This window comes from Janthinobacterium sp. AD80, from assembly GCF_002878455.1.
Lineage (GTDB): Bacteria > Pseudomonadota > Gammaproteobacteria > Burkholderiales > Burkholderiaceae_D > Janthinobacterium.
Map to the genome: position 1 here is coordinate 1 of NZ_NRDQ01000085.1, position 41,989 is coordinate 41,989.

The following is a 41,989-nucleotide window of genomic DNA, read 5'->3' on the forward strand; positions in this document are numbered from 1 at the left end:
GGCCAGCGCGGCCGCGCCCGCCAACAGGCCGGCCGCCAGGTACAGGGCGGGAGCGGCAAAGACAAACCAGCAGGTGCGCGCCGCATACTTGAACCAGCGGTGGCCGAACGCCGCGCGCAGGAACACGCCGCTCGCTTCGATGCGGCCGATGCGCCACAGGCGCAGCATCATTTGCAGCGACGTTTCATTGTGCCCCGAGTGCCGCACGGCGGGCAGCGCCAGGCGCACCAGGCGCCAGCCGGCCGCGCGCAGGCGCGCACCCAGTTCCGCTTCCTCGAAGGCGGCCAGCCAGCGGTTGGCCAGGTAGCCGACGGCCTCGATCGCAGCGCCACGGTACAGGCCGCCGCCGCCCAGCGCCGTCACATCCCGTTCTGGCGCCAGCGAAGCGTACTGCTGCACGCGCATCTTGTCGGCGACGGTGCGCACCGCCGTATCGATCAGGCGCCCGCCGACGCCCGCCACGCCGGGATGCGCTTCCAGGTACGCGAGGGCCTGGGCGATAAAGCCCGGCTCCAGGGTCATGTCACCATCGAGCACGTACAGGTAGCGCCCGCGCGCATACTGATACCCGAGCTGCAGCGCCGCGCCGCAATTGCGGTCGTCGGTCGAGACGAACTGCACGATGCGCACGCCAAACTGCCTGGCGATCGCCACCGTGCGGTCGCGCGACAGCGAATCGACCAGCAGCACTTCCGCGTCGAGGCCCTCGCATTCGGCCAGGGCCGAGCGCAGGCAGGCCTCGATATGCTGTTCCTCGTTGAGGGCCTTGATGATGATGGTCAGCAGCGGCGCTTGCTGCGCGCCGGCGGCATCGCGTGGAGTCAGGTCAGTGGCTGGCATGGATAATCTGAAAGGAAAAGTTGGCAAGGCATGCGGGTGGGTACCGGGCGGGGCGTGTCAGGACAAGTCGTCGCGCATGGCGCGCAGCATGGCGCGCGACGCCACCTTGCGCCCCCGCAGGGCCGCTACCAGCATGTCGCGCACGGTGCGCACATGGCACAGCACAAGCAGGCGGGGCAGCAGCTTGCGGTACATCTTGAAGCGCGAGCGGTACTGGGTATAGATGGCGAAGTCGCTGTCGTGCTGCTCCTTGGTCGAGCTACCCGCCTTGTGGTAGACGATGGCGTCTTCCGCCAGCGCCTGGCGGAAACGCCCGCGCGCGCGCAGGGCCCAGTCGATTTCCTCGAAATACAGGAAATAGGATTCTTCCATCTCGCCGACGCCCTGCAGGAAGCGGCGCGACACCAGCATGGAAGCGCCGCTGACCCAGTCGAGCCGCGCCTGCGCGCGCTGCACCGCCGCCGCATCGATGTCGCTGCGGCGCATGCCGATGCCGTGCAGGTCAATGGCCACGCGCCATGGCGAGAAATGCCCGCCGCCCAGGGCCTGCACGCGCCCGGGGTCGGCATAGAAGCAATTCACGGACCCCGTGATGCCCGTCTCGGCATCCATGCCGGCGCGCCGCACCATCGCCGCCAGGCAGCCTGGTTCGACCACCGTGTCGTTATTCAGCAGCCACACATAGGCGCAGGCGGGGTCGTCGAGCGCGATACGGATGCCGACATTGTTGCCTCCGGCAAAGCCCAGGTTGCCTCCCGTCTCGACCAGCAGCAGGCGCGCGGCGCTGTCGCCATGGCGGAAGCTGGCCGGCGCGCGCACGTGCTCGCACGCCACCGGCTTCGGCACCGGCGGCGTCGTCAGCCGGGCCAGCGGACCGGCGGGCGCCGTCCAGGCCAGCGTACCGGCGGCCCAGTCGCGCAGCTTGCCGATCGAGCCGTCGCTGGAAGCGTTGTCGCAGACGATCACCCCGAAGTCGGGATAATCGAGACGCAGCACGCTTTCCAGGCATTCGACGGCGTCACGCCAGCCATTCCAGTTGACGAGGACGATCCAGACCTTGGGAGACTTTTCCGGTATCGGCATTTATTTCGCTTTCAGCGTGCGGCCCGGGCGCTTCACCTTTTTATCCACCTCCGGCGCGGCTTGTTCAGGCGATTCGGCCAGCACGACAATCGCCGCCAGCAGCAGGTAGCCGAGGGTCAGGCCGGAAAAAATCGACAGCACGGTTTTACAGCCGAGCAAAATCAGGATGGCGATGGCCATGAAGCCGGCCGCCATACCGGCGCCGTCGGCCCGCTGCTTGTACATCTTCAGGCCCAGCAGCACCCCGCTGCCGAAAATCGACAGGAAGGCCAGCAAGCCAGGTATGCCGGAATCGAGTGCGATACCCAGCCAATAGTTATCGATGTTGTAGCGCACGCCATCGAAAAAGCCCAGCTTGACCACGCCGATGCCATTGCCGAACCCCATGAAGGGATTGGCGGCGATCAGCGGCATGCCCCGCTCGAGCATCATCACGCGCGACATGGTGCTGCTCATTTCACCCTGGCTGCGGCCCACCACCAGGGCCGTGACCTCATGCAGGGCGAAATAGCCGACGATCAGGAACACGGGCAGCAGCAGGATGGCCATCAGCAGCGACAGATTGGCTTTTTCCTGCCCCAGGTTGCGCCCGCGCGGCAGCAGCAGCAAGGCGCCGGCCAGCAGCACGGCCGCCACCAGCACCACGACGCCGACGCGGCTGCGCGAGGACAGGATCACGATGAAGGCCAGCGGAATGAAGGCCGCGCTGGCCCAGCGCAGCAGACGCGTCGGGTTGCTGAGAAACACAGCCACGGCCAGCGGCGCCATCATGGCCATGAATTCGGCCAGCACCATGGGATGCTCGAACGTGCCCTGGGCCCGGTAATGGCCGTCGCGGAATTTTTCACGCACGGTGTCGAGCATGGTTGCCGAATCTTCCGCGCTGAGCACGATGAAGCGGTCGAACAGGGTGTGCTTCACGGCCGCCTCATATGAAGCGAGCAGGGCCTGGACGATGGCAACGAGGATCAGCAGGCCCAGCAGGCGGTACACATCCTTTTCATCGCGCAGTATCGCCAGGAAGACGAAGAAAGCGATGTAGCAGGTAATGACTTCCACGGCCAGCGACAGCACCTGCGAAATCGGCTGTTCGCCCATTGCCGAGCTGAGCACGCGCCAGGCAAACAGGAACAGCACGCTGAAGACCATGAAGGGATGCGCCTTGCAGCGCCGCACCAGGCGTTCCATGGGGTCGCGGCAGGACAGGATGCAAAAGCCGCCCACCATCAGCAGCGACAGCCAGGCCAGCTTGGTCGGATTGATCGACGGCAAGCCACCGAAGCGGTAGACGATGTAGGCGGGCCACAGGTTGATGAACAGCACCAGCAGCAACAGCAAGCCGTTCAGCAAAGCATCGGGCGCGGTCTTGCGCTTGGGCATGACCCACATGCCGATCAGCGCCATCACGCCCATCGGCACGGCCAGCAGGCGCACCAGCGCGCCCGGCGACAGCACGGCCGCCATCAGGCCAGCGATCAGGCACAAAAACGCCGCCCCGATGAGCAGCATGCCCATCAGTAAGAAACTCCCCTGGAAGGAACTGCGTTTTTGTCTTGCCATCATTGTGCTCCCTTGCTTGTTTGCAGCGCCGCGTAGTTGCGTGCGCCACGATTACACCACCACCAGAAAATGCCCTGCGCCAGCGGTATCCATACCGCATACACGGCCAGGCGCACATTGATCGCACCGTCCACCCCGTAGCGGGGAATGGCCCAGTAGCTGGCCGCCACGACGACGATGCTCGTTGCGATCGTCAAGCCGGTATTCAGTTTCAGCATGCCCCGCCCTATCCATTGCGGCGTCATCAGCAGCGCCAGGCTGATGCCCAGCACCGTCGGCAGCAAGGCGCGGAACATCGCCGCGCTGGGTGCGAACGCCTGGCCGGCCACCAGCGAAATCATCAGCGGCGCCAGCAGGTAGGCCACCACACACACGCCCGCCACCGCCAGCAGCACTTTTTTCGCCAGCCGGCGCTGCTGCGGCCAGAAGGCGTCCGGCGTGGCGCGCGCCAGGCCGCCATAAATCACCATCAGCGCACTCTGCGGCACGATCAGCAGCAAGGCCACCATCTGCTGCGCCAGCTGGTAAAACCCCACTTCGCGCTTGCCCAGGTCATGATTGATCAGCAAGATGCTCACCTGGTCCAGCAGGAAGGCGCTCACCGTCGTCAGGTGGATGATGGCGCCCGCGCTCATCAGGGGGCGCACTTCGCTCTTCACCCAGCTGGCCGAGCGGCCCGCCAGCTGCCACAGCGGCCAGGCCACCAAGGCGGCAACGAAAAACTGGCCCAGCAACTGCGAGGCGAGCGCGCCCGGCACGCCCCAGCCCAGGTACATCACCAGCAAAAAGAACAGCAGAAAACCGATGCTGCGGCCCCAGTACTGGGCGCGATTCAGCAAACCCGTCTGGGCGCTGGCCGCCAGCATGTTCGAGGCATACTGCTCCCAGATCAGCAAGGGCACGCACGCCATGGCTATACTCAATGGCAACAGCGACAATCCCTTGAACAGCGCGCCTCCCGTCACCGCGTACAGCAGCGCCGCCAGCGCCAGCGCCAGCAGCGACAGGCCCAGCGCCATGCCGCCCAGCGTGCCCATCTGCGCGCCCAGCGCCGGCTTGCTGTCGGCCGACTGCAGGCGGTGCTGCAGGGCTTGCCCCAGGCTCAGGTGGAACAAGGTGGCAAACAGTGCCGCCCACGCCATGGCGGCGGCAAACTCGCCGCGGCCATCCGGCCCCAGCAGGCGCGCCGAGACGAACAGGGTGCCCAGCGACAGCACCATGCCGTAGCCGCGTGCCACACTCATGCCGACTATCCGCTTCAAGTCGCTCAAGGCCGCACCTGCACGGCGGCGACGTCGGCGGGCGGCACGGCCGAGGTGCGCATGACCACGAAATGGCGCTCGACAGCATGCCAGCAGCACCACGCCAGGGGCAGCACGATGGCGCTGGCCAGCAGGCACACGCCGACCGGCGTCGTCGCCCAGCCGTACATCAGCAGCGTTTGCTGCACGGGAAAGGCAAACAGATAAATCCCATACGACAAGTCACCGATCTTTTCCAGGTTGACGGGCGCCACCCACGCGGGGKGGCGCCCCAGCCACAAGGTGGCATAACTGATCGCCACACAGGCCAGCAGGTGGAACAGCGGCCCTGGCACCAGCGCGCCGGCGCCCCACACGGCCAGCAGCAGGGCGGCGATGCCGCCATGCATGGGCACGCGGCGGCGCAGCAGGCGATAGGCGGCGCCCAGCAAAAAATAGGGAACCAGCAATATCGGCCCGGCCATGCTGCCATCAAGCACCTTCCACCAGCACAGCGCGCACACGGCCACGATCGCCAGCAGGGGCAAGGCGACCGAGTCCAGGCGACCGATGCGGCGCAATAGCCACACGCCGCCGCCCACGGCCAAGTACAGCGAAAACTCGATGGGCAGGGTCCACAGCGAACCATTCACGGCCGCCCCGTACGGATTGGCGGTGAACACACCCGGCAAGACATATTGCAAATGCCACATGGTGATATTGCGCGCGATGTAGCTCCACGTCTCGCCATCGCGGTAGTAGTCGGCCAGCTCCAGGGTCGTGACCAGCGGTCCCAGCAACAACGCCGTCAGCACCACCACCAGGATCAGGGCGGGGAAGATGCGCCGCACGCGCGCACTGAGAAACGAACGTAGTTCAGGGCGCGCATACGCGCTCGCCGTGATCAGGTAGCCGCTGATGGAAAAGAACACGCCAACGGCCACCGTGCCCAGAGTCATGCGCCCATCCGTCAGCAGCATCAGCGGCTCGCGCGCGCCCTGCGCGCTCAAGTGATAACTATGCGAAAACAGTACCAGCCAGGCAGCCAGCAGGCGCAGCAGATTAAAATTATTGGCCGGCGGCGTCATGCTCGTGATCCTGGCGGGCGGCTGGACGGTACCAACCGGCCATGACTGCATTAAAAGAAAACATGTTGCTCCCGCTGCTGCGCGTCACTGCGCTGGCAAGGTGCGCAGGATATCGCAGATACGGTCCACTTGCTCCAGCGGCAAATCCGGGTAGATCGGCAGGCACAGCACCCGGTCCGCCACATGGTGGGCCACCGGCAGCAAATGCCGGCCAGCCGACGGCAAGCCGCGGTACATGGGGAATTCGCTGATGAGTGGATAGAAATAGCGGCGCGTCATGATGTTTTGCGTCTGCAGATAGGCATACAGGGCATCGCGCTGCAGCGGGAAATCCGCTTCCACGAAGACGGGGAAGTAGGAGTTGTTCAGCTGCGCGGGATCGTTCACGGCCGGTACCGTAATGCCGGGCACCGTAGCCAGGTTGTCGCGGTAGCGGGCGGCGATCTGCGCGCGGCGCGCCAGCGCCTGGTCGACGTGCTTGAGCTGCAGCAAGCCGAATGCCGCCTGCACTTCATTCATCTTGCCATTGATGCCGGGCGCGACGACGGTCGTTTCATCGACGATGCCAAAATTTTTCAGGTGGTCGATGCGCTGCTTGGTCTTGGCATCGGGACAGATGATGGCGCCGCCCTCGAAGGTATTGAAGACCTTGGTGGCATGGAAACTCAGCACCGACAAGTCGCCGTAATTGAGCACGCTGGTACCCTTGTGGCGCACGCCGAACGCATGCGCGGCGTCATAAATGACCTTCAGGCCGTAGGTGTCGGCGATGCGCTCGATCTCTTCCACGTTGCATGGCGTGCCGTACACATGCACGGGGAAAATGGCCGTCGTCTGCGGCGTGATGGCCGCCTCGATCTTCGCCGCGTCCAGGTTGAAAGTGCGCGGATCGATGTCGACAAACACGGGCTTGATGCCATTCCACAACAGGGAATGGGCGGTGGCCACGAACGAGTACGGCGTGGTAATGACCTCGCCGGAAATGCGCAACGCCTGCAGCGCCGTCACCAGCGCGATGGTCGCATTGGTAAACAGGGCCAGGTGCTTGACGCCCAGGTATTCGGCCAGTTCCCGCTCGAGTTCCTGGTGGAAAGGGCCGGCATTGGTCAGCCATTTGCTGTCCCAGATCTTTTGCAGATAGGGCATGAATTCATCGAGCGGCGGCAGGGACGGTTCGGTAACGAAGATTTTTTTCATAATGGCAACAATTATATAGGGCGGACGGTGGCTAGGCCTTCTGGTTGCGCTCGCGGTAATGTTTCAGCAAGCGGTCGGGCGCACGCACGGCGCGCACGCCGAGGTAGCGGATCTTGCGAAAACGGTTCCAGTCGCCCGGCTCCGCATAGCGCCAGGCCGTGATATCCCAGGGTATCGAGGCCAGCCAGCGGTGGTAGAACACGGACGAGGTCGACACATTGTTCACCGCAAAATGCGGCGCCTGGTTCACGTGCCACTCATCGGGCACCCTTTCGTAATCGAAGGGATGCCAGATGATGTCGGCGCGCGTGCTGCGCGCCAGGGCCAGCAGTTTGCTGATGCGCTCCGGCGCGTGCTCGTCATCGTCGTCGAGGTGCGTGACGAACTGGCCGCGCGCCAGCGACAAGGCATGGTTCAGGGCCAGGGTGCCGGCCACCATCCAGCGCTGGCGCGGCTCCGTCGGATACACGCCCCGCTCGGTCAGGTTGACGAACTCGATGCGCGGATCGTTCAGCGCCGCCACGCGCTCGGCCGTGTCATCGGTGCAGCAATCGCCCACCACCACGATCTGCAGGTGCGGATAATCCTGCGCCAGCAGCGACGGCAGGCAGCGCTGCGTCAGCAGCACGCCGCGGTTGTAGGTGGCCACGCAGATGGTCACCAGCGGCTGCGGCATGTCGTAAGCGGCCTGATAGGCGGCACTCTTGCGGGCGCCGCGAAAACCGGCCCGGGCGCCCAGGCCCAGGTCGCGCATGGAGCGCACCGGCTCCCTGAGCCGCGACCATATTTTCCTGCCTTTATCTGCTAACCGCCGTAAACTCGTGAAATTCGACAACCATTCCTCCCTGACTACACGCTGGCAAAGCAGCTCCACCGGCGCCGGCAACGGCGCCACATGTACCACGCTTAATTGGCAAAGCCCATCAAGCGGCGCCGGCTATTCTCCGGCAGCACCTTCAGCATCGCATTGACAAAGTCTTCCTGCATGGCAAACGAGCGCTGCGTATCGGTGTCCAGCGACGACACGCGGAACAGCAGGCCGTCCGGAATATCGCCGGCCAGGCGATAGCGCATTTCCGCGATTTTCTTTTCATTTCCGCTACGCACCACCACATCGCCGACCGTGCTCCAGTACGTCACCGGCTCGTAGCGTTCGCGCGACAGATTCGTCTGCAGGCGCTTGACCTTGATATCGCCCTGCGGCGTGGCCAGCACGCCATCCTGCTTGCCCGTCAGCTCGAAGCCCTGCGCCGGATAGCACACTTCCGGATAATGCAGCTGCATGCCGTCGCTCTGATTGGCGCCGTAGGCGATCGACAGCATCACCCGATAGCCTTCGTTGTTCACATAAGTGCGCGACAGGGTTTGCGTGTAGATCGCCTTCAGCGCCTCTTCGGTGCTCGGGTTGATCACATTCGCGTGGCCTTGCGTCTCTTCGCGCCAGTTGCCGAACTGTGTCGGCACCAGGGCCTTCAGCTCGACCGGCGGACGCTTGTCGGCGAGGAAATGCGTCGGCGTGATCAACTTCGCCGTTCCTGCCGAGGCCGCCATCAGCACGCCCAGGACGATACTGCTCAAGATTGCTCGTTTCATGCGCCTGCTCCCTGCGGCCGCGCCGCTGGCGGACGGCGCGAACGCGACAGCCACTGCAGCAGCGAATCCACGCCAATGATGAGTACCAGCGCGCTGATGAACAGGACCATGCCGGCAAAACCGTGCAAGAAGCCCTGCCCTGCGGCGTCGCCGAAATAATAGGTAATCAAGGTCAGCACGCAGACGCGGATGACGTTGGCCGTAAACGAGATCGGCACGATCAGCAGGGCCAGGCCGATGTTGCGGAAGGCCGAGGTATGGCGCACCACGTTGAGGTAGAACAGGCCCAGCGATTCAAGCGTCAGCAGGGTCTGCAGGCCTGCGCAGGCATCGGCCACCAATAGCTGGTACTGGCCAATCTGCAGGATCACCCCGGTACGCGCGATGGGATAGCCGGCCCAGTACAGCAGGTGCTCGGTAACATACGAGACGGCCTGCTTCATCGGCATGGTCAGCGTGCTGACCACGGAGCTTGGCAGCGGCACCATGAACAGCATGAAAAAGAAGGGGAACCACAGCACGCGCAAGGCGCCGGGGCCGCGCTTGAACAGCAGCAAAGCGGCCAGCATGAAGATGAACGAGAGGATTTCGAACGAGACGATTTGCTGCGAGGTGCCCAGGATATACAGCAGCAGCGAGACGATGAACACGGGCCAGCCGGCGGCCGCGCTGCCGGCGGCCGGCGGCACGTCCTTCCAGCGGCGGGCCATCAGCCACAGCGACAAGACCAGGATGATGGGGCCGTGGGCTTGCTCTTCCGTGGCCCACACGCCGTGAAACAGGCCATAGAAAGTCGATCCGAACATGCACACGAAGCCTATCGCAATCGGCAGCCACTCGGGCGCCAGCTTCTTAATCCGCGGTAACACAGCAGCGGTGTCCAGACCAGCCATCAGAATTCAACCATCACGGAGCCGACGACGTCCGCGCCGATTTGCGACAGCTGCTCGCTGGCCGCGTTCAAGTCCGCCACCAGGGTTTCATTGCGGCGCGTCACCAGCAGCACGCCACCGGCGCGCGCGGCAATGGCCAGCGCATCGGAACCTGCAGACAGCGAAGCGGCGTCGTAGAGGACCACGTCGAAGTGGCTTTCCAGGCGCGCGTTCAAGTCCGTGAAGGCGGTGCGGCTGAGCAATTCCTGCGGATTCGGCGGCAAGGTACCTGCTTCGAGGATGTGCAGATCGACGAATTCGTCGATCTTGGCGATGGCGTCGAGGTCGGCGCGTCCCGCCAGCACGTCGGACAGGCCCTGCTTGTTCTTCAGGTCGAAGATCTGGTGCTGGCTCGGCGTGCGCAGGTTGGCATCCACGAGCAGGGTATGCTCGCCCAGCTGCGAAAACACCACGGCCAGGTTGGCCGCGAACAAGCTGGCGCCATCGCCGCTGTCGACGCCCATGATCACCAGCGACTTGCGGCCGAGGGCGAACCAGCGCAGCATCAGCTGGCTGCGAATGGCGCGCAGCACTTCGACCTGCGGGCTGAACGGTTGATACGCGGCCAGCAGGCGGGCCGAATACTTGCCCTGGCCCTGCTGCAGGTACGGATAGTCGAACTGGCGCGCCAGCACTTGCTGGATATCCGCTTCCGTGATCAGGCCCAGGCGCTGGGCTGCTTCGCCGAAGCGGATGCCCAGTTCCTTTTGCATGCGCAGCACGCGTTCGGCGTTTTCAGGAGTGATCTTGCCAGATTCCAACAGCAAGCCACCGATGCTGGAATCGCCGCCGCGGGCCTGTGGACGTATGGTATTGCTCAGCGCTGGGTGGTTCATGGGAGTATCCATCGATTAGTTGGCCCGCAAACGGCGGAAAGTAAAGGCATTCAGGAAGCTGCGGCGTTTTTTCGCCGGCGGATTCCAGTTGATCACGCCCAGCACCGGCGCTTGCAGCACATCCTGCAAATCGCCTTCGGAACGCACGCGGCGGTTGAGCATCTCGGCCAGCACGCTGAACGCCAGGCCCAGCATGCCGCCCAGGAACACGGCCAGCACGGTGTTCACCAGGATCTTCGGTCCTGCCGGCTTGATCGGCGGCACGGCTGGATTCAACACGGAAATATCCGACTGGTCCGACTGCCCTTCGATCTTGGTTTGCGAGAAACGCTGCGAGGCCACGTCAAAGGCGCGCTGCGCGCTTTCCACGTCTTTCGCCAGCACGCCCATTTCATCGCGCGTGCGGTTCAGTTCCAGCACCTTGGTCTTTTGCTCGGCCAGGGCGGCGCGGATCGCGCCTTCGCGCTGCTGCATGATCTGTGCATTGTTGCCCACGCTGTTAGAGGCGATACGCAGCTGTGCCTGCAGATCGGCGCGCAGCTTGTCGACTTCGGCCTTGGCGCTCTGGTATTGCGGATGGTTCACGCTCAGGCGCTGCGACACTTCGGCAAACTTCGATTCCGCACTGCCCAGGTTGACCTTCAGGCTCTGGATCAGGGGATTGGCCGCCACGTCAGGCGACTCGGTAGCATTGCTGCCCTGCGCCATGCGCTGGCGCGACGTCGCTTCCATCGCCTGGCCCTGCGCGCCCACCAGCTGCGCCGACAGGTCGTTCAGGCGGTTCGATTCCACGTCGAGGCGGTTATCGATGCTGACGATGCCGTGCTCCTGCTGATATTTGGAGAGACGGCTTTGCGCCACTTCCACGTTGTCGCGCAGCAGCTTGATCTGGTCGCTGAAGTAGGCGGACGCCTTCTTCATGGGATCGACCTTCAGCTGGATATTGATTTTCTGGTACTCGTCGGCGAAAGCATTCGCCACGGCCGCCACGAATTGCGGATCGGCACCCTTGAAGCTGATGTCGACCACGCTGCTTTCGCGCGACGGCACGATGTCCAGCTTGGCCAGCAGCAGGTCGGCCAGCCAGTCGCGCACGGTGCCCTTGCCTTCCGTCGCTTCGTTGAACTGCGCCACGACGGCAGGACTGTCGGCCAGGCGCAGCGAATCGACCACATGCAGGGCCACGTTCTTGCTGCTGATGATATCGATCTGCGTGGCCATGTAGCCAGGCAACAGCTGCCCCGGCATGGTCAGGCCCGTCACCGGATCGACGCCCTTGTAGTTGAGCAGCAGCGAGCTGGTGGCCTTGTAGGTCTTGGGCAGCAACAGGCTGACGACCACGGTCACCGAGACGGTGACCAGCAAGGTCAGCAGCAAAATCCAGCGGCGCGCCCGTAGGATCAATAAAAATTGTGAAAAGCTCATGAATTGATTCCCATGCCGTAAAAAAAAGAAATACTGGCTAGCCGGTGAATGCCGCTGGCCATGGTGTTAGAACAGGCTTTCCTGCACATACACGACGTCGTCCACTTGCAGCAGATCGTCATGCTTGGCCGAAATGACTTCCAGCTTGCCCGCCTCGTCGCGGCGTTTGATGCGCACGCCGCGTTCGGTGCCGCGCTGCGTCAGACCGCCGCCCACGGACAGCGCTTGCAGCACCGTCATGGAGCGCTCGAGGCGGAAGGCGCCCGGACGCTGCACTTCGCCGTAGATATAAAAGCGCGGCGCGCGTTCGACATAGATGACGTCGTTGCCGGCCATGTCATAGTCGCGGTTCAGGTCGGCGCTGCGCACCATGTCGACGATATCGACGCTTTCCTTGGTGGTCTTGCCGTTGCGCTTGCGGATCAGGCTCACGCTGTCGCCGCCATCGGCGCTCAGGCCACCCGCCATGGCCAGCACGTCAAGCATACTGCGGCGCCCTTCCAGCGGATAGCGTCCGGGACGGTTGACCTGGCCCAGTACCGAGACCTGCTGGCTTTGCAGCGCGGACACGATGATGTTGACCTGGGCTTTGCGGATGAAACCGCCACCTTCCAGCAGGCCGCCGATCTTCTTTTCCGCCGCGGCTACGGACAGGCCGCCCACCGCCACCGCGCCGATCAGGGGGAAGGTAATTTCACCGGCCTCGCTGACGCGCGTTTCCAGTCCCAGGTCGGGACTGCCGTAGACGGACAATTTCAGCACGTCGCCGGGCCCCAGCAAGACATCAGCGGCGGACGCGAAGCCAGCACTGCAAGCCAGGACAGCGGCCATGATCCAGAGAGCGAGTCGTTTCATGTTAGTACCCAATTCTATTGATATGCTTCAGTTGAAAATGGTCGTGCCCACGCTTTACTTCAGTCCGGCAACGCCGCGGTCATTGGCTTCGTTTGAGGTCGTCGGCGCCGAGGCAGGCACGGCTGGCGCTACCACCACTGGCGCGACCGGCGTCACAGCAGCGGCCGGCGCTGGCGCGGAAGCGGCTGCCGAAGCGGCGGCGCTGGCATCCTTGCCCGTGGCGCCCTTGTTCAGGTACTCGATTTTGGCTGCCGCACGCAGCGCGCCAGTTCCGCATCGGCCGCTTCCTTGCTCTTCTTGTTGTACAAGAACTGTTCAATCTGCGGCGCCGCCACTTCCAGGGTGACAGGGCTGTCCTTGACGTCTGCCAGCGAGATCAGCAAGGTGCGGTCGCCTTCGCGGATAATGAACAACTGGCCTTTCGGCATGCTCAGCAGCTTGCCCGTCAGTTCGGGCGCCAGGTCGGCGCTGGTGCGCGACAGCTGGGCACGGCCATACTTGACCTTGTGCGCGTCCAGCCATGCCGCCACGTCCTCGAGCGATTTGGCACTGTCCATTGCCGCCTTCAGGTCGTCATTCATGTCGGCCGTGGCAATGATCAGTTCGCGCATGTCGAATTGCTTGCGCTGCGAGAAAAATTGCGGGTTGCTGGTGAAGTATTTTTCCACTTCGGCCTTGGTCGGGCGGGCAATCGTGCCGACGCGCTTTTGCATGTAGGCCTGGGCGATGATCAGCGATTTGGCCCGTTCGATGGCTTGCACCACCTTCGGCTCGCGGTCGAGCTTTTCTTTCGCCGCTTCGCTTTGCAGCAGCTGGCGGTCGATCAGCGATTCGAGCAACTGCTTGCTGGCAGCCTCTTGCTGGCTGGCCTGGACGTTAGCCCGCTGCAACTCTTCATTGAGCTGCAGCACCGTGATTTCTTCGCCATTCACGCTGGCCAGGGTCTGGCCGGCTTTCTTTTCCTTGCTCCCGCCGCATGCCGACATGCCAGCTGCAATGACGAGAAAGGCACCGGCCCACAGCACGCGCCTGGGCACGCCAAGTTGAGGGACCGTCAGTCTTGCCATATCGAAATGCTTCAAAATTACTCCTTGGGGATTGGGAAATTGCCAGACGGAGGCCATGCCATTCCGCCACCAGCACAGTGAAAGGCCACCAATCCGGCGGCGTTTCACTGCGTAAAATGACAACATCATTGCAATATTATAAATAAACTACCGCTGGATGCATAGTACTAACAGAAATATTTGCTTAAAATATCATTAAATATCCATAAATACAACTATTCCCAGAGGAAAATTGTTTCAAAAAAAACATATTACATGGAAAAAACGACTGTTGCCGCACGCTGGCCAACGCTGTTTTTCCCCGCTGTTTTCTCTGGAACTGCCAACTGCCGCGGCATGGCGCCGGCGGCCGGCTCTTGCCGTGTGACTATCGAAGCAATAGGCCGCAGGGCGGCAAGCAAGCATTTGAAACACCGCTCAAAACCTGCCGCGCGTGGCGCTTTGCGCCCGGCGATGCTCGCCGTGCACAAACACAGCAGCGCTTCCCCGGCACAACGCACATCCGCCCGCGCCGGCTTTGCCAGGCGTCGTTATTGTCATGTTGTCTGGATGACGGGCACACTGCCTGCGCGCTGCCTTGCGGCGATTCGCGGGGCGCGCCCGGCATGCCTCATTTTATCGCTTATCTCTGGCCGACAAGTAAAACATTCACCCGAGTGTTGCGAGTGTGGCGCCTAGTGTGCATTGTCGCGTTTCAGCACGACCTTGACTGTACGCAAGATGATCCACAAATCCAGCCAGAGCGACCAGTTGCGCAGGTAATCGAGGTCGAAATGGATGCGCGCCTCCATCTTGTCGAGGGTTTCCGTTTCGCCGCGCAAGCCATTCACCTGCGCCCATCCCGTGATGCCCGGCTTGACCTTGTGGCGCAGCATGTAACCCTTGATCAGCTTGCGGTACTGCTCATTGTGCGCCACGGCATGCGGGCGTGGTCCGACAATGCTCATGCGCCCTTGCAGCACGTTGATAAACTGCGGCAATTCATCGAGCGAACTGCGGCGCAGGAAGCCGCCGATGCGCGTGACGCGCTGGTCGTTCTTGGTGGCCTGCGTCACCACGGCGCCATCCTCGCTGACAGTCATCGAGCGGAATTTATAGACGATGATTTCCTCGCCATACAAGCCGTAGCGGCGCTGGCGGAAAATCACCGGCCCCTTGGAGGTGGCCTTGACGGCGATGGCGATGACCAGCATCACGGGCAGCAGCATGATCTGGATCAGCAAGCCCAGCACGATATCGCTGCCCCGCTTGACCATGCTGTTAAAGCCCGTAAATGGCGACTCGCGGATGGCGATCACGGGCATGCCGCCCACGCTGTCGAAGCGCGCCTGCATCAGGTCAAAGATGTAAATATCTGGCAAGAAATACACGGAAGCCGTCGTATCCTGCAATTCGTCGAGCATCTTGCGGATGCGCGGCTGCGCGGAAATGGGCTGGCTGATGAATATCATCTTGATATTGTGGGTGCGCACATAGGCGGCAATATCGGCCATGCGTCCCAGCATGGGTTCGCGCATTTTTTCCGGCCAGCGGTCATCGGTGCGGTCATCGAAGAAGCCGCACACCTGCATGAACAGGTTGGGATTGCGCTCCACCGTGGCGGCGAACTTCAGGCTGGCGTCATTGGCGCCGATGATCACCACCGAACGCACCTCGCTGCCGCGCCCAGGATCGGCGATCAGGCGGCGTGCCGCCAGGTGGCTGGCCAGCAGCACGAACGGCGTCAGCAGGAACCAGCCCAGCACCAGGTCGCGGTCAAAATGAAAAGCCAGGCCCGTCGCCGAGCCCAGGAAGACTAGGATCAGCACCGTCACCGTCCAGCCAACGAGCACGTCGCGCGCATACGCGAGCATGCGCCCGCTGCGCCAGGTACGGTAGGGGTCGACATACTGGAACACGGACGACGAGATGAAGAACGCCAGTATCATCAGCACCAGCGAATAGCCGGTAAAGGGCGTGCCGCCCAGCACCGACAGCAGGTACAGCGTGCCCATGATGATGAGCGGATCGAGGACACGCTGGAAAAAGGAAATCAGGGGAATATCATTAACCGTCATGGGACTCTTCAGAACTGCGCACTGGCATTGAATGAAACACCTTTGGCCCGGTAGCTGCCTGTATTGATAATGGGCGCACCCGTACGCGAATCGCGGAAGGCGCTCAGGCCCAGCTGGATGTTCGGCCGGATATTATAGGTGAGGCCCAGCGAGGCGGTGCGCGTCGTGTCGCTGACGTCGCCCGGCAAGTTGAGCCCGCTCACTTCCGAGAAGTCGCGCTTTTCGCGGCGCAGCAGCGCATCGACGCGGATTTTCGCGGTGGCATCCCAGGTGGCGCCCAGACTGGCGCCATTGTTCAGGCTGCTGGTAATCAGCGAACTTTCCACGGCGGCAAATTCATGCCAGACGCTGCCCGTGAAACGCACCTTGCCCAGCGGCGCCCAGTACACCGTCAAACGGCCATTCGCGCCGCTGGAATCGCGGCCCGCGAACAGCTGGTTCTTGCGCTTGACCCAGCCGCCCAGCAGCTGCACCTGGGTGATGCCGCTGAAGCGCCAGTAGATATTCGCCTTCACCTCGTCCTGCTCATAGCCCGTGTCCAGCCCCAGGCCGGCGATATTGTTGCGGTAGGGATAGCTGCCTTTCAGGTGGCGCAGCTGCAGGCCGATGCGGCTGTCCGTCGATGGCAGATAGTCGAGTCCCAGCTCGGTGGCATTTTCCGTGCGGTCGGCGTAGCGCAGGGCCACGGAATCATAGGTATAGCGCTCGCGCGTGAAACCGCCGCGCACGCGCCAGCTGGGATGGAAGCGCCAGCCGCCATTCGCATACTCGCGGTGCAGCACGCGCAGATTGCGGTCGGTGCTGCGCACGTCGCTGAACGGCGTCAGGGTTTGCGAATAACTGGCGCCCACGTGGCCTTCCAGGTGGTTGGCGATATGCCATTCCAGGTCGGCCAGGTAATCCTTGCCGCTGTAATCGAGTTCGTCGAAATGGTCGAAATACACGCGCGACCATTTCGCCTGCCCCGTCAGGATCTGCCGCCCGATGGGACGGTTGAACAGGAAACCGGCCTGCACCTGCCGCGACGTGTCCGAGCGCTGGCCCTGGAAGCCGGGTGCGTTATCATCGAGACGGAACAGGTTGTCGTCATACGAATACGAGGTGGCGATGAACGGTGAAATCGTGTCGTTGAAGGCGGCGAAGGCGGACTGGCTGGCCGCCGCCCCACCGAGCAACAGCAGCGCGGCGGGCAGGTGCCGCAGGCGCAGGCTGGCGCGGCGCGCGCGGGCAAGGGCTACGGCGGGGGTATTCTTACGCGAAAAATTCAACATGGGCATTGTCTTTGAGAGAGCAAACAGTTGATTGGCAATATTACCAGTAAGTCCAGTGTCCACCGGAAACAATCCAGATGCCCAGCACGCCATTCGTCACGCCATGCGCGAGGATGGGCGACCACAGGTTCTGGCTACGCATGTACAGCAGGCTATATGCGGCCCCTGCAACGATGCCGGCGAGCCACAGATTGTGCTCAAAGCCAAACAGCACCACGCTGATGACCAGCGCCTTGGCACTGGCCAGGCGCGGCTGGAAGGCGAGGAAATTGGGCGCATCGATCCAGCGCAGCAGGAAGGAGCGCCAGAACAGCTCTTCCATCACGGGCACCACCAGCGCCGCGCCGGCGATGCGCAGCAGCACCAGGCTCCATTCGATCTGGCCATCATTGCGCGGGTCGAAGCCGTCGGCGCTGCCGATCGTCATCCAGCCGGCGCTGAGGTTGATCCACAGCAAAAAAACAACAATCCCCGTGATCAGCGCCACGGCCAGGGTGCGCGCACCCATCGGCGTCCAGCGCAATTCCGTATAACTGCGGCGCCAATACAACAGCATGGCCAGCACGACGCCGATCTTGACGGCGTACAGCCAGCGCAGTTCCTGCGCGGCAAAGCCGGCGCGGCCCAGCATGTCGGCAATAAAAATGAAGGAGAGGTAGGCCAGGAATGGCGCTACCCGGGGCAAGGCGGCGCGGTCAAACATCGTGCGGCGCGCCCGGGACAGGCCGACGCGCCGGACGCACAGGCCCGGATCGCGTGTTTTTCATAACAAACATGCATCCCCCGATGTAAAAAATATAATTATATAATTATATCAAGCCGGACCGTTGCCGTGGCAAGTAATCCTAACTTAATTACAACAGGAGAGGGGGAAAACTATCAAGCGTTCGCGCGCGCCTCGATCTGTTCCCACTTTTCCAGCGCTTCCAGCAGCTCGCCTTCGATCTCGGCCACGCGGGCGTTCAGGCGCTTGCCTTCGGCCGGCGTCTTCTTGTAGAAGTCCGGATGCGACAGTTCGGCCGCCAGCACCGACTGCTCATCTTCCAGCTTGGCGATCAGTTTCGGCAACTCTTCCAGTTCGCGCTGTTCCTTGTAGCTGAGCTTTTTCTGCTTGGCAACCGGGGCGGCCGCTTCGACCTTGACGGCCGGCTTGCTGGCCGGCGCCGTGGCGATCGGCAAGGTGCGCACGCGCTCCCAGTCCGTGTAGCCGCCGACGAATTCGCGCCACTTGCCCTCGCCTTCGGCGACGATCACTTGCGTGACGACGTTGTCGAGGAAGGTACGGTCATGGCTGACGAGGAATACGGTGCCGGTGTATTCTTCCAGCAACTCTTCCAGCAGTTCCAGGGTATCGATATCCAAGTCATTGGTCGGCTCATCGAGCACCAGCACGTTGGCCGGCTTGGCGAACAGGCGCGCCAGCAGCAAACGGTTGCGCTCGCCACCGGACAGCGACTTGACGGGCGAACGTGCGCGTTCCGGCGCGAACAGGAAGTCGTTCAGGTAGGTCATCACGTGACGGCGCTGGCCGTTGATCTCGACCCAGTCGCTGCCCGGCGCGATGGTTTCCATCAGGTTCGCTTCTTCGTTCAGCTGCGTGCGCATCTGGTCGAAGTACGCCACCTGCAATTTCGTGCCCAGGCGGATGGTGCCCGTGTCCGACTGCTCTTCGCCGAGGATCATTTTCAGCAAGGTGGTCTTGCCGGCGCCGTTGGCGCCGATCAGGCCGACCTTGTCGCCGCGCAGGATGGTGGCGCTGAAGTCCTTGACGATGACCTTGTCGCCGTAGATCTTCGAGACGTTTTCCAGGTCCGCCACGATCTTGCCCGAGCGTTCGCCGGCCGACACATCGAGCTTGACCTGCCCCTGCTGCTCGCGGCGCGCATTGCGCGTCAGGCGCAGCGCTTCCAGGCGGCGCACGCGGCCTTCGTCGCGCACGCGGCGGGCCTTGACGCCCTTGCGTATCCACACTTCTTCCTGCGCCAGGAACTTGTCGAACTTGGCGTTTTCCACTTCCTCGATTTCCAGCTGCTCAGCCTTGCGCACCTGGTAGGCCGTGAAGTTGCCCGGATACGACAGCAGGCGGCCACGGTCCAGCTCGATGATGCGCGTGGCAACATTGTCGAGGAAGGAGCGGTCATGGGTAATGAACAGTACGCTACCCTTGAAGTCGCGCAACAAGCCTTCCAGCCACAGGATGGAGCTGAAGTCCAGATGGTTGGTCGGCTCATCGAGCAGCAGCACGTCCGGCGCCGAGACCAGCGCGCGCGCCAGCGCCACGCGCTTTTGCATACCGCCGGACAGGGTTTTCATGGCCATGTCGCCCGTCAGGTTCAAGCGGTCGAGTACGGTTTCAACCTTGTTCGGCAAGCTCCACGCATCGGCCGCGTCCAGTTTGACCTGGATGTCATGCATGCGTTCCATCAGTTCGTCGTCATTGCCCTGGCCAAACTGGCCCGTCAGCGCATCGTATTCCTTCAGCCATGCCTGCGATTCGCCCATGCCGGAGGCGACGGCATCGAACACGGACATTTCCGGGTCGAATTGCGGCTCCTGCTCCACGTAGGCGATCTTGATGCCTTGCTGCATGACCAGCAAGCCATCGTCGAGCTTGAACTTGCCCGAAATGACTTTCAGCAAGGAGGATTTACCCGTGCCATTGCGGCCGATCAAGCCGACCCGCTCCGAGGTTTCCAGTGAAAATTCCGCGTGATCGAGCAGCGCGACGTGACCGAACGCAAGTTGCGCCGATGAAAGAGAAATGACAGCCATAATGAGTAAAGGTGTTCGGGCGCCGTTCCCTGCACACCGCGTGGTGCGCCAAACAGCTGCCGATTGGATGAATGAAGCACGCATTGTACCGACAACTCGGCACCACCAGTACATTGCGGCCAGCATGAACTCAGGCCACCGGCGCGCGTTGCGTGGGAATGTGGTGTCGCCAGCAGGAATCGAACCTGCATTTAAGTCTTAGGAGGACCTTGTACTATCCATTGTACGATGGCGACACGCGCAGCGGCATTATACAGACAAGCGCACGCCATTGACAGCGTGGCAAGCGGCGAATCCCGTTCAGCCCGCATCGTTTGCCCTAGGGCAAGCCGTCAGGGTCGGCCCTGCCGCGACCGGACCCGGCTTTTTCGCCGCGCAGGGCAAGCTGCCCGCGCTGGAACGTTCAGGCCAGGCTGGCCGGACGCCTGCCGCGCCGCGCCACGACCAGCACGCCCAGCCCGGCCAGCAGCAGGCCATAGGTGGCAGGTTCCGGCACGGCGCTGATAGTGAAGATCTGGATGGCGCCATAGGTGATGTCGGGTGTCACGTAGACGCTGCCGTCAAGCAAGCTCAGGCGCTGCTGCGGCTGCATCGGGTCGGCGCTATAGCTGTACAGCCATGAATAACCGTTGTGCGTCAGGTCTTCCGGCACGTACAGGTCGTGGCCCAGGCCGAACGTGGGGCCCGTATTGGCCGCGTTATAGGTCTGGTAGGAACCCGTCGACTCGCTGTTTTCCTGGCTCAGCATCTGCCGGTGCAGGGCACCGCTGGTCAGATTGAAGAGGAAACCCGTGCGCTCGGCATCGCCTGGCGTCTGGTGGAAGTTTTCCGAGGAATTCCAGCTTTGCGGGTTGTAGCCACCGATCAGCCAGGTTTGTCCCTGGGCGTTCGTCGCTTCCATCACGGAAAAGGTGCGTCCCTTGCCGTCGGATGCCTTGTGGAAATCGGCCGACGTATCGCCCGCCGCCTTGCTGTAGATGTTCGTCAGCGCCAGGCGCCCTTCGCCCAGCCAGGATTCCAGCTGTCCCTGGTAGGCAGGAGACAGCAGCGATGGCCCGGAGGCGGCCTGTGCACTCAAGCAGAAACCCGCGCCAGCCACCGCCAGCAGGAAGACACTTGCCGTTCTGAATTTGTTTTGCATCTGCTACCTCGACTGTCAGTATTTGGAACCGGTGTATTTTCCGGTTGCTAAATATAACATAACAGATAATGTTTTTACATTCCTTATTTTGTCGCAAAAAGTGCAATATTGATAAAAAAGAATTCAATCCAGCAATACAGCAGTCACTTCGATCTCCACTCTTGCTCTGTCCTCGATCAGCCCGGCCACCTGCACCGCCGTCATGGACGGGTAGTGCTTGCCGATGATTTCCTTGTAAGCGAGGCCGATTTGTGGATACGCCGCCACATACTCTTTCTTGTCCAGCACGTACCAGGTCATGCGCACGATGTGCTCGGGCAAGGCGCCCGCCTCGGCCAGCACAGCAACGATGTTCAGCAGCGCCTGGCGCACCTGCCCCGCGAAGTCGTCCGTATGAAACTCGCCCTGCGCATCCCAGCCGATCATGCCGCTGACATAGACCGTGCGCCCGCTGGCGGCCACACCGTTCGCATAGCCGCGCGGCCGCGCCCATCCCGCTGGTTGCAGCACTTGCATCGTGTTCTCCTCGTTGTTCATGCGGTTCATGCGTGGCCCGCCTCGCGCAGCACTTCGCGCGCGATGATCAGCTGCTGCACCTCGCTGGCGCCTTCATAGATGCGCAAGGCGCGGATTTCCCGGTACAGGCGTTCGACCGGGTGGTCGCTGACGACGCCCATGCCGCCGAACAACTGCACGGCCGCGTCGATCACCTGCTGCGCCGTTTCCGTCGCCGTCAGCTTGGCCATGGCCGCTTCCTTCGTCACCTTGCGGCCCTGGTCGCGCTGCCAGGCGGCGCGGTAGGTGAGCAGCGCGCAAGCATCGATGCCGGTGGCCATCTGCGCCAGTTTGGCCTGCGTCAATTGAAAATCGGCCAGGGTCTGGCCAAACATCTGGCGCGCCGTGGCGTGGCGCAGCGCCTCGTCAAACGCGCGGCGCGCGAAGCCCAGGGCGGCGGCGGCCACCGAGGTGCGGAACACGTCCAGGGTCGCCATCGCCACCTTGAAGCCCTGCCCCGCCTCGCCCAGGCGCTGCGTGACAGGCACGCGGCAGTGATTGAAACGCAGGCGCGCCAGCGGATGCGGCGCGATGACGGCGATGCGCTCGGCGATCTCCAGGCCGGGATTGTCGGCGTCGACGATGAAGGCGCTAATGCCGCGCGCGCCCGGCGCCTCGCCCGTGCGCGCGAAGACCACGTAAAAGTCGGCGATGCCGCCGTTCGAGATCCACGTCTTTTCACCGTCGAGCACATACGCGTCGCCGTCCAGGCGCGCCGCGCACTGCATGGCCGCCACGTCGGAGCCGGCCTGCGGCTCGGACAGGGCGAAGGCGGCGATGCGCCTGCCGCTGGCCACGTCCGGCAGGTAGCGCGCCTTGTTCTCCGCGCTGCCGAACAGGCCGATGGCGCCCGAGCCCAGGCCCTGCATGGCGAAGGCGAAATCGGCCAGGCCGTCGTGGCGCGCCAGGGTTTCGCGGATCAGGCAAATGGCGCGCGTGTCGATCCGGCCATCGGCGCTGGCGGCATGCGCCAGCCAGCCGCCCTGCCCCAGCAGCGCCACCAGCGCGCGGCAAGCTGCATCGACATCGCTGCCGTGCGCGCCGTCCAGGTGCCGCGTCGCCCAGGCATCGAGTGCGGACTCAAGCTGCGCGTGCCGCGCGTCGAAAAACGGCCAGTCCAGATAGCTGGTATCACGCATGCTAGTTGCCCTCGAACTGTGGTGTGTCTTTCGCCACGAAGGCGTGGTAGGCGCGATGAAAATCATTGGTGGCCATGCAGATGGCCTGCGCCTGGGCTTCCGCCTCGATGGCTTCGTCGACGCCCATGTTCCACTCCTGCTGCAGCATTTTCTTGGTCATGCCGTGCGCGAACGTGGGGCCGCAGGCCAGGCCGGCGGCGAAGGTTGCCGCCGCTTCGGCCAGTTCTTCCGGCTCGACCAGGCGATTCAGAAAGCCCCAGCGCTCGGCTTCCGGTCCGCCCAGCGAACGGCCCGTGTACAGCAGTTCGGCGGCGCGGCCCTGGCCGATCACACGCGGCAGCAGGGCGCAGGCGCCCATGTCGCAGCCGGCCAGGCCCACGCGGGTAAACAAGAAGGCCGTCTTGCTGCGCGGCGTGCCGATGCGGATGTCGGAGGCCAGCGCCAGCATGGCGCCGGCCCCCGCGCAAATGCCGTCGATGGCGGCGATGATCGGCTGCGGGCAGGCGCGCATGGCTTTCACCACGTCGCCCGTCATGCGCGTAAAGGCCAGCAGGCCCGGCATGTCGAGCTGCGTCAGCGGTCCGATGATGTCGTGCACGTCGCCGCCCGAGCAGAAATTGCCGCCGCTGCCGGTGATGACGAGCGCCTTGACATCGTCCGCATGCGCCAGCGCGCGGAACAGGTCGCGCAATTCCGCATACGAATCAAAGGTCAGCGGATTCTTGCGCTCGGGTCGGTGCAAGGTCAATGTGGCGACGCCTGCGTCGACGGAAAACTGGAAATGCCGCGCCGCGTAATGACCCAAGCTGGCGCGGTTGCCAGGCAGGTCTTGCGGCTGGCCGGGGAGATGGCGCATGGTGCTTCCTTTATTTATCGATGGTGTCACGATCGTGTTCATTCAAGTGCTGTTTCATCTGCGACAGCAGCTCGATCAATTGCGTCTTGTCGTCCGGCGTCACGCCTTGCAGCAGTTCCGCGATCCAGCCCTCGTGCACCTTGGCCATCTCGTCGAACGCGCGCCGCCCGGCCGCGGTCAGCTTGACGCTGTACGAGCGGCGGTCCTTCGGGTCGACCACGCGCACCACCAGCTTTTCCTGCTCCAGCTGGTCGGTGATGCCCGTGATATTGCCGCCCGTGACCATCATGCGGCGGGACAGTTCGCCCATGCGCAAGCCGTCGGGAAAGCGCTCGAGCTGCGCCATCAGATCGAAGCGCGGCAAGGTGATGCCAAAGCTGGCGCGCAGGCGCGTGCGCACCTCGTTTTCAATTTTAACGGTGCACGAAAGCATGCGCAGCCACAGCTTGAGCGACTGGTGATGGTCTTGCGTGAGCCGGCTGGCCAGGTCCAGCACCGGTTCTTCCTGCGCATCCGCGCTGTCTTTATCCATGATTTTCCGTCGTTACCTGATTCAGTTAGCTACATGACTTCGCCGCCGGCGACGGCGATCGATTGTCCATTCATGGCGGCCGACGCGGGCAGGCAGAGCCACGCCACCGCATCGGCCACTTCCTGCGGCTGCACCAGCCGCTGCTGCGGATTGGCGGCGGCCAGTTCCGCGCGCGCCGCGTCTTCGCCGCGCCCCGTCTTGCGCACGATATTCTGCACGGCCTGCGCCACCATTTCCGTTTCCGTATAGCCGGGGCAGACGGCATTGACGGTGACGCCGCGCGGCGCCACTTCCAGCGCCAATGCGCGCGTCAGGCCGATCACGCCATGCTTGGCGGCGACATACGCGCTGACATAGCGGTAACCTTTCAAGCCGGCCGTCGAGGCCACGTTGACGATGCGCCCCCAGCCTGCTTCCAGCATGCCCGGCATGGCCGCCTGGCAGCAGTGAAACACCCCCGTCAGGTTCACGCCCAGCATCTGCTGCCAGATGGCCGCATCCGTCTTGCCAAACGGCGCCGCATGCGCCTGTCCCGCGTTATTGACGAGAATATCGATGCGGCCGAAATGCACGGCGGCCTGCGCGAAACCGGCCTGCACGGACGCTTCCACGGCCACGTCGAGCACGCAGATGGCGACCCTGCCCGCGTGGCCCGCCTCTTCCAGGGCGATGCGCGTGCGCGCCAAGCGCGCAGCATCGCGCCCGGCCAGGGTGACCCGGGCGCCAGCGCCCAGCAAGGTGCGCGCGCAGGCCAGGCCGATGCCGCTGCCGGCGCCCGTCACCAGCGCATGCCTGTCGATTAATTCTTGCGTCTTCATCTCATCCTTCCAGCAGCCGCGCGGCCACCTGTTGCGGGGTCAGCCCCGTGCTGGCGGCGGCCAGCTGGCGTTCGCGCTGCAGATTGCGCTCGAGCTGCTGCTGGCCCGGCCGGTATTGTTTGGGCCAGGCCGCGCCAGCGCCGGCATAGCCGATACGCGCCGCTTCCGTCAGGGTCCAGGCCGGGTTGGCCAGGTGCGGCCGGCCCACGGCGCACAGGTCGGCGCGCCCGGCGGCGATGATGCTGTTGGCGTGGTCGGCCTCGAAAATGGAACCGACAGCCATGCTGGCGATGCCCGCCTCGTTGCGCACGCGGTCGGCGAACGGCGCCTGGAACATGCGTCCGTACACGGGCTGTTCCAGCTTGCTGACCTGGCCCGAGGAGCAGTCGATCAGGTCCGCGCCGGCCTGCTTGAACAGGCGCGCGATGACGACGGCGTCGTCGGGCGTGATGCCGCCTTCGACCCAGTCATGCGCCGAAATGCGCACGCTCATGGGTTTATCCTGCGGCCAGGCCGCGCGCATGGCGCGCAACACGCGCAGCGGATAACGGCAGCGGTTTTCCAGGCTGCCGCCGAATTCGTCGGTGCGGCGGTTGGTCAGCGGCGAGATAAAACTCGACAGCAGATAGCCATGTGCGCAATGCAGTTCCAGCCAGTCGAAACCGGCGACGGCGGCGGCCAGGGTGGCGCGCACGAAGTCCTGCTCGATGCGCGCCAGGTCGCTGTCGGTCGCCGCGCGCGCGGTCTGCGACACGCCCGGCAAATACTGCTGCTCCGAGGCCGAGACCAGCGGCCAGTTGCCGTCCTTCAAAGGCAGGTCGATGCCGTCCCACATCGGGCGCGTCGAGCCTTTCGCCCCCGCGTGGCCCAGCTGCAGGGCGATCTTCGCGTCGCTGTTGGCGTGCACGAAATCGACGATGCGCCGCCACGCCTGCGTGTGCGCCTCGCTGTACATGCCGGGGCAGGCGGGCGTGATGCGCGCCTCGGCCGACACGCACGTCATTTCGGCAAACACCAGGCCCGCGCCGCCCATGGCGCGGGCGCCCAGGTGCATCAAATGGTAGTCGCCGGCCACGCCATCGACGGCGCTGTACTGCGCCATCGGCGAGACGGCGATGCGGTTCTTCAGCAGCACGCCGCGTAATTTGAACGGCGTGAACATGGGCGGCAAGGGACCGTCCGGCGCCGCCACGCCAGCCTGTTCGGCGGCGCGCCGCGCCAGCCAGTTCTCATAGTCGGCCACATAGGCGTGGTCGCGCAGGCGCAGGTTTTCATGCGAGATGCGCTGGCTGCGCGTGAGCATGGAATAGGCAAACTGCGGCGCTTCCATGGCGCTGTAGCGCTCGACGTTTTCAAACCATTCCATGGAATTGCGCGCCGCGCTCTGGATTTTCAGCACCTCGACGGCGCGCGCCTGCTGGTAGGCGGCCAGCGCCGCACCAACCGCCGCATGCTGGCCGAAGCAGCGCGCCAGTTCGATCGCGTCTTCCAGCGCCAGCTTGGTGCCCGAGCCGATCGAGTAGTGCGCCGTGTGCGCCGCGTCGCCCATCAGCACGACAGGCACGCCGTCGTGCACATGCACCCACTGGCGGCAGACGATGCGCGGGAAGGTGATCCACTGGGCCGAGCCGCGCAAGTGCGGCGAATTGCTCAGCAAACCCTGGCCATCGAGTTCCTCGGCGAACAGCGCCTCGCAAAAGGCGATGCCCTCTTCCTGGCTCATGGCGTCCAGCCCCGCCGCGCGCCACACGTGTTCGGGCGTTTCGACGATGAAGGTCGAAGTGTCGCCGTCATACTGGTAGATATGCGCCTGGAACCAGCCGAATGGCGTCTGGCGGAAGGCAAACGTAAACGCCTCGAATTTCTTGCGCGTGCCCAGCCAGACGAAGCGGCAATGGCGCTGCTCGACCTCGGGCTGGTAGCTGGCCGCATAGCGCGTGCGGATACGGCTGTTCAAGCCATCGCTGGCGATCACCAGGTCGGCGCCGTACTGGCGCGCGATGGCCTGGTCGTCCTGCACTTCCGTCTCGAAGACAAGTTCCACGCCAAGTTCCTCGCAGCGCGCCTGCAGGATGTTGAGCAGGCGCTTGCGGCCGATGCCGCAAAAACCATGGCCGCCAGAGCGTACGGTCTGGCCCTTGAAGCGGATCTCGATATCGTCCCAGTGGTTGAACGCCTGCAGGATGGCGCGCGCCGTTGGCTCGTCGGCATTCGCCAGGTTGCCCAGGGTCTGGTCGGAAAACACCACGCCCCAGCCAAATGTGTCGTAGGGGCGGTTGCGTTCGATGACGGTGATGCGGTGATCCGGGTGCTGCTTTTTCATGAGCAGGCTGAAATACAGGCCGGCGGGACCGCCGCCGATGCAGACTATATTCATGGGGTGTCCGTGCGGAGTTTGAAACGCTGCAGCTTGCCCGTCTCCGTGCGCGGCAGGGCCGGCAGGAAGCGGATGGCGCGCGGATATTTGTAGGGTGCGATCTGCTGACGCACGAAGTCCTGCAGTTCGGCCGCCAGCGCGTCGCTGGCCGTCTGGCCATCCTTGAGCACCACGTGCGCCTCGACGATCTGGCCGCGCTCCGCATCGGCGCGCCCGACCACGCCGCATTCGGCCACGGCCGGATGGCGCAGCAGCGCCTCTTCCACTTCCGGGCCGGCGATGTTGTAGCCGGCCGAGACGATCATGTCGTCGCTGCGCGAGCGGTAATAGAAATAGCCGTCGGCATCCATCTCGAAGGTGTCGCCCGTCAGATTCCAGCCATTGACGACGTAGTCGCCCTGGCGCGGGTCGGCCAGGTAGCGGCAGCCGGTGGGGCCTTTCACGGCCAGGCGGCCCGTCACGCCGGGCCGCTGCGGTTCGCCCGCGTCATCGACGATGCAGGCCTGGTAGCCGGGTATGGCCTTGCCGATGGCGCCGCGGCGGATGCCCTCGCCCGTGGCGGCAATGAAAATGTGCAGCATTTCGGTGGCGCCGATGCCGTCTGTCATGGCCAGGCCGGTGGCCGCCTGCCAGGCGTCGCGCGTGGCCAGCGGCAGCGCTTCGCCGGCCGACACGGACAGGCGCAGGCTGCGCAAATCGTGCTGCGCGGCCAGCGGCGCCATCTGGCGGTAAAAGGTCGGCGCCGTGAAGCAGATGCTGGCGGCGTAGGTATCGATGGCGCGCAGCAGGCTTTCCGGCGTGAGCTTTTCCAGCAGCACGGCGGACGCGCCGAAGCGCAAGGGGAACAGCAGCAAGCCGCCCAGGCCGAAGGTAAACGCCAGCGGCGGCGTGCCGATGAAGATATCGTCGGGGCGCACCTGCAGCATGGAACGGGGAAAACAGTCGCAGATGGCCAGCAGGTCGCGGTGCATGTGCATGGTGCCTTTGGGAACGCCCGTCGTGCCCGACGTAAAACTGATCAGGCAGACGTCGTCGGCCGCCGTGTCGTGCGCCGTGAATGGCGCGGCATGGGCCGCCATGCGCCGCTCCAGTTCCGCGCCGTCGCCGCCAAAACACAGCATGGGCGGCAGGCCAGGCACGGCATCGAGTTCGCCGCGCAAGCCCTGCGCGCACAGCACGGCGTTCACTTCGGCCTTGGCCAGGATGGTGGACAGTTCGCGCGCGCGCAGCAGCGGCATGGTGGGCACGGCGATGCAGCCGGCCTTCAGCACGGCCAGCAGGCAGGCGGCCATCATCGGCGTGTTCGCGCCGCGCAGCAGCACGCGATTGCCGGGGATCAGGCCCAGGTCGGCCCGCAGCACATGGGCGATGCGGTCCACCTGCTGCTGCAGCCGGGCGTAGCTCCAGCGCTGGCCGTCCGCGTGGATGGCGATGCGCGCGCCGCCACCGCCGGCGACGGCCGCATCGAGCAGCGCGGCGACGCAGTTCAGGCGCGGCGGATAGCGCAGCTGCGGCAAGTCAAAACACAGCTCTGGCCACAGCGCGCGTGGCGGCAGGTGGGCGCGCGCAAAGTCGTCCTGGGGCGTGGCGGTGGTAGGCGAAGGGTCGCTGCTCATGCTCATCCTGGCTGGTGGCGGGCGCATGGCAATGCCCCCGGAAGCAGATACTTTAAACCTAAAGTATTTTTCCGGCAAGCAGAAAACGCGGGGATGCGCTAGCCGGCGGCGCCATCCTGCTGGCGCAGCAAGTGCGCCTGCTGCGCGGCGCTGCGCGCCAGCAGCGCCAGGACCAGCGGCAGCTGCGCGCCATCGAGCACCGCCGCCTGCAGCAGGGCCGCCATCGCTTCGGCCGCCCCATGCAAGCCCAGGGTGCGGCAGCCCAGGTGCAGGCGTTCGAGCTGCTGGCGCGCCTGTACCGGTTCGCCGCTTGCCAGCAAGGCCTCCACCTGCGCGCCGGCGGCGCCGATCTGGCCCTGGAAGCCGGTCAGGTAGGCCAGCAGGCGTTCATGGTCGATGGCCAGGCGCTGCACCGTCGCCAGCGGCGCCTCGGCTGGCAGGACATCAGTGTCGAAACAGGCGTCGATATGCTGGCGCACCTGCTCCGGCTGGAAAGGCTTGACGATGTAGCCGGCGGCGCCCGCCTGCACGGCGTCGCGCACGGTGTCCTGGTCGTTGGCCGACGACACCAGCACCAGCGGCATGGCATCGAGCGCGCTGTCGGAGCGGATTTTTTGCAGCAGTTCCATGCCCGACAGGCGCGGCATGCGCAAGTCGCAGAAGCACAGCGCCGGACGCAGCCCGCCTTCGAGCTGTTCCCAGGCAGCCGCGCCATCCTCGGCTTCCACGATATCGTGTACGCCGCAGCTGTCGATCAGGTGCATCAATACCATGCGCGAAACGACATCATCGTCAACCACCAGTACTTTCATTCCAGTCTCCATTGCCGGCACTATCGGGTGTCTGCACGTATTCTACCCAGTTTCGCCGCGTTGCCCCCTGGCGAAATTGCATATTTTACATTTCCGTGCCCGAAACGGCGATTTGCGCCAGCAAGGCGCGCAGGCGCGGCAAGTGCAGGGCCACCTGTGTCCAGCGCCCACCATCCGCCGCCTCCTCCATTTCCGTGCACAGCAGGTGCAGTTCCGTCTCGTCCAGATAGGCGGCGCTGCCCTTCAAGCCATGCAGCAAACGCCCGGCGCCGTCCTGGTCCTGCGCCGCCAGCGCGGCATCGAGTTCCTGCAGCCTGCCTTCCAGGTCGGCCACGAAGGCGGCGCGGATACGCCGCTGCAGATCGCCGCCACGCCCGGCGTGGGCTGCTGCCGGCGCCGGCTCGGCCGGCGCGATGCCAAACAGGGCATCGAGTTCGGCCTGGCCGCGCGAGACCTTGCGCGGCACGCTGGACGGCATGCGCGGCAGCATGAAGCCGCGCTGCAGCTGGCGCTCGATGGCGCGCGCCAGCAAGCCATGCAGCGCCGCCTCGTCCACCGGCTTGCTGAGGAAATCATCCATGCCCACGCCCAGGTAGCGGCTGCGGTCTTCTTCGCTGGCATTCGCCGTCAGGGCCACGATCATCAGTTCCTGGTCGCGCACCGGCTGATCCGGCCAGCCGCCCACGCGGATCAATCGCGTCGCCGTGGCGCCGTCCATCTCCGGCATGCGTCCATCCATCAGGATCAGGTCATAACGCGTGTGCACGCAGGCCGCCACGGCCAGCATGCCATTGGCCACCACGTCGACCCGATGGCCCAGGTCCTCCAGCATGACGCGGATGATGATCTGGTTGGTCGGGAAGTCTTCCGCGCACAGCACGCGCAGCTGGTGGCTGTGCGGCGCCAGCGCCACCTGCGGCACCAGCGGCGGCGCCACGCCGTCGGCCAGCGGCAGGGTAAAGGTGAAGATGCTGCCCTGCCCCGGCGTGCTGGCCACCTCGATCTCGCCATGCATCAGCTCGACCAGCTGGCGGCAGATGGCCAGGCCCAGGCCCGTGCCGCCGTAGCGCCGCGTGGTGCTGGCGTCGGCCTGCTCGAATTTCTGGAACAGGCGCGCCATCGCATCGGCGTCGATGCCGATGCCGCTGTCGCTGACGGTAAAGCGGATCAGGTTGACCTGGCGCCCGCCACCGCCGGCGGCCAGGCCGGCCCGTTCCACGCTGACGCTGACGCTGCCGCGCTGGGTGAACTTGAAGGCATTGCCGACCAGGTTGACCAGCACCTGGCGCAGGCGCGTCGGGTCGCCCACGACGAAAGGCGGCAAGTCGGGCGCGAAGTCGATGGCAAAGTCGATGCTGCGCGCGGCCGCCTGCTCCTCGAACAGGCTGACCACGTTTTCCATCGTCACGCCGAGCGCGAAGTCGATGTTTTCAATACTCAGCTTGCCCGCCTCGATCTTGGAAAAATCCAGCAAGTCGTTGATGATCACCAGCAGCGACTGGGCATTGGCCTGGCCGCGCAGGATCTGCTCGCGCGTGGCATCGTGCAGCTGTTCGTCGCGCAGGGCAAAGCCCAGCATGCCGATCACGCCGGCCAGCGGCGTGCGCATTTCGTGGCTCATGTTGGCAAGGAATTCCGATTTCTGCCGCGTCGCATCCTCGGCCTTGCGCTTGGCCTGGCGCAGGCTTTCCTCGTTTTTCTTCAGGCTGCTGTTGGCGCGCGCCAGTTCATCGGACTGCGCCAGCACCTCGATTTCCTTGATCTGCAGCTGGGCGTTCTTCTGCGACACCTCGGCCGTGCGTTCGCTGACCTGTTTTTCCAGCTTGGCCTGCTGCTGCCGCACGATGCGCATGCGCTGGCGGTAGATGCCATAGCCGGCGCCCAGCAGCAGCGCCGCCATCAGGGTGCGGAACCACCAGGTTTTCCAGAACGGCGGCAGGATGGTGATGGCCAGCGTGGTGCCGCTTTCATTCCACACGCCGTCCTTGTTGGCCGCCTTCACGCGGAACACATAGTTGCCGGGATCGAGATTGGTATAGGTGGCAAAGCGCCGCCCCGCATCCGTCATGACCCAGTCCTGGTCGAAGCCTTCGAGCCGGTAGGCGAAGACGTTGCGCTGCGGCGCGGCGAAGTGCAGCGCCGCGAATTCCAGCGAAAACACGCTTTCGCGGCTGGTCAGGGTCAGGTTGCGCGTGTGGTCGATGGCCGTCTTGAGCACTTGCGCGAACTCGCCGCGGCCGATGGCCACCGGCTTGTTGAAGATCTGCAGTTCCGTCACGGCCACCAGCGGCGGCACGCGGTTGTCGTGGATATCCTGCGGCACGAACGCCGTCATGCCGTTGAAGCCGCCGAAATACATGGTGCCGTCGGCCGCGCGCAGGGCCGCGCCATCGAAGTAGGAGCCTTCCACCGTGCCGTCGGCGCTGTCGTAGTTGCGGAACAAGCCGCTGCGCATGTCCAGGCGCGTGATGCCGCTGTTGGTGCTCAGCCACAGCTGTTCGTTGTCGTCGCCCAGGATGCTGGCAACGGCGTCGTCGGCCATGCCGTCCTTGCGCAGGTAGCGGCGGAAGCGGATCTCGCCCTTCGCATCGACATCCATGCGGTTCAAGCCATTCGCCGTGCCCACCCACAGGACGCCGCGCTGGTCTTCATGCAGGAAATGCACCTCGTCGTGGCTGAGGCTATGGGGGTTTTGCGGATCGTGGCGGTAATGGCGGAATTGGCCGCTGGCGCGGTCGAGCAAATCCAGCCCATGGAAGGAACCGATCCACAGCTGGCCCTTGCGGTCTTCCAGCACGGGCCGCACCATGTTGTCGGACAGGCTGTTCGGGTCGGCCGGGTCGTGGCGGAACGTGGTGAAGCGCTTGCTCACCGGGTCGTAGCGGTGCACGCCGCCGCGCGTCGAGACCCACAGCATGCCGCTGCGGTCGCTCACGATGTTGCGGATGGTGTCGCTGTTCGGATCGCCGGCGGCGAAATGCATGGTAAAGAAGCGCCCCAGCGCCGGATCGAAGCGGTGCAGTCCCGTGGAGCCGCCCACCCACAGCACGCCGTCCGGCGCCTTGTACAGGGTGGTGACCTGCTCGTCGCGCGACATGCCGGGCGCGCTGCGCAAATCGAACAGCCGCGAGCTGCCGTCGCGCGTGTCATACAGTTTCAGGCCGCCCTTGGTGGCCAGCCACAGCTTGCCGTTGCCCGCATCGGCCACGGCGCGCACTTTCTTGTCGGCCAGCGCGCCCACGTCGCCGGGCGCGCGCACCATGCGCGAAAAGCCGCCGCTGCCCAGGTCGACCCGGCTCACGCCGTTGTACCAGGAGCCGACCCAGAAGGTGCCGGCGCGGTCGCGGTACAGCGACGACAGCTGGTTGTCGGCGACGCTGTACTTGTCGCCCGTCTGGTGGCGGTACTGGCGGAAGGTGTCCGTCTCGGGCACCCAGCGGAACAGGCCGTCCGCATTGCTGCCCAGCCAGACCGTGGCGTCGACATCCTGGTACAGGCTGGCCACGCGGATGGCGGCAAAGCCCTGCTGCTCGCTGAGGCGCAGGCGCGACTGCGGCGGCTTGCCGGCCTCGCCCAGGCGCCAGCGCTCGGCGCCGGCCATGGTGCCGATCCACAGGTTTTGCTGGCGGTCGACCAGCAGCGACTGGATGACGTTGTACTTCGAGCCGGGCACCGCGTCGACGGCATAGTGCTCGAAACGCTCGCTGCCAGGCGCCAGCATGTCCAGCCCCGTCACGGTGCCGATCCACAGGCGTTTTTGCGCGTCCAGCGCCAGCGCCTTGATCTCGTTGTCGCCCAGGCTGTGCGGATTGCCCTCTTCATGGTGCCAGGTGCGGAAGAGGCCCGTGGCGGGATCGAAATGCTGCAAGCCGTCCGAGGTGGCGATCCAGAAACCGCGCGCGCCATCGTCAAGGATGGCATGAATATGCCGGTTGCCATTGCCGCGCTTGCTCTTTTCGGCTGGCGCATAGTGAATGAAAGTCTGGGTGGCGGCGTCGAAACGGTCGAGGCCATTGTCGGTGCCGATCCACAGCCGGCCCTGGCTATCGACGTGCAGTTCGCCGACCCAGTTGTCGGCCAGGCTGGTCTTGTCGCCTTCGATATTCTTGTAGACGACCATGCGGTAGCCGTCGTAGCGGCTCAGGCCGGACTGGCTGCCGAACCACATATAGCCTTGCCGGTCCTGGGCGATGGCCAGCACGGATTCCTGCGCCAGTCCGTGCTCGACGCTGAGCTGGTCGAAACGCAGGGTGGGCGCAGGCGCCGCCCATGCCCAGCCACTGAATAGCAGACTGAATAACAACACCACATCGCAAGCACGTCGGAATACCAGCACAATCGTCCTGTCAAAAAAACGCGAAATTTCCGGGCAAAGCGTCCGGGGGCCGTCTCAAGAACCAAAAAACGCCAGTACATCGTCCTTGCGGGCCTGCGTATCGCGCTGTCCAAGACGGATCAGCTCGTTAGTATACGTCGATTCAAACAATAAATACGATGCCAGCGCCGCGCCGCGCGCTTCGGCCGCGCCGATACCCGACAACATGGTGCGGATGGGACGGGGCAAACTGCCGATATGCCGGCTGGCGATGGCGTCGAGCCGCTCGGACGGCGCGATGACCAGCAGCTCCACCGGACGCAGGGCCGTCTTGCCCAGCAATTCGGGCGGCAGCATCGACAGGGTCAGGTTAATGCGGTTCAGGCGTTCGATATCGACGGCCAGTCCGTCGAGGAAGATCGACGACAGCGCATGGCCGGCGATCTGCGCCAGGCTCGGGTAGCGTGCCGATTCGGCCGCGCCCGGCGCCGGTTCCGTCATGCGGCCGGCGCCCACCACCAGCACCTTGTTCGCGCCCAGGTGGATGGCCGGTGAAATCGGCGCCAGCTGGCGCATCGAGCCGTCGCCGCAGTATTCGCGCTGGCCGCCCACGTACAGGGGCACGGCTGGGAAAATGAAGGGAATGGCCGCCGATGCCAGCAAGTGCTCGACGCCGATCTGGTCCGGCAAGGCCAGGCGTTGCGTGCGCACCCACGGCGCGATGTCCTCGGCCGTCTGGTAAAACGTCATGTGGCGGCTGCCCGAATACGAGGATGCCGTGACAGCCAGCGCATGCAGCAGGCCGTCGGCCAGCGCCGCGTCCAGGCGCGGCAGGTCGAGCATGCGGTGCAGCAGGCTGACCAGCGGGGTATTGTCGAGCAGGGAGTTGGGCGGCGACGCGTGCCACTGGCGCAGCAGCCAGCCGAACGACAGCAGGGACAGCCAGCGCGCGCCCGAGCGCAGCACGCCCAGCGAATCGGCGCGGTAGACTTGCTCGACTTCGATGTGCTGCCATACGTCGAGCAGTTTTTGCACGCCTTCGCCGAAGTTGTCGGCACGGCAGGCCAGCGCCGTGGCGTTGATGGCGCCGGCCGAAGTACCGCAGATGATGTCGAAGGGATTGCGCGCCGGCGCCCAGCCCGCTTCCCACAGAATCGCCGAAATCGCCTGCAGCACACCCACCTGGTAGGCGGCCCGGGCGCCCCCTCCCGTGAGTATCAAGCCTGTTTTATTTTGCATTCCCATGCCGGCAGATTAGCAGGGTCAAGTAACCCTTGGGAAATTTTTACTAATTTATAGCGAACCGAAGCGCATGTGATACAAGGCGCCCGCCGCGACGCACTGCAAGCACTGCTAGCGGTGAGCAACGCCGTAGCGCGCCGCTTATGGAAGCTAGAAATAATAAAAATTTATTAAGGATTACTTACATGCTTTGTGGAAAAGTTTGAAAGGTAGACGCCAGTTCCTGCAGGTCTATTGTTGGCAGCACGGCGCCGGACAAAACCGTAGCGAGCGGAAGGGAGAGGTGGCCAGGAAGCGCAACCGTACTCCAGTACGGTGAGCATCGCAGGCCGCCTATACCGACGCGCAGCAGGTTTGGTCCGGTGTCCCCCTAATCACCCCTGACCATGCCCTCACGCCGTGGATCCGCGCCCCCGAACCAGAAATCCTGGCCATGCGCGTTCAGGCGCATGATGCCCTGCAAGCCCGAGTTCTGCTCGATGACGCGCACTTCATGGCCCATGGCTTGCAGCGCCTCGACCTGGGCGGCCGGCGCGCGGCCCTTTTCCAGTTCCGTCGGACCATTGCGGCTGCCGAAGTTCGGCAGGCTGATGGCCTGCTGCACGTTCAAGCCCCAGTCCATGGTGCCGACCAGCACCTTGGCGACATAATTGATGATGGACGAGCCGCCTGGCGATCCCGTCGCCAGCACCAGCTTGTGCGTGCCCTTTTCAAATACCAGGGTGGGCGACATGGCGCTGCGCGGACGCTTGCCCGCCTCGACCCGGTTGGCGATCGGGCCATCGGCATCGCGCGAATCGAACGAGAAATCCGTCAGCTGGTTATTCAGCAGGAAGCCGTCGACCATCTGGCGCGAACCGAACGCGTCTTCCACGCTGGTGGTCATCGACAGGCCGCCACCAAAGGCGTCCACCGCTACCAGGTGCGACGTCGACGGGCGCTGCAGCGCGTTGTCCATGCCCCACGCCACCTGCATGCCGGGCGGCGTGCCGGGCAAGGCGCGGCCCATGGATTTGTCGCCGATCAGGGAAGCGCGCTGCGCCAGATAGGTTTTATCGAGCAGGGAGGCGACGCCATTGCCGGGCAGCGGCACGAAGTCCGTGTCGGCCACGTAGCGGTTGCGGTCCGCATAGGCCAGGCGCCCCGCTTCCGAGAACAGGTGAATCGCCTGCGCATCGAGCACGCCGTCGACGGGCGCGTACGGGCCGATATCCTTCACTTCCAGGATGCCCAGCATCTGCGCGATGGCGATGCCGCCCGACGATGGCGGCGGCATGCCACACACGGTCCAGGCCTTGTAGTCGCTGCACACGGGTACGCGCACCTTGGCCTTGTAGCCGGCGATATCCTGCGCCGTCAGCTTGCCCGGATTGCTCGGATGCGCAGCCACCTTGGCGGCGATGTCGCGCGCGATGCGGCCGTTGTAAAAGGCATCGGCGCCGCCACGGGCGATTTCGCGCAGGGTGCGCGCCAGCTGCGGGTTTTTCAGCACGTGGCCGACGGGCCAGGCCTTGCCGTCTTTGTCATAGAAATACGCGGCGGCGACAGGGTCGCGCTTCAGGGCCTGGTCCCAGTTCAGCAGGCCATTGAGGCGCTGGCTGACGGGAAAGCCGCCGTGCGCCAGCTTGATGGCGGGGCCGAACAAAGTCGCCCACGGCAGCTTGCCGTGTTCCTTGTGCGCCAGTTCAAGCATGCGCAGCACGCCCGGCGCGCCCACGGAGCGCCCGCCCACCACGCCCGTGGCGCGCGAGACGGGGCTGCCGTCGGCATTCTGGAACAGGTGTTCGTCGGCGGCGGCCGGCGCCGTTTCGCGTCCGTCGAACGCCTGTACGCCCTTGGCGGTGGAGTACAGCAAGAAGGCGCCGCCGCCGATGCCCGACGATTGCGGCTCGACCAGGGTCAGCACCAGCTGCGTGGCGATGGCCGCGTCGATGGCGCTGCCGCCCTTTTTCAGCATCTGGTAGCCGGCATCGGCGGCCAGCGGATTGGCGGCGGCAACCATGAATTTGTGCGCCGCCCAGCCCGTTTTTTCCGCATACGCGGTGGCGATTTCCGGCGCCTTTTGCGGCACTTCGGCAAAGGCGAAGGTGGCGGGAATGGCAGCCAGGGCTCCCAGCAAGGTCAGGCTCAGCGCCAGCGGCTTCAATGTGATCATGGATTCTCCGATAAAAAAAGGGCGCACAGCCGAGCAAGGCCGTACGCCCCATACGGGGGTATCCTACATCAAATGCCCGAAACGGCGCTGCCGCCATAAGCGTGCCTGGCAATGTACAGGGCCAGGCGCGTGGCCGAAGACAGTGCGAATGGCACGAGATCTGGCAAGTCCGGGCTCCTGCCTTTTTCCCCCGCAGCAAAAGTGCCGGGGTCTGCTTTCGGATCAAGCCGGCTTATTTCGCGCGCTTACTTTGGCTGCATGCGGATGGCGCCGTCCAGGCGGATGGTCTCGCCATTGAGCATGACGTTTTCGACGATGGCTTTCACCAGTTGCGCGTATTCGCCGGGCTTGCCCAGGCGCGACGGGAACGGCACCATCTTGCCCAGCGCATCCTGTACTTCAGCCGGCATGCCCAGCAGCATCGGGGTTTCGAAAATACCGGGCGCCACGGTCATCACGCGGATGCCGTTGCGCGACAGGTCGCGCGCCATCGGCAGGGTCAGGCCCACCACGGCCGCCTTCGACGAGGCATACGCGGCCTGGCCGATCTGGCCGTCATACGCGGCCACGGAGGCCGTGTTGACGATGATGCCGCGCTCGCCTTCGGCCGTTGCGTCCTGCTTGGCCATGGCGTCGGCCGCCAGGCGGCACATGTTAAAAGTGCCCACCAGGTTGATGTTGACGACTTTCTGGAACAGCGCCAGCGGATGCGGGCCATCCTTGCCCACGGTTTTCACGGCAGGCGCCACGCCGGCGCAGTTCACCAGGCCGCGCAGGGTGCCCAGTTTCGTCGCTGCAGCGACCACGGCCAGGCCATCTTCCTCGGACGTCACGTCGCACTGGACGAACACGCCATTGAGCTCGGCTGCCAGCGCCTGGCCCGCCCCGGTCTGCACGTCGGCCAGCACGACCTTGCCGCCCGCCGCCGTCAGCATGCGCGCCGTGGCCGCGCCCAGGCCCGATGCGCCGCCCGTGATGATGAATACATTGTCCTGAATCTGCATGAAGTCTCCTGAATGGTGATGGCCGTGTGCCCGGCGCGGAATGAATGTCGCATGATGCCACAGTTGCGCTTACGTTTACGTAAACGTAAGCCTTGGGTCAATTGTAGCCACTTTTGCCGGGCAGATCAAAAGCTGGGGCGCGGACCGCTCAGGCCGGGCGCGACAGGACAAAGGCGCCGGCCGTGATCAGCACGATGCCGGCGATCTTGGACAGGCTCAGGCCTTCTTGTAGGGCGAGGCAGCCGAGCAGCGCCACCAGCAGCATGGTGATGGCCGTCATCACGGGGTAAGCCAGGCTCATCTGCAATTTTTCCAGCGCCACCGCATAGCAGACAAAGCCCAGCGCATACGCGCCGCCGGCGCCGCCCAGCCACAGCAGGCGCACCAGGCTCAGGCCGCTACCATACTGGCTGGACATTTTGATCAGGAATGTGGCGGCGGCGCTGGCGACGGCGGCCAGCGCGCACCACAGATAGCCTGCGTGCACTGAATTCATACGCTGTCTCGATTCGGGTAAGGGAGCGCCAGTCTACAGGCTGGCGCCGACGGCCAGCAGCATGCTGGCGGCAATGATGCATAAACTGACGGCATCTTTGCTGACATACAACACCGGATCTTCATTGACTTCGCCGCGGAACGACAAGGTCCACAGGCGTCCCAGCCAGAACACCAGCAGCGGCACGATGCCCAGCAAGAAATACGGACGCGTGTACAGCACCAGCACGTTTTCGGAATTGAAGTACAGCATGAACACCAGCAGCGAAATGAAACCGCTGTTGACGCCCATGATGCCGATCGGCGCCTTGTCCGCCGTCGTGTAGTTGCGCCCGTTGGTCTTTTCCTTGCCCTGCCGTTCAAGATTGAACAGTTCGCTGTAGCGCTTGAGCAAGGCGAGGCTGAGGAAAATGAAGAAGGAAAACGCCAGCAGCCAGAACGACGGCTCGATATGCGTGGCCGCGCTGCCGCCCAGGATGCGCAAGGTGTACAGCATGGCCAGGGTGACGATGTCGACCATCAGCATGCGCTTGAGCTGGATCGAATAGGCCAGCGTGGTGATGAAATACACGACCACAACCAGCAGCAGCAAGGGGTCGAACACGGCGCACAGGGCCAGCGCGGCGAGGGCCAGCAGCGGACTGGCCAGCATGGCGACGGGCAGCGGCAGCTTGCCCGAGGCGATCGGCCGGTGGCACTTGACGGGATGGCGGCGGTCGTCGGCGGCGTCGAGCGCGTCGTTGAGCAGGTAGGCGCTCGATGCGCACAGGGAAAAAGCGGCAAACGCCACCAGTGCCTGCACGAATGCGTCCAGGTTCAGCGCGTGGCCGGCCAGCATGGGCACGAAGACCAGCAGGTTTTTCAGCCACTGACGGGGCCGCATCGCCTTGAGCAGGGGCGCCCACCAGCCCGTGCGCGGGGTGCCGGCCGACTGCGTAATGAGGCCGCCGGCCAGGCGGAAAGGCTTGCGCGTGACGGAAAACGCGTCATTGCTGGCATTCCAGACGGCGATATCGACGCTGGCGTTGCCGATGTAGTCAAAGCCCTTGTTGCCAAACGCATCTTTCAGCTGCGCCGCCTTGTTGTGCGACGTCAGGTTGATGCCGCCTTCCGTCGCCAGCACTTTGCCGAACAAGCCCAGGTGGCCGGCGACGAGGTCGGCGAAACGGCGCTGCGAGCCCGTCGCCAGCACGATCAGCCGGCCCTGCGCCCGCTGCAGCATCAGTTCGGCCAGCAAGATCTTATCGTATGGCAAGGCGGCTGGATCGAGCTCGACCATGGAGGCGATTTTTTCCTTGAAGCCCGCCTTGCCGCGCAACAGCCAGAATGGCAGGCGCCACAGCTGCAAAAAGCGCACCTTGATGAAGATCAATATCGATTCCCACAGCAGATCCGAATGGATCAGGGTGCCGTCGAGGTCCACCACCAGCGGCACGGCCGCCGGCTCGCGCATCATGTATTCAGCCATGCTTACCTTTCGGGCGACATTTTCAGGAAACGGTGGGAAATCCAGACGCTATCCTCGTTGGCCGGCACGGGGGCGGCCAGCGCGCCCATGCGGGCACTCAGGGAGCACAGCATCAGTGCCATGGCCACTGGAATGAAGGCATCGAACTGGCGCGCCTCGTTGAACTGCCCCACCAGCGCCGTCATGGCGACCAGGCATGGCAGGATCAGGGCGCAGCGGCGCAGGGAGGACGGCGCGTGGCGCCAGCCGGTCGCGGCCAGCGCATACCACAGCAGCAATGGCGCCAGGCTGTACACCAGGCCGCGCGTATCGTGCAGCAGCAAATTCAAATTGAAGGCCAGCTTGCCGCCCTCCCACGCCTGGTGGGCGGGCAGCAGCGAAAACATCAGCATGCGCACCGTGGCGTACAAGGCCATTTGCAGCAGCAGGAAGGCGGCCAGCGAGCGCAAGCTCATGCGGCCGAGAAACACCACGGCGCTGGCGACGATCAGGAACAGGGTGATTTCATGGTTGAACGTGCCTGCCACCAGCATCGCCAGGTAGGGCACCAGCTCGCGGCGCATCAGGTGATACAGGCAGAAGGAATACACGAAGATGATGCCGATATCGTAGAAGGTGTAGTAGTTGAGGGTGGGCGCCCACATGCACAGCACGATGAACTGCCCGATGAAGGCCAGGTCGCGGCGGATGAACAGGGTGGCAAAGCGGCGAACCGACCACAGCATCAGCACCACGGCCAGCACCTGCGACCACAGGAAACTCTGGATGGCGCCCAGCTGCGGCATCGCGTATTGCAGCACTTGCGCCGGAAAAATGAACATCACACGGTGCTGGAACGGCGGCGTACCCTGGTAAGCCATGATCTTGTCGATCACGTACCAGCTGCGCTGCACACCGAAATGCATGAGGATGTAGCCGAACACGGCCGCGTACAGGACGAACATCGCATGGTCGAGCCAGTCGCTGCGCTCGGCCACCGGGCGCCGCAAGCGGTACAGCACCAGCGCGGCCGTCAGGGTAAAACTGGCCCACAGGATCAGGCACAGGCTGAGGAGCGCCTGCAGCTTGGCGATATAAAAGCCCAGCGGATGCCGGTCCGCATGCGCCAGCAGCTGGTTCAGCGGCGACCACGAACGGCCCTGGTAGGCCTGCGTCACCAGCGCATCACCGGCCAGGAAACCCCAGGCAAACAAGGCAAGAGCACAGCAGGACAACAGTGCTAGCAGCAGACGAAGACGGGCAAGGTTCATTTCAGGTATCGGGAAGGGACTTGGAGTGAGAATTATAAAATAGACATTTTTATTGTCTCATGATCTATATAAATAAACAATTAAATAAACGATGGCCAAGCGCGGCACCCTCCTGTTGCCGGCGCGGCCGGGCGCGCGCCGTCACGCAAGCCTGGCTGCACGCCGGCTTGCGCCCTACCTTGACGAAGAAACGCCGGCTGGCGTTAGACGTGGATCAGAAACATTGGATAAAGGCGCCGTTGCGGTGGCAGATGCGGCCATTGGCGTCCAGGGTGGCATTGCCGGCGCCGTTGTAGCGCGCGCCTGCCGCGTCGCGGCAACCACCCAGGTCGCAGGAACCGACCGGCCGCGGCGGGCCGGGCATGGGAACGGCGGGGCTGGCTGGCAGGGGCGGCAT

At 64.2% G+C, this 41,989-nt stretch carries 33 protein-coding genes, 1 tRNA gene and 1 pseudogene; all 35 read right to left on the reverse strand.

The genetic code is table 11. The features are described from left to right. Nucleotides 1–840: glycosyltransferase (locus JaAD80_RS17185; protein WP_102295777.1), on the reverse strand; the 840-nt coding region annotated here is incomplete at its 3' end. A 57-nt stretch (nt 841–897) separates the two neighbouring features. Continuing rightward, complete coding sequence (locus tag JaAD80_RS17190) at nt 898–1,923, reverse strand: glycosyltransferase family 2 protein (protein WP_258003046.1); 1,026 nt, start codon at nt 1,921–1,923, stop codon at nt 898–900. Continuing rightward, a complete protein-coding gene (locus JaAD80_RS17195; RefSeq protein ID WP_258003047.1) occupies nt 1,924–3,483 on the reverse strand; it encodes an O-antigen ligase in 1,560 nt (519 codons plus the stop codon). It abuts the gene before it with no gap. Next, a complete protein-coding gene (locus JaAD80_RS17200; RefSeq protein ID WP_258003048.1) occupies nt 3,483–4,727 on the reverse strand; it encodes a lipopolysaccharide biosynthesis protein in 1,245 nt (414 codons plus the stop codon). The genes JaAD80_RS17195 and JaAD80_RS17200 overlap by 1 nt, the downstream gene beginning before the upstream one ends. Nucleotides 4,728–4,750: 23 nt before the next feature. Further along, nucleotides 4,751–5,812 (reverse strand): acyltransferase, encoded by a 1,062-nt coding sequence (locus tag JaAD80_RS17205; protein WP_180979455.1) that lies wholly within the window; start codon nt 5,810–5,812, stop codon nt 4,751–4,753. A gap of 84 nt (nt 5,813–5,896) precedes the next feature. Continuing rightward, nucleotides 5,897–7,009 carry a DegT/DnrJ/EryC1/StrS aminotransferase family protein gene (locus JaAD80_RS17210; protein ID WP_102295783.1) on the reverse strand — a complete coding sequence of 371 codons (1,113 nt, stop codon included), beginning with the start codon at nt 7,007–7,009 and terminating at the stop codon, nt 5,897–5,899. Between the two features lie 31 nt (nt 7,010–7,040). Beyond that, entirely contained in the window at nt 7,041–7,763 is a 723-nt protein-coding gene (locus tag JaAD80_RS17215; RefSeq protein WP_102295784.1) for a glycosyltransferase family 2 protein, read from the reverse strand. 152 nt (nt 7,764–7,915) lie between these two features. After that, nucleotides 7,916–8,602 (reverse strand): exosortase-associated protein EpsI, B-type, encoded by a 687-nt coding sequence (epsI, locus tag JaAD80_RS17220; protein ID WP_102295786.1) that lies wholly within the window; start codon nt 8,600–8,602, stop codon nt 7,916–7,918. Then, nucleotides 8,599–9,495 (reverse strand): exosortase B, encoded by an 897-nt coding sequence (gene xrtB / locus JaAD80_RS17225; protein WP_102295787.1) that lies wholly within the window; start codon nt 9,493–9,495, stop codon nt 8,599–8,601. The genes epsI and xrtB overlap by 4 nt, the downstream gene beginning before the upstream one ends. After that, nucleotides 9,495–10,370, reverse strand: a complete 876-nt coding sequence (gene epsG, locus JaAD80_RS17230; protein WP_258003049.1) for a chain length determinant protein tyrosine kinase EpsG — start codon at nt 10,368–10,370, stop codon at nt 9,495–9,497. The genes xrtB and epsG overlap by 1 nt, the downstream gene beginning before the upstream one ends. A 15-nt stretch (nt 10,371–10,385) precedes the next feature. Further along, nucleotides 10,386–11,795: a chain length determinant protein EpsF gene (gene epsF / locus JaAD80_RS17235; RefSeq protein ID WP_102295791.1), complete on the reverse strand. Its 1,410-nt coding sequence runs from the start codon at nt 11,793–11,795 to the stop codon at nt 10,386–10,388. A gap of 66 nt (nt 11,796–11,861) precedes the next feature. Next, the gene (gene epsE, locus JaAD80_RS17240; protein ID WP_102295793.1) at nt 11,862–12,650 is read right to left on the reverse strand and encodes a polysaccharide export protein EpsE; all 789 of its coding nucleotides are present in this window, start codon (nt 12,648–12,650) and stop codon (nt 11,862–11,864) included. 230 nt (nt 12,651–12,880) lie between these two features. Continuing rightward, on the reverse strand, nt 12,881–13,732 hold the full coding sequence (locus JaAD80_RS17245) for an EpsD family peptidyl-prolyl cis-trans isomerase (protein WP_258003050.1): 852 nt from the start codon (nt 13,730–13,732) through the stop codon (nt 12,881–12,883). Nucleotides 13,733–14,391: 659 nt separating this feature from the next. After that, nucleotides 14,392–15,774 (reverse strand): undecaprenyl-phosphate glucose phosphotransferase, encoded by a 1,383-nt coding sequence (locus JaAD80_RS17250; RefSeq protein WP_102295795.1) that lies wholly within the window; start codon nt 15,772–15,774, stop codon nt 14,392–14,394. Between the two features lie 8 nt (nt 15,775–15,782). Then, nucleotides 15,783–17,045, reverse strand: coding sequence for an XrtB/PEP-CTERM-associated polysaccharide biosynthesis outer membrane protein EpsL (epsL, locus tag JaAD80_RS17255; protein ID WP_102295796.1), 1,263 nt, complete (start codon nt 17,043–17,045; stop codon nt 15,783–15,785). Between the two features lie 40 nt (nt 17,046–17,085). Further along, on the reverse strand, nt 17,086–17,748 hold the full coding sequence (locus JaAD80_RS17260) for a CAAX prenyl protease-related protein (protein WP_102295798.1): 663 nt from the start codon (nt 17,746–17,748) through the stop codon (nt 17,086–17,088). A 176-nt stretch (nt 17,749–17,924) separates the two neighbouring features. Further along, nucleotides 17,925–19,817 (reverse strand): ATP-binding cassette domain-containing protein, encoded by a 1,893-nt coding sequence (locus JaAD80_RS17265; protein ID WP_102295799.1) that lies wholly within the window; start codon nt 19,815–19,817, stop codon nt 17,925–17,927. A gap of 161 nt (nt 19,818–19,978) precedes the next feature. Beyond that, nucleotides 19,979–20,053, reverse strand: a tRNA-Arg gene (locus JaAD80_RS17270). 167 nt (nt 20,054–20,220) lie between these two features. Next, on the reverse strand, nt 20,221–20,958 hold the full coding sequence (locus JaAD80_RS17275; protein WP_102295801.1) for a PEP_CTERM-anchored TLD domain-containing protein: 738 nt from the start codon (nt 20,956–20,958) through the stop codon (nt 20,221–20,223). Nucleotides 20,959–21,081: 123 nt separating this feature from the next. After that, nucleotides 21,082–21,474 (reverse strand): RidA family protein, encoded by a 393-nt coding sequence (locus JaAD80_RS17280; protein WP_102295828.1) that lies wholly within the window; start codon nt 21,472–21,474, stop codon nt 21,082–21,084. A 26-nt stretch (nt 21,475–21,500) separates the two neighbouring features. Beyond that, complete coding sequence (locus JaAD80_RS17285; RefSeq protein WP_102295802.1) at nt 21,501–22,652, reverse strand: acyl-CoA dehydrogenase family protein; 1,152 nt, start codon at nt 22,650–22,652, stop codon at nt 21,501–21,503. Nucleotide 22,653: 1 nt separating this feature from the next. After that, complete coding sequence (locus tag JaAD80_RS17290) at nt 22,654–23,508, reverse strand: enoyl-CoA hydratase family protein (RefSeq protein ID WP_102295804.1); 855 nt, start codon at nt 23,506–23,508, stop codon at nt 22,654–22,656. A 10-nt stretch (nt 23,509–23,518) separates the two neighbouring features. Continuing rightward, nucleotides 23,519–24,040, reverse strand: coding sequence for a MarR family winged helix-turn-helix transcriptional regulator (locus JaAD80_RS17295; RefSeq protein WP_102295805.1), 522 nt, complete (start codon nt 24,038–24,040; stop codon nt 23,519–23,521). 29 nt (nt 24,041–24,069) lie between these two features. Then, nucleotides 24,070–24,858, reverse strand: a complete 789-nt coding sequence (locus JaAD80_RS17300) for an SDR family NAD(P)-dependent oxidoreductase (protein ID WP_102295807.1) — start codon at nt 24,856–24,858, stop codon at nt 24,070–24,072. A 1-nt stretch (nt 24,859) separates the two neighbouring features. Beyond that, nucleotides 24,860–27,235 carry a bifunctional salicylyl-CoA 5-hydroxylase/oxidoreductase gene (locus tag JaAD80_RS17305; RefSeq protein ID WP_102295808.1) on the reverse strand — a complete coding sequence of 792 codons (2,376 nt, stop codon included), beginning with the start codon at nt 27,233–27,235 and terminating at the stop codon, nt 24,860–24,862. Next, nucleotides 27,232–28,851 carry an AMP-binding protein gene (locus JaAD80_RS17310; protein WP_102295830.1) on the reverse strand — a complete coding sequence of 540 codons (1,620 nt, stop codon included), beginning with the start codon at nt 28,849–28,851 and terminating at the stop codon, nt 27,232–27,234. The genes JaAD80_RS17305 and JaAD80_RS17310 overlap by 4 nt, the downstream gene beginning before the upstream one ends. Before the next feature lie 98 nt (nt 28,852–28,949). Beyond that, a complete protein-coding gene (locus tag JaAD80_RS17315; RefSeq protein WP_102295810.1) occupies nt 28,950–29,663 on the reverse strand; it encodes a response regulator in 714 nt (237 codons plus the stop codon). Nucleotides 29,664–29,748: 85 nt separating this feature from the next. Continuing rightward, nucleotides 29,749–33,969, reverse strand: a complete 4,221-nt coding sequence (locus tag JaAD80_RS17320) for a two-component regulator propeller domain-containing protein (RefSeq protein WP_258003051.1) — start codon at nt 33,967–33,969, stop codon at nt 29,749–29,751. Nucleotides 33,970–34,053: 84 nt separating this feature from the next. Further along, on the reverse strand, nt 34,054–35,223 hold the full coding sequence (locus JaAD80_RS17325; RefSeq protein ID WP_092798452.1) for a patatin-like phospholipase family protein: 1,170 nt from the start codon (nt 35,221–35,223) through the stop codon (nt 34,054–34,056). A gap of 367 nt (nt 35,224–35,590) precedes the next feature. Next, a complete protein-coding gene (ggt, locus tag JaAD80_RS17330) occupies nt 35,591–37,375 on the reverse strand; it encodes a gamma-glutamyltransferase (RefSeq protein WP_102295813.1) in 1,785 nt (594 codons plus the stop codon). Nucleotides 37,376–37,620: 245 nt separating this feature from the next. Then, nucleotides 37,621–38,379: a 3-hydroxyacyl-CoA dehydrogenase gene (locus JaAD80_RS17335; protein ID WP_102295815.1), complete on the reverse strand. Its 759-nt coding sequence runs from the start codon at nt 38,377–38,379 to the stop codon at nt 37,621–37,623. A 148-nt stretch (nt 38,380–38,527) separates the two neighbouring features. After that, nucleotides 38,528–38,875: an SMR family transporter gene (locus tag JaAD80_RS17340; RefSeq protein WP_102295817.1), complete on the reverse strand. Its 348-nt coding sequence runs from the start codon at nt 38,873–38,875 to the stop codon at nt 38,528–38,530. Nucleotides 38,876–38,908: 33 nt separating this feature from the next. After that, on the reverse strand, nt 38,909–40,342 hold the full coding sequence (locus JaAD80_RS17345) for a UbiA family prenyltransferase (RefSeq protein WP_102295818.1): 1,434 nt from the start codon (nt 40,340–40,342) through the stop codon (nt 38,909–38,911). Between the two features lie 2 nt (nt 40,343–40,344). Continuing rightward, the gene (locus JaAD80_RS17350) at nt 40,345–41,535 is read right to left on the reverse strand and encodes a hypothetical protein (protein ID WP_102295820.1); all 1,191 of its coding nucleotides are present in this window, start codon (nt 41,533–41,535) and stop codon (nt 40,345–40,347) included. A 271-nt stretch (nt 41,536–41,806) separates the two neighbouring features. Next, nucleotides 41,807–41,989 (reverse strand): annotated as a pseudogene (locus JaAD80_RS30745) (hypothetical protein); the annotation flags it as partial.

Coding starts and splice junctions, on each gene's coding strand:
- JaAD80_RS17335 (WP_102295815.1), bottom strand. CDS start 38,379: ATGCAGATTCAGGACAATGTATTCATCATCACGGGCGGCGCATCGGGC.
- ggt (WP_102295813.1), bottom strand. CDS start 37,375: ATGATCACATTGAAGCCGCTGGCGCTGAGCCTGACCTTGCTGGGAGCC.
- JaAD80_RS17315 (WP_102295810.1), bottom strand. CDS start 29,663: ATGAAAGTACTGGTGGTTGACGATGATGTCGTTTCGCGCATGGTATTG.
- JaAD80_RS17345 (WP_102295818.1), bottom strand. CDS start 40,342: ATGGCTGAATACATGATGCGCGAGCCGGCGGCCGTGCCGCTGGTGGTG.
- JaAD80_RS17275 (WP_102295801.1), bottom strand. CDS start 20,958: ATGCAAAACAAATTCAGAACGGCAAGTGTCTTCCTGCTGGCGGTGGCT.
- JaAD80_RS17200 (WP_258003048.1), bottom strand. CDS start 4,727: ATGAGTGTGGCACGCGGCTACGGCATGGTGCTGTCGCTGGGCACCCTG.
- JaAD80_RS17260 (WP_102295798.1), bottom strand. CDS start 17,748: ATGTTTGACCGCGCCGCCTTGCCCCGGGTAGCGCCATTCCTGGCCTAC.
- JaAD80_RS17195 (WP_258003047.1), bottom strand. CDS start 3,483: ATGGCAAGACAAAAACGCAGTTCCTTCCAGGGGAGTTTCTTACTGATG.
- JaAD80_RS17325 (WP_092798452.1), bottom strand. CDS start 35,223: ATGGGAATGCAAAATAAAACAGGCTTGATACTCACGGGAGGGGGCGCC.
- epsG (WP_258003049.1), bottom strand. CDS start 10,370: ATGAACCACCCAGCGCTGAGCAATACCATACGTCCACAGGCCCGCGGC.
- epsE (WP_102295793.1), bottom strand. CDS start 12,650: ATGAAACGACTCGCTCTCTGGATCATGGCCGCTGTCCTGGCTTGCAGT.
- JaAD80_RS17210 (WP_102295783.1), bottom strand. CDS start 7,009: ATGAAAAAAATCTTCGTTACCGAACCGTCCCTGCCGCCGCTCGATGAA.
- JaAD80_RS17290 (WP_102295804.1), bottom strand. CDS start 23,508: ATGCGCCATCTCCCCGGCCAGCCGCAAGACCTGCCTGGCAACCGCGCC.
- JaAD80_RS17280 (WP_102295828.1), bottom strand. CDS start 21,474: ATGCAAGTGCTGCAACCAGCGGGATGGGCGCGGCCGCGCGGCTATGCG.
- JaAD80_RS17285 (WP_102295802.1), bottom strand. CDS start 22,652: ATGCGTGATACCAGCTATCTGGACTGGCCGTTTTTCGACGCGCGGCAC.
- epsF (WP_102295791.1), bottom strand. CDS start 11,795: ATGAGCTTTTCACAATTTTTATTGATCCTACGGGCGCGCCGCTGGATT.
- JaAD80_RS17265 (WP_102295799.1), bottom strand. CDS start 19,817: ATGGCTGTCATTTCTCTTTCATCGGCGCAACTTGCGTTCGGTCACGTC.
- JaAD80_RS17295 (WP_102295805.1), bottom strand. CDS start 24,040: ATGGATAAAGACAGCGCGGATGCGCAGGAAGAACCGGTGCTGGACCTG.
- JaAD80_RS17310 (WP_102295830.1), bottom strand. CDS start 28,851: ATGAGCAGCGACCCTTCGCCTACCACCGCCACGCCCCAGGACGACTTT.
- JaAD80_RS17300 (WP_102295807.1), bottom strand. CDS start 24,858: ATGAAGACGCAAGAATTAATCGACAGGCATGCGCTGGTGACGGGCGCC.
- JaAD80_RS17340 (WP_102295817.1), bottom strand. CDS start 38,875: ATGAATTCAGTGCACGCAGGCTATCTGTGGTGCGCGCTGGCCGCCGTC.
- epsI (WP_102295786.1), bottom strand. CDS start 8,602: ATGAAACGAGCAATCTTGAGCAGTATCGTCCTGGGCGTGCTGATGGCG.
- epsL (WP_102295796.1), bottom strand. CDS start 17,045: ATGTTGAATTTTTCGCGTAAGAATACCCCCGCCGTAGCCCTTGCCCGC.
- JaAD80_RS17250 (WP_102295795.1), bottom strand. CDS start 15,774: ATGACGGTTAATGATATTCCCCTGATTTCCTTTTTCCAGCGTGTCCTC.
- JaAD80_RS17190 (WP_258003046.1), bottom strand. CDS start 1,923: ATGCCGATACCGGAAAAGTCTCCCAAGGTCTGGATCGTCCTCGTCAAC.
- xrtB (WP_102295787.1), bottom strand. CDS start 9,495: ATGGCTGGTCTGGACACCGCTGCTGTGTTACCGCGGATTAAGAAGCTG.
- JaAD80_RS17215 (WP_102295784.1), bottom strand. CDS start 7,763: ATGCGCGACCTGGGCCTGGGCGCCCGGGCCGGTTTTCGCGGCGCCCGC.
- JaAD80_RS17305 (WP_102295808.1), bottom strand. CDS start 27,235: ATGAATATAGTCTGCATCGGCGGCGGTCCCGCCGGCCTGTATTTCAGC.